This is a genomic window from Curtobacterium sp. HSID17257, from assembly GCF_003989515.1.
Taxonomy (GTDB): Bacteria; Actinomycetota; Actinomycetes; order Actinomycetales; family Microbacteriaceae; genus Curtobacterium.
The window spans coordinates 1-56,699 of the sequence record NZ_RBLU01000005.1; the positions used below are offsets into that span (position 1 = coordinate 1).

The window sequence follows — 56,699 nt, forward strand, 5'->3', positions numbered from 1 at the left end:
TGCTGTGGGACCGGCTGGTGCTCACCGCCGTCGAGGCAGCCGGAGCCGTCGACGCTCTCGCTGCCGTCGACACGGACGCTGTCGCAACGGCGGCAGTGTCCGACCACGCAGCGCACCACGCCACGGCCTGACGGCGCCCCGTGCGTCGGCCTGACGGCGCCCCGCGCGCCGGCCTGGCCCGCGGCGGGCCTCAGTCGTCCTCGCCGAGCAGCTCCTCGCGCACGCGCCTGATGTCCTCGAGCAGGGCGCCGATCAGCACCCAGTGGCGCGAGTTCGGCCGGACGACCTCGAGCGGCGCCGTCAACGCGGGCTCCGTCGCCGTCGTGTCGTCCCCACCGGTGCCGGTGAAGCCGTCTCGCTCCGCGTGGTGCAGCCGCGTCGCCTCGACCCGTGCGCTGAGGGCCCGGACGTCCGCCCCGACGCGGGCGACCTCGGTCGCGATGCTCCCCACCACCGGGTCCGACCGGAGGTCCGGCGCGGTGTTGTCGCGGATCGCCCGGGTCATCCCGGTGACGCGCGTGACGAGCACGCGCAGGTGCTCGGCGATCGCCGTGTCGCGCTGCAGGATCGTCCGGTGCCGGCCGCCGCGCGGGTTCATCGTCAGCGACTCGCCCGCAGCGGTGAGCGAGGCCTCGGCCCGCGCGTGCTGCTGCCGGAGCGCCCGCGCCTGCCGCAGGGCCTCGTCCCACCGGGCGGCGTCCCAGCCCTCGGTGAGACCGATCGCGATCCGCTCGAACGCGGCGGCGGTGTCGCGCGCGAGTCGGGCGACCGCGAGGTGCGCCGGCTCGAGCAGGACCGGCGGGACGATCACGGCGTTCACCGCCAGCGCGACGACCGCACCGATGACGGTCTCGAGGATCCGGTCGGCCGAGTAGTTCGGCGTGACGACCCCGGCGGTGAGCACGAGCATGCCGCTGATGCCGACCTGGGTGGCGGAGGTCGGGGTCAACCGGAGCGCCCAGCTCAGCAGGATCGCGAGCACGATGACGACGAGCACGACCCAGACCGAGTCGCCGAGCAGCAGGTGGAACGCGGTCGCGAGCACGACACCGAGCACCACGCCGGCGCTGCGCTCGAGTCCCTTCACGAAGGACTGGTTGATGCTCGGCTGCACGACGAGCAGCGCGGCGATCGCGGCGAAGGTCGGGAACGGTCCGTCGATGAGGACACGGCACAGCAGCACCGCGGCGACCACCGCGACCGCGGTCTTCACGACCTGCAGGAACGGCGTTCGGCTGGAACTGCGGAGACGCGCGACCGGGTTCACGTCGACCACGGTAGCCACCAGCCGCACGCCGAGCCGTGCACGATGGCGACGAATCCGCCGTCGCACGGTTGACTGGTCCCGTGTGGCCCAACCACGAGCGCGTCATCCCGCAGGCCTTCGCCGGCTCCGGGACCTCCGTCGTGGCCGCACGCGCGCACTCGGTCGAGCCGTCGGGCAACGGGTACCTCTACGGCTACGAGGTCGACACCGTGGACCGGGCCGGGCAGCGCGCCACCGTCCTGACCTACGTCGACACCGGTGGCGCCCACGACCAGAACAGCGCCATCGTCACCGACCCCGCCACCGGTGAGCCCGTCTCGGTCTGGGCCTACCCGAACGACCCGGGGTTGCCGGTGCTGCCGCAGGTGACGTACCGCGACGCCGTCGCCGAGCTCCTCGCGGGCCTCGGCATGCCGGTGACCGATCCGGTGCTGTCGGTCGCCGCCTACCGCCCGGGCAAGCGTGCGGTGGTGCGCGTCGACGCTCCGGAGCGCGTGCTGTTCCTGAAGATCGTCCGCCCGCACCGAGTCGCGCCGATCGTCGAGACCCACGAACAGTTCGTCGCGGCCGGGCTGCCGGTCCCGCGGGTGCTGTCGAGCCGGGGCGACGGGCTGCTCGTGCTCGAGCGCATCCGCGGCGTGCCCGCGGGGAGCCGGATCACCGAGATCGCCGACGACCCGCGGTTCGTCGCGTCCCTCGCCGCCCTGACCGGCCGCATCGCGACGGTCCCGATGACGCAGCAGGCGCGAGCCGACGCGATGGACCACGCGGACTGGCACCGCCGGACGCTCGTCGCCGCACTGCCGCAGGACGCCGCCGAGGTCGACGAGCTCTACGACGCCATCGGTCGCCGGTCCATCGGCTGGGGCGCCGCCACGAAGCAGGTCGTGCACGGCGACCTGCACCTCGAGCAGGTCTTCGTCGACGAGGACGAGCCGTGGCGCATCTCCGGTCTGCTCGACATCGACACCGCCGGCTGGGGCTTCCCGGTCCGCGACGTCGGGGCGGTCGTCGCCCACCTGGTCGTCACCGGGCTGTGGCACCGGTCCCGCGGGGACGCGGAGCGCGGGGCCGCGGCCGAGCGGCTCGCCGACGCCGTCGCCCGCGACTGGGTCGCCCGGAACCCCGGGGAGGCCGACCGCATCGGTCCGGCGATCGGCGCGCAGCTCCTGGCCCACGCGGGCGGGCAGGCCACGACCGGGTCGGAGAACGGGATCCGGACGGCCCAGCAGCTGTTGGCGGCGACCCGCGCCGCGCTCGCCGAGGCGACGCCGACCGTGCCGTCGGACGGCGTGCTCCGTCCGCGTTCCGCACCGCAGGTCTGACCCGGCCGTCTGCCGGACGCGGCCGGGCAGGCGGCGGGGAGTCGCGCCTCCCGACCGACGTCGGTCCCGGCCACGTCGGGTCGGACGGGAGGCACGACGCGCGCGGGTCCCGTCGAGTCGCCTCCGTCGGGGGTGCGGGAGTAAACTGTGCGCAGCACGCACCGTGTCGTCGCGTGCCGCGTCGTTTCCGGACGCGGCTGTCGGTCACAGAACCGACGCGGGGACCGGATCCGTGGGCGTCCGACGGGCACCACGTGCGTGCGACGGCGCCGGCTCCCGGCGCGGATCGTCGTGTCGAGCACCCGCGGGGTGCCGGCCGCACGAGCCGCAGGAGTCCACCGGACGTCCCACGACGGGACCGGCGCACGAGCGGGCCAGGGTGGCCCGTGGACCGGGGTCGCACCAGACGCCGGTCGAGGACTTCCCGCCACGACGGCGGCTCGCCCGTGCGGAACGGGCGCAAGAAGGAGGAGCGTTGGCTCGATCAGGCACCCGGCGAGCAGCCGGCGGGACGCGGACCGCGTCGCGCCGCACCCGGCCGCTGGACAACGACGGTGTCATCCCGGTGCTCGCCCGCGCGGTGCGCGAGGTCGAGGCCGCGGCGCAGCGCGGACCGCTCAAGGCGTCCAACCGGTCGAAGTTCCAGGCGGTGGCCCTGCTGATGCGCGAGGAGCGTGCGCGGGTCAAGGCCGACCCGGAGCTCACCGACGCGCAGCGTGCCGAGCAGCTCAAGCGTCTCGACGGCGTCGCCACGATCCTGGCGAAGACCGCGGCGCGCGACACCAGCGTGATCCAGCTGCTGACCGAGGAGGCCTCGGTCAGCGAGGCGACGCGGACGGTCAAGCGCGACATGATGATCGCCGGCGGCATGGAGCTGCAGCCCGAGGAACTCGTCATCGCGGCGGAGCCCTCGCCCGTGGTCGAGTCGCCCGTACGCGCGGTCGTGCCGCAGGCGGTCGTGCAGCGGCAGCTCGCCAACCCGTTCCTGCCGCCGGACTTCGCCCTCGCCGACCAGCCCGTCGCGCACCCGCGTCGCCTGGCGAACTGGGAGCTGTTCGGTCCGCTGTTCAAGTCGTTCGAGTACGGCGCGGGCGGGGGAGCGGCGTCGATGCAGCTGCCCGAGCCGACGTCGCTGCACTCGCGCTCCGGCACCACGCTGATGAAGCACCAGGCGGAGCTCGTCGCCGCCGCGTCGCACGGACACCGGACCTTCCTGCTCGCCGACGAGCCCGGCCTCGGCAAGACCGCGCAGTCGCTGCTCGCCGCCGACGCCGCGAACGCCTTCCCGCTGCTGGTCGTCGTGCCGAACGTCGTGAAGACGAACTGGGCGCGCGAGGCCGAGCGCTGGGTGCCGAACCGCACCGCCACCGTCATCCACGGCGACGGCGACGACCTGGACGGCTTCGCCGACATCGTCATCGTGAACTACGAGATCCTCGACCGGCACGCCGGGTGGCTCGGGTCCTTCGGGTTCAAGGGCATGGTCGTCGACGAGGCGCACTTCATCAAGAACAAGGAGTCGCAGCGCTCCCGGTTCGTGCTGCAGCTCGCCGAGCAGATCCGTTCGCGGGTGTCGTCGCCGCTGTTCATGGCGTTGACCGGTACCCCGCTGATCAACTCGGTCGAGGACTTCCGCACGATCTGGGAGTTCCTCGGCTGGATCGACGACAAGAAGCCCCGCGCGACGCTCATGAACGAGCTCGAGGACATCGGGCTCACCCCGGCCGACCCCGGCTTCTTCGTCGAGGCGCGCAAGGCCGTCATCGACCAGGGCATCGTCCGACGCCGCAAGGTCGACGTCGCCGCCGACATCCCCGCCCGACGCATCGCCGACATCCCGGTCGAGCTCGACGGTGACGAGGGCCGCTCGATCCGCGACGCCGAGCGGGAGCTCACCGCGAAGCTCGTCCGCCGCTACCACCAGGCGCTCGACGCCCGCACCGGGCAGGACCCGGTCGTCGGCATCGACCACAAGCTCGTGCGCCAGGTCGCGCGGTGGGAGCTCGAGGACCAGGACGCGTCGTCGACCGGCGAGAACGTGTTCTCGATGGTGCGGCGCATCGGTCGCGCCAAGGCGCAGCTCGCGGCGGACTACGCGGCGCAGCTCGCGTCGAACGTCGGCAAGGTCGTGTTCTTCGCCAAGCACCTCGACGTGATGGACCAGGCGGAGGAGGTCTTCGCCCGTCGGCACCTGAAGACCGCGACGGTCCGCGGCGACCAGACGCCCGCGCAGCGCACGGCCGAGATCGACGCGTTCGTGAACGACCCCGACGTGGCCGTGATCGTCTGCTCGCTCACCGCCGCCGGCGTCGGCCTGAACCTGCAGGTGGCGTCGAACGTCGTGCTCGCCGAGCTGTCGTGGACGTCGGCCGAGCAGACCCAGGCGATCGACCGGGTGCACCGCATCGGGCAGGAAGAGCCCGTCACCGCGTGGCGCATCATCGCGGCGCAGACGATCGACACCAAGATCGCCGAGCTCATCGACTCGAAGGCGTCCCTGGCCGCCCGCGCGCTCGACGGCTCCGACGAGGAGATCGCCGACTCGGGCGACATCCAGCTCGACGCGATGGTGGCGCTGCTGACGGAGGCGCTCGGGGGCTGAGTGCTCGGGGGCGCTCGTGCTCGTGCGGGGCGCCATGTCGCGCGCTGGCGCGAGGTGCTCCCGCACAACACGAAGCGGCTCGAACCACGGAATCCCGTGGTTCGAGCCGCTTCTGGTTGTGCTGCGTGCCGCGTGCCGCGTCAGATGCGCGACTGCACCTCGGCCAGGGACGGGTTCGTCGCCGTGCTGCCGTCCGGGAAGACCAGCGTCGGCACGGTCTGGTTGCCGCCGTTGACCTCGGCGACGAGCTCGGCCGTGCCCGGGGTGTGCTCGATGTCGACCTCGCGGAAGGGCACACCAGCCTTGGTCATCTGGTTCTTCAGCCGGGCGCAGTAGCCGCACCAGGTCGTCGTGAACATCGTGACGCCGCCGGCCTCGGGCACGAACGCGTCGCGGGTGACTGTCTCGCTCATGACGCCCAGGCTAACCCCGCCGGTTCGGGGAACCCCGGTGACCCCTGGTAGACAAGAGCGCGTGACGGACACCCACCTCGAGATCGAGCGTACGTACGACATGCCCGAGGGCGACGCCCTGCCGGACCTCGTCGGCGTCGGCAGCATCGCCCGGACGGAGCACCAGGAGCAGTTCGAGCTCGACGCCACCTACTGGGACACCGAGCGGTACGACCTCGTCGCGTCGCGCGTGACCGTCCGACGGCGCACGGGCGGCCCGGACGCCGGCTGGCACATCAAGCGCGCCGCGTCGGACACCGTCCGGCACGAGCAGCACTTCCCCCTGACCGAGGACGCCGACACTGTGCCCGACGAGGTCCTCGCCGCACTCTTCACCGAGCGCCGTGGTCGCGGCCTGCGTCCCGTCGTCCGCATCACCACCATCCGGGTGGTCACCCGGCTGCTCGACGAGGACGACGACCAGGTCGCCGAACTCGCCGACGACCGCGTGGTCGCCCGGCGCCTGGACGACCAGGCACCCGCGACCCCGAACACCTGGCGCGAGGTCGAGGTCGAGGTGGTCGAGGGCGTCGACGAGCAGGTGGCGCACGAGCTGTTCGCATCGCTCGACGGGCGCTTCGCCGACATCGGCGCGCACCCCGCGGCGGTCACCTCGAAGCTCGCGCGGGGCCTCGAGGGTGCCCCCGCTGCGCGGCTCCGGACGGCGGAGAAGCCCGAGAAGCACACCGCCGCACGGGCGCTCACCAAGCGCCTGCGCAAGCTGCGTGGGGCCCTGCTCACCCTGGAGGCACAGCTCCGGTCCGGCGCGGACGCCGACCTCCGCGAGACGGCCCGGACAGCCCTGGACATCGCCGCCGTGCTCGGCTCGTACCGCCCGGCCTTCCCCGCCACCTCGGCTGCCGACCGCGCCGCCGAGGCCGCTGACTCCCTGGCCGCCGTGACGGCACGAGCCGCGCTGGCCGACTACCTCGTGGAGCGCCTCCCGTACGCGTCCACACCGGCGCAGGACCTGCTCGTGGACGCGATGACCCGGGAGCGGGTGCTCGCCGCCACCCGTGAGCGCCGCGCCGTCGCGGTCGGCGAGGTCACGGCGTTCCTCCACTCGGAGCCGTACCTCGAACTCCTCGACGCCCTCGACGACGCGGTCGAGCGGCCGGCCCCGACCCAGTGGGCGCTGCGGTCGCCGAAGCACGTCGCGCAGGACGTCTCGGCGATCGAGAAGCCCCGTGTCCGCGAACTCGTCCGGAACGCCGTCGGGGACGACGACGAGAGCGTCGGGCTCGTCGACCGCGAGGCCGCCGAGCGTGCCGCGACGGAAGAGGCCTGGCGGGCCGCGACGCGCGCCCGGGCGGCGATGGACGTCCTCGGTGACGACGCCTTCCCGCACGCGCTGTGGAAGCGGATCGGGGACGCCGCGGACGTGCTCACCGAGCGGGTGCGCTCGCTCCACGCCCTCGACGTGCTCCGCGTGCACTCCGGCATCGCCGAGCGTGGCGGCGAGGGCACGTTCGGCTACGGCGTGCTCGCGGGGGACCGTGTGCGGCTCGCGGAGGACTCCTACGACCAGGCGGTGCACGCGCTCAACCGCGTCTGAGCCCGGCGCGCGGGTAGCGCGCAGCGGGCTGCCGGTAGCGCGCCGACGGCGCGCTACCGGCAGTCGGCCCCGCTCAGCCGGCGGCGATCGGCTCCGCGGAGGCCGCCGCAGCGTTCACGTCGGCCAGGCCGAGCACGTCGAGCAGCCAGGCGAGCTCGAACGCCCGCTCACGCCAGGAGTCGTACCGGCCGCTCACCCCGCCGTGCCCCGCGGCCATCTCGGTCTTCAGCAGCACCGGAGCACCGACTTCGCGGAGCTTCGCGGTCCACTTCGCCGGCTCCACGTAGAGCACACGCGTGTCGTTGATCGACGTCACGGCGAGGATCTGCGGGTACTGCACGTCCTCGCGCACGTTCTCGTACGGCGAGTACTCGCTCATGTACCGGTAGACCTCGGCATCGTGCAGCGGGTCGCCCCACTCGTCCCACTCGATCACGGTGAGCGGCAGGTCCGGGTCGAGGATGCTGGTCAGCGCGTCGACGAACGGCACGGCGGCCAGGATGCCCGCGAAGCGCTCGGGCGCCAGGTTCGCGACGGCACCCATCAGCAGACCACCGGCGCTGCCGCCCTCGGCCACGAGACGGTCGGCGCTCGTCCGGCCGCTCTCGATGAGGTGCTCCGCGACCGCGACGAAGTCGGTGAAGGTGTTCTTCTTCGTCAGTGTCTTGCCGTCCTCGTACCAGTGCCGACCCATCTCGCCGCCACCCCGCACGTGGGCGACCGCGAAGACGACCCCACGGTCGAGCATCGACAGGCGCATGACGCTGAAGCCCGGGTCGATCGAGTGCTCGTACGAGCCGTACCCGTACAGGTGCAGCGGCGCCGGGGTGTCGGCATCGACCGCGTCGCGGCGCCAGACGAGCGAGATCGGTACCTTCGTGCCGTCCGGGGCGGTCGCCCAGTCACGCTCCTGCACGTAGTCGGCCGGGTCGTAGCCGCCGAGGACGGGCTGTCGCTTGAGCACTGTGACCTCGCCGGTCGCCAGGTCGAGGTCGCTGACCTCGGACGGGGTCACGAAGGACGTGTAGCCGATGCGCAGGGTCGGTTGCTCCCACTCCGGGTTGCCGCCGAGCCCCGCCGAGAACAGCGCTTCGTCGAAGGGGACCTCGTGCGCGTCGCCGTACCCGTCGCCCTCGATCGGGATGACCGCGACGCGGGGGAGCGCCTCGGCCCGGTACTCGAGCGCCAGGTGACCGGCGAAGGCGTCCACGGACTCGATTCGGCGCTCGGAGTGGTGCGCGACGACGACACGACGGTCGTGCTCCGAGGTCGGGTCGTCCGCGGGGACGTCGACGAGCTCGAAGTTCTCGGCACCGTCGTTGTGCAGTACCAGGAAGCGGTCGCTCCCACCGACGATGGCGTGCTCGATCTCGTACTCGACGCCGTCACGCCGCGGCCAGACGACCCGGAACTCGCCGGTCGGGTCGGCCGCGTCGAGCACCAGCGCCTCGGACGTGATCTTCGACCCGAGCTCGATGACGATGTACTGCGACGAGCGGGTGACGCCGACGCCGACCCAGTAGCGGTCGTCGGGCTCCTCGAACACCACGACGTCGTCGCCGGTGGCGCTGCCGACCGCGTGCCGCCAGATGCGGTCCGGACGCCAGGACTCGTCGACCGTCGGGTAGAACACGTACTGCCCGGACGGGTCGAAGGTGGCGCCCGATCCGGTGTCCGGGATCTCGTCGCCGAGGTCGGTGCCCGTCGTGAGGTCGCGCACGTGCAGCGTGTAGCGCTCGTCGCCCTCGACGTCCACGCCGTAGAGCAGGCGGGTGCCGTCGTCGCTGATGTCGTAGCTGCCGAGCGAGAAGAAGTCGTGCCCCTCGGCCAGGGCGTTGCCGTCGAGGACGACCTGCTCACCGGGCAGGGCCGCAGCGCCCTCGTCGACCCTGGGCGGCGTCCAGTCGTCCGGGCCGCTGATCGGCGCGCGGCACTGCACGCCGTACTGGCTGCCCTCGGCCGTGCGCGTGAAGTACCACCAGTCGCCCATGCGCACCGGCACGGAGAGGTCGGTCTCCTGCACGCGGTTCTTCACCTCGGCGAAGATGCGGTCGCGGAGGCTCGCGAGGTGCGCCGTCCGTGCCTCGGTCCACGCGTTCTCGGCCTCGAGGTGGGCGAGGGTCTCCGGTGACTCCTTGTCCCGCAGCCACTCGTAGTCGTCGACGAAGTCGATGCCGTGGTGGGTCCGCGTGACGGGCCGCTTGGCGGCGGTCGGCGGGGTGGCCTGGGCGTGCTCGCTGCTCACCACGCCACCCTATGCGCCCGGGCCTCGACACCTGCTCGCACGCGCTCGGTGAACGCGTCGAGCTCGGCCACCACCGCCGGCGCGATCCACGCTCGGCGCCGACGACGGTCGGTCACCGGTCGCAGGACCCCGGCCCGGCAGAGGTCGGCGACCGTGGTCTCGAGCAGCGGCTCGACCGGCCCCCTGGCGACGCCCTGCGCGACCGAGCGGCGGAGGAGGTCCTCGGCGTGGTCCTCGGTCAGGACGGCGTCCTGCTCGAGTGCCCGCCCGAGCACCGCGTGCGGGCCGGAGGCGCAGGTCGTCGCCGCGCGGTCCTGCGCCACCTCGTCGAGCAGCAGACCCGTCACGAGCGCCTCGTCCGAACCGGTGCCCACGGCGATCGCCACCTCGCGGACCCACTCGTCGACGTGCCCGTCGCGGTACTGCGTCAGGTGACGGAAGTACCTGCCGCGCTCGGCGACCAGGACGGACGAGACCGGTGGGCTCGCCCGTCGCGTCGCTCCCCGACGGCGCAGCACCGCGGCGACGAGCGCGCGGCCCGTCCGACCGTTGCCGTCGGTGAACGGGTGGACCGACTCGAACTGCGCGTGTGCGATCGCCGCCTGGGCCACCGGGTGCAGGTCGTCCCGCTCGAGGAACGCGAAGAGATCGCCCATGAGCGCGGGGACGAGGTCGGGCGGCGGCGGGACGTGGTCGGCGTCACGCGGTATGCGTCCGCCGCCGATCCAGTTCTGCACGGTGCGGTAGCGGCCGGCGTGCGGACCGTCCACGGGGTCACCGCGCAGCAGCCCGCGGTGCGCGTCGAGGAGCGCGCCCTCGTCGAGGTGGCCGGCCCCGGCTGCCCGGACCAGGCGCTCGAGGGCGTCCCCGGCCTGCACCATCGCCGAGGCGCTCGTGTTCGCCCGCACACCCACCATGGCCCGTGCGACGTCCTCGGCCGTGGCGTCCTCGTGCTCGATGCGCGAGGTCGCGGCCGCCTCGGTACGGGTGAGCAGCCGGTGCAGGGGATCGGGACCACCGTCGTCGTCGAGGGCTCGGAGCGCATCGAGGCTCCGGTCGAGCAGCGCCGCGGTCGCGTCGTCGGGCTCCCAGCAGGCGTCGGCGATGCGCGGTGGGACGGAGGCCGTGACGGTCGAGGTCGTCCGGACGTCGCGGTCGCCGCGGAGGGCGCTGCGCCACGGGCGGACGACGGTGCCGTGCGCGGGCCAGGTCGGTCGGGGTCGGGACACGGCGCCTCCTGGGGACTCGTCGATCGTGGGTGACGAGACGGTAGGACAGCCCAGCGCGCCGACACCAGGAATCCGGATTTCGCGGGTGACGACGGTGGGCCGCCGTACCGTGGTGGCATGCGCAACTCCTTCGTCGTCACCGGGGCCCACGTCGTCCCCGTCACCGCCCCGCCCTTCGACGGGGGTGCCGTCGTCGTCGAGGACGGCCGCATCACCGCGGTCGGCCCCGACGTCGCGCCTCCGCCCGGCCTGCCCGTGGTCGACGCCGCCGGCGCCTGGCTCGTCCCCGGCTTCGTCGAGTCGCACGGCCACGTCGGCATCCACGAGGAGGCGAACGGCTGGGCCGGCAACGACACCAACGAGATGACCGACCCGAACCAGGCCGCGGTCCGGGCGATCGACGCGGTCGACATCGACGACGAGGGGTTCCGCGACGCGCTGTCCGGCGGCATCACGAGCATCGTCGTGAAGCCCGGGTCGGGCAACCCGATCGGCGGGCAGACCGTCGCGATCAAGACCTGGGGCGGACGGACGATCGACGAGCAGCTCGTCTCCGACGCCGTGAGCGTGAAGAGCGCGCTCGGCGAGAACCCGAAGCGGGTGTACGGCGACAAGGGGAAGACGCCGTCGACGCGGCTCGGCGTCGCCAAGGTCATCCGCGAGGCCTTCGTCGCCGCCCAGGACTACCGCACCGCGCGGGACGCAGCCGCGGCGAAGGGGGAGCCCTTCACCCGCGACCTGACGAAGGAGACGCTCGTCCGGGTGCTCGACGGCGAGCTCGCCTGGGACCAGCACGTGCACCGGCACGACGACCTCGCGACCGCACTCCGCCTGGCGGACGAGTTCGGCTACCGGCTGGTCGTGAACCACGGCACCGAGGCCCACAAGATCGCGGGCCTGCTCGCCGAGCGCGACGTCCCGGTCATCTACGGCCCGTTGTTCACGAGTCGCTCGAAGGTCGAGCTCCGCGACCGCGGCATCCCGAACGTCGTGGCGCTCGCCGCCGCCGGCGTCCGGGTGGCGATCACGACGGACGCGCCGGTCGTACCGATCGCGATGCTGGTCGACCAGGCCACCGCGGCCGTGAAGGAGGGCCTGCCCTGGCAGACCGCGCTCGAGGCCCTCACGACGAACCCCGCGGACTTCCTCGGATTCGGCGACCGAGTCGGCCGCATCGCGTCGGGCTTCGACGCCGACCTGGTCCTGTGGGACGGCGACCCGCTCGCCGCGACCAGCCGCGCGACGCGCGTCTGGATCGAGGGCGCGTCCGTCTACGAGTGGGCCGACGGGACGGGCGTCACCACGCCGCGCTGGTGACCCGGTGACGGACTGGAGGCCCGTGGCGGCCCCGCCACGGTCCTCCCGTCCGCAAGACGCAACCTCGGCGGTTGCTCGCAACGCCGTACCGCTGCGAGCAACCGCCGACGTTGCGTCCCGCGGAGGGGGCGCCGAGCGTCAGGCGTCGCGGGACAGCAGGAAGTCGTTGATGCGCTCGGTCATCGGCAGGTCCATCGACCGCGCGACGCCGTTCACCGACCGGATCGGTGCCGCCTGGCGCACACTCGACAGCAGCCAGAGGGCGTCGGCGCCCTCGAGGTCGGCCAGGGTGAGCAGCTCGTACGACGTCGCGATGCCCTCGCCCTCGGCGAAGCGGAAGACGTCGGCCTGCGTCGTCCCGGCCAGGATCCCGATGTCGGTCCGCGGCGTCACGAACCGCCCGTCGACCGACACCAGGAGGTTCGCGCGGGTGCCCTCGAGCACGTAGCCGTCGGTCGACACGAAGAGCGCGTCGTCGGCGCCGCGACGCTCGGCCTCGCGGAGCGCCGCCATGTTCACCGCGTAGGACAGCGTCTTCGCGCCCTGCAGCAGCCACGGCGAGGTCCGCTCGACGTCGTGCCGGTAGCCGCGGTCGAGCGTCACGACGGCGATGCCCTCGGTGCGTGCGGCGGACTGGTCGCCGGACGGCGCCGCGTAGACCCAGCCGGTCGGACGGCCCGAGCCCTCGACGCCGCGCGTCATCACGGTCTTCGCGAACGCCTCGCGCACCGGGTCGAGCCGGGCGCACGCCGCCTCGATCGCCTGTCGCCACGCGTCGAGGTGCGGCGCCGGGAGGTCGAGCATCGCGGCGGACCGGACGAACCGAGCCAGGTGCGGTTCGAGTGCCTGCGGCCGACCGTCCACCACGGTGATGGTCTCGAACACCCCGTCGCCGCGGATCGCACCGAGGTCCTGCACCTGCAGGTGCTCCTCGAGCGGCTTCGCCCACGTGTACGCGTCGGCCTCGGGGTCGTGCGGGGCGGCGTCGCGCGAGGGCTGGTTGAGGACGGCGAGGACGGTGTCGGTCATGGCACCATCCAACCGCAGCGCCGGGCCGGGGGCGTCAGTCGCGGCCGGGGAGCGCGCCCATGAGCTTCCACACGGCGGGCGTCAGCTCGGGGTGCTGCAGGGCGATGCGGCGGAGCCGGTGGTACTCCTCACCGAGTTCGGTGCCCTGCCCGGAGGCCGGGTGACCCGCCCAGTGCGCGCTGCGCTGCCCGATCGCCGCGTCGAGCTCGACCGCGTCCGCCCGGAGGATGAGCACGACCTGCTCGTCGACGGTCGGGAGCGTGGGCATGAACTCCCACGGGTCCTCGCCCGCGCGGCTGCGGTGCTCGACGATCATCGAGATCTCCTCGGCGGCCTCGGCGCGCAGCACTTCGAGGCTGCGCCCGGTCCTGCGGGGCTCAGCCATGGTGCCCCCGCAGCCCGCCTGCCATGCCAGCGATCGTACGCCAGCACGGAGCGTCCACCGGACACGTCCGCCAGACTGGGGACCGTGACCGAACGCGACGAGACGAAGTCCCAGCACGCCCCGGTCGTGGTCGTCTACCTGCTCCGTGACGGCGCCGACGGCCCAGAGGTGCTGCTCGGCGAGAAGCGCCGCGGGCTCGGTTCGGGACGGCTGGTCGGGCCGGGCGGCAAGCGGGAGCCGGGGGAGCCGCCGGTGGCGGCAGCGGTCCGCGAGGTGGCGGAGGAGGTCGGCCTGCGCCTCGAGACGGCCGACCTGGAGGCGCGTGGCACGTTGGACTACCGGTTCCCGTTCCGTCCGTCCTGGTCCCAGGTCTCGGACGTCTACGTGTGCCGCCGCTGGCAGGGAGAGCCCTCGGGCAGCGACGAGCTGGAGCCGCGGTGGGTCCCGGTCGACGCGGTGCCGTACGACGCGATGTGGGACGACGCGCGCTACTGGTTGCCGGGGGTGCTGGCCGGCGGGAGCGTCCGGGCGCGCTTCACCTTCGCGGAGGACAACGCGACCGTCTCGGGCTTCAGCGGCGCAGGCGTCTGACGGGCGGCGCGGCCCACTGACAGGCGGCGCGGCCCACTCGCGGGCTGCGCGGGGGTCTAGCGGGCGCCGGCGCGGCCCTGCTGCACGCGGGTGCTGCCGGTGCGCGCCTCCTCGGCGGCTGCCATGACGTCGGCGTCCCCGCTGCGGCCGCCGAGCGGGCGGACGAAGAAGTCGACGATCCCGGCCGCGATCGCCCCGAGGACGGCGAACATCGCCCAGCCGACGAACAGTCCGGCGGTGTTCCGGCCGTCGGCGGGCGCGAGGAACACGCTCGCCGCGTAGAGCACGGCCGCGATCACGAGGAACGCGACGACGGCGGTGACGAGGACGCGGTGCCAGGCGGTGCGCGGGTGCATGCCGATCAGGATACGCGCGGTCCGGGGAACGACCGAGCGGGGGACGGAGTCGCTCAGCGCTCGGCGTGCCGTCCGTGCTGGCGCTCCTCGGGCGCGGCGGTCCGCGTCGTGCGGGATCCTGCCGGGGCCGGGCGGCGACCGGACGCGTCCACGCGGGGGACGGGACGGGTCCGTGGGCCGCTGGACGAGCCTCCCGGCCGACCGGGGCCGGACCGGTCCGCCTGCCGCACCACGGGGATGCGTCCGGTCGGGGTGGTCTCCTGCTCGAGCCCGTCCCGGCCGCCGGTGAAGACGTCGCCGGAGGCGCGGTCGTCCTCCCAGTCGTCGTCGCGCAGGACGCTCAGCGTGCCGGTCTCGGTCGAGGTCAGGCCGTGGCGTTCGAGCTCGGCGTCCCGCTGCTTCCCGAGGAACTCGCGGTTCGCGGTCTGCGCGTCCTGGAACATCGTCGTGCGGTCGTTCACGATCGCGGAGATCCGGCGGCGTTCCCACCACTGCTTGCCGATGAACATCAGCACGAGCCCGGCGGCGGCGTAGCAGGCCATGGTGACCAGCCCGCGGCCGAACCCGGGGCCGACGCCGTAGATCTCGTGCTTGATCATGTCGACCATGCTCGAACCGACCACGACGTGGTTGAGCCACGCGAACGGTTCCGGCATGAACCACTTCGGGTACGCGCCGCCGGAGGACGGCATCGAGAGGAAGACGAAGCAGATCATCGCGGGTGCGGCGATGAAGCGGCCGACGAAGTAGCTCAGGCCGTTCACGGCGAGGCCGATCGCGACGATCCAGCCCCAGGCGATCAGGACGAGTTCGATCCAGTGCCCGTGGATCGCCCCGACGACGGGTCCGGCGAGCGTGTTCGTGATGAGCGAGATCACGAGGCCGCCGACGACGATCACGGTCATCCGAGTGCGGTGCCGCAGCGGGCCGCCCATGATGCCGATGAACATCGCGACCATGTAGCCGCCGATGCACCAGGCGAGCATGACGTACATCGCGACCGTGCCGTACTCGTCGTACGCGGGCAGCGGCGCGAGCTCGGTGACGGTCGGGGCGGCGACGCCGATGCCGGTGAGCACGGAGGTCAGCGTCGCCGGGACGAGCGAGGCGACCTGGAACTGGTGGGCGCTGGCCTTGAAGACCTCGTTGGCGGACGGGTCGTAGGCGACGGCCATCGTGCCGGCGAGGACGTCCTGCTTCGCCCGGGCGAGCGAGTCGTAGACGTGGAAGACGTACTCGCCGGGCAGGGCCTTGTCGACGGCGGCGACGAGCGTCGGGTCGCTGCCGACCAGCGCCACGGGGACGTCGTGCGGGTGCGGGGCGTGGAAGGCGAAGACGTAGCAGAGGCAGAAGCCGACGATGAAGAACAGCGGCATCCACAGCTGCAGCCCGATGAGCTGCAGCGAGGGGTGGAGCGTGCCGTACCAGCGGCGGTAGCGACTGATCTTCTGCGGCTCGGGCACCGGCGCCTGACGCACGCGTGCCGCGCGGTGACCGCTGCCGCGACTACCGGCGACCGGTGCGCCGCGGCGGGGCTTCGAGCCGCCGCGGGTCGAGGGGCGGGTCTGCCGGGGCTTCGGCGCGGACGACCGCGGCACTCCGTCGCGATCGGGGAGGTCGCTGTTCCTGGGGACGTCGTTCCGCGGCTCGCTCACTCGGCGCTCTGCTCCTTCTGCTGGTCGGAGCATCACGGTACGCCGAGGGCGCTCACCGCGCGCCGAGAGCTGTCGGTTCCGGACCGGCTGCGGCCGTAGCTGCGCCGGACCGGCGGCGCTGGACCGGCAACGCCCGGGTCAGGACCGGCTGCGGGACGCCTGGGCCGAGTCCATCGCGAGCTCCTCGGCGTCGAGCGTCACGAGCACGCGGCGCATGACCTCCTCGTCGAGGTTGCCCTTCTCACGCTCCTCGAGCACGATCTCGCGCCGCCGGTCGAGCAGTTCGCGCCGGATGTCCTGGATCTGGGCGCCGCGGAGACGGAGGGGGGCGTTGCGGTCCTCGACCTCCTCTTCCTCGGCGTCGCGGCGGAACGTCTCGGCCTGCCGTTCGAGACGGGCCTTCAGCCGGTTCACGACGCTGTCCGACGCCTCGGCGCCGTACTGCTCCGCCCACGCCGGTCGCCGCCGTTCGAGCAGGGCGATCGCGGCCTCGGTCGTGCGCTGGTTGAGGCGCATCTCGCTCCGGACGTCCGCCTCGCCCTCGGCCGGGTCCTGCACCTGCAGCGCCCGGATCACGAAGGGCAGGGTCAGCCCCTGCAGCAGGAGCGTGCCGACGGTGACCACGAAGGCGATCACGAAGATGGTGTCCTGCGCCTTGACGTCGACCGAGTTGCCGACGACGGAGACCGCCGCGGCGAGGGTCACCACACCGCGCATGCCGGTCCACGAGATGACGGTGAGCTCCCGCCAGTTCAGCTTCGGTTCGGCGGAACCGCGCAGCCAGCGCAGGGACGGGTGACCGCGGGACAGCCGGACGCGCAACGGTCGCAGCCACCGGCCGTTGAAGCGGTTGCGCACGTACGACTCGAACACGAAGAGCGGTCGCACGAGGATCACGACGACCAGGACGACGGCCGCCGCGGTGAGGGTCTGCGTCAGGCTGCGGTCGCTCTCGACGAGGTCCTGCACGACGGTCTTCAGCTGTAGGCCGATGAGCGCGAAGACGAACCCCTCGAGGATCACGTCCGCACTCGTCCACAGCGGGCGCTCCTGCAGTCGGGTCGCGTAGCCCTCCTTCGGCGAGTTGTAGCCGATGTACAGGCCCGCGGTGACCACGGCGATGACCCCGGAGCCGGAGAGGTGCTCGGCGAGGACGTACGCGACGAAGGGCAGCAGGATGCTCATGATCGTCTCGACGACCGGGTCGTTGATGCGCATCCGGATCCAGTGGACGGCGACCCCGAGCACGATCCCCACCGCCAGGCCGACACCGATCGCGAGGCCGAAGATGCCGAGGTCCTGCCAGATCGTCAGCGACGTGCCCGCGGCGATGAGGGTGAAGACCCGCACGAGGGTGAGCGACGCGGCGTCGTTGATGAGGCTCTCGCCGGACAGGACCGTCATCACCCGACGCGGGAGCCCGAGCTTCCGTCCGATCGCCGCGGCGGACACGGCGTCCGGCGGAGCGACCACGGCGCCGAGCAGGATCGCCGCCGGCCAGTCCATGTCCGGGATGAGGACGTACGCCGCGACCGCCACCGCGAGGGCGGTGACGATGACGAGGAAGATGCCGAGTCGTCGGATCTGCTTGATGGACTGCCGGAAGCTCTGCCACGACACGTCGAGGGCGGCCGAGTAGAGCAGCGGCGGCAGGACGACGGTGAGGATCACCTCGGAGTCGATCTCGATCTCCGGCAGGCCCGGCAGGAACGAGACCGCGAGCGCCACGGCCGTCACCAGCAGGGGAGCGGGGAGGCCCTTCGCCCGCGCGAAGCCGGTCACCGCGAGTGAACCGATCAACAGGATGAGGAGTTCCGCGGTGTCCATGGGACTCATTCTCCCATCGACATGGTTCGCACCCTGAACGATCCCGCAGGCACGGTGAACGCGAGGTGAACGACAGGGTTTGCCACGAGGCCGATCGGCTGGGACACTTGCCCGCGGTGGACATCACACTCATAGTCGTCCTGGTCATCGCGTTGGCCCTCTTCTTCGACTTCACAAACGGTTTTCACGACACCGCCAACGCGATGGCGACACCGATCGCCACCGGTGCCATGAAGCCCAAGGTGGCCGTCACGGTCGCCGCGGTGCTCAACCTCGTCGGTGCGTTCCTCAGCACCGCCGTGGCGACGTCGATCTCGCACGGGCTGATCAACGAGGGCCCCGGTGGCGTCGCGATCAGCCCGGAGATGATCTTCGCGGGCCTCATCGGCGCGGTCGTGTGGAACATGATCACGTGGCTGCGCGGTCTGCCGTCGTCGTCCTCGCACGCACTGTTCGGTGGACTCATCGGCGCCGCGATCGTCGGTGCGGGCTTCGACTCCGTGAACTACGCCGCGCTGCTGACCGTCGTGATCATCCCGGCGTTCCTGTCGCCCGTGATCGCGGCGCTGGTGTCGCTCCTGGCCACCCGCATCGCCTACCGCGTGACCCGCCGTCCGGTCTTCCCGAACGAGCGTGGTGGCTTCCGCATCGGCCAGGTGTTCACGAGCTCCATGGTGTCGCTCGCGCACGGCACCAACGACGCGCAGAAGACCATGGGCGTGATCACGCTGACGCTCATCGCCTCGGGGGCGCAGTCGGCGGACCAGGGCGTGCAGTTCTGGGTCGTCGTCGCCTGTGCACTCGCGATCGCCCTCGGCACGTACACGGGCGGCTGGCGGATCATCCGCACCCTCGGCTCCGGCATCACGGAGATCCGCGCCACGCAGGGCTTCGCAGCGGAGGCGTCCACCGCGGCCACGATCCTGGCGTCGAGCCACCTCGGCTTCGCGCTGTCGACCACGCAGGTGTCGTCGGGTTCGATCATCGGTGCGGGCCTCGGCCGACGCGGCTCGAAGATCCAGTGGTCGACCGCGGGCAAGATCGTCATCGCCTGGTTCATCACGCTGCCGGCCGCCGCGGCCGTCGGCGCGGTCGCGTCGGGCATCGCCCGGCTCGGCGTCGGGGGACTCGTCATCGACGCGGTCGTCGGGGCGGCCGTCATCCTCGGGCTCTACCTGTGGTCGCTTCGCAAGCCGCACGACCAGGCTGCGGCGATCGAGGTCGACGTGGCCGCCAACGCGGTCTTCACGCGCAAGGAGCTCCGCGACATGCAGCGCAAGAAGCGTGCCGCGCGGGTCGCCGAGCGCCGCGCCGAACTCAGCCGCGAGCGCACCCTGCGCCGCATGGCCGGACGGAACGGAGGACGCCGCTGATGGGCATCGCCACTGACTCGCGCTGCTGCGCGTTCCTGGACGGAGGCACCTGCTGATGGGCATCGACTGGTGGGCCTTCCTGACCGTCGCGATCGTCGCGGTCGTCGCCGCGTGCTTCGTGGTCCTCGTCTACTCGATCGGCCTCCGTCTCTGGAGCGCCGCCGACACCCGCGCCGGCAAGTACACCGTGAAGGACGACGGCACGGTCGGCCCCGCCACGGCCGGCTTCCCCCAGCCCGGCACCGTGCAGCCCGGCGTCCGCGCGTTCCGCGCGCTGGCCGTCGCGTGCTTCGCCGTCTCCGGCCTGGCCGTGCTCTACGGCATCTACCTGATCGTCCCGCAGTTCCACTGACGGTCGTCACCACCTGACGGACGGGAGGCCCGTGGCGACGCCGCCACGGGCCTCCCGTCCGTCACCCCGCACGTTCCGACCCATCGCACCCGACCTGGGATGCTGATCCGCGCGAGGCATGTCGGAAGGAACGGCCTCCGACGCGCGGAACGGCCTTCGACGCGCGGAAGGGTCTCCTTCGCGCGGGACAGCACCTGACGCGCGGACGAGCACCAAGCGCGCGGAACGGCCGGGTCACCACGTGCGCCCGCCTGCCGGACCCGACCGACCGGACGGGCTAGCCTCGGACGGGTGACCGGCAACGAAGCACCACGAACGCGCACCGAGACCGACTCCCTGGGATCCCGCGAGGTCCCGATCGACGCCTACTGGGGCATCAACACCCTGCGGGCGCTCGAGAACTTCCCGATCACGTCGGTGCCGATCGCGGTGTACCCGGACCTCATCGAGGCGCTCGCGACCGTGAAGCAGGCCGCAGCCCGGGCGAACAAGGCGATCGGGGTGCTCGACGCCGAGCGCGCCGACGCGATCGACCAGGCGGCGCAGGAGGTCCGCGACGGGCACCTGCGGGACCAGTTCGTCGTCGACGTCGTGCAGGGCGGCGCGGGGACCTCGACGAACATGAACACGAACGAGGTGCTCGCCAACCGCGCCCTCGAGATCCTCGGGCGTGAGAAGGGCGATTACGGGTACCTGCACCCGATCGACCACGTGAACCGCAGCCAGTCGACGAACGACACCTACCCGACGAGCATCAAGCTGGCGATGATCCTCGGGGTGCGGCGGCTCACGGGCGAGCTCGAGCGGCTGTCGGACGCCTTCGCCGAGCGGGGCCGGGCCTTCCAGGACGTGCTGAAGATCGGGCGCACGCAGCTGCAGGACGCCGTGCCGATGACCCTCGGGCAGGAGTTCACCGGGTTCGCGCACACCATCCAGGAGGACGTGCTGCTCCTCCGCACGGTCTCCCCGCTGCTCGCCGAGACGAACCTCGGCGCCACGGCGATCGGCACGGGCATCACCGCCGACCCGCAGTACCGCGACGAGGTCCGTCGACAGCTCCAGGTCGCGAGCGGGCTCGACATCGTCACCGCACCCGACCTGATCGAGGCGACGAGCGATGCCGGCGCCTTCATGACGCTGTCCGGCACGGTCAAGCGCAGCGCCGCCAAGCTCTCGAAGATCTGCAACGACCTGCGGCTGCTCGCGTCGGGACCGCAGGCCGGGCTCGGCGAGATCACGCTGCCCGCGCGGCAGGCCGGGTCGTCGATCATGCCCGGCAAGGTCAACCCGGTGATCCCCGAGGTGGTGAACCAGATCGCGTTCGCCGTCGCCGGTGCCGACACGACGGTGACGATGGCGGCCGAGGGTGGTCAGCTGCAGCTCAACGCCTTCGAGCCGATCATCACGCACTCGATCCTGCAGTCGCTGCAGTGGATGGCGAGCGGGTGCGTCACGCTCCGGGTGAACTGCGTCACCGGGATCGAGGCGAACGAGGCGAAGCTCGCCGCGCAGGTCGACACCAACGTCGGCGTCGTCACCGCGCTGACGCCGTACATCGGCTACGCGGCCGCGGCGTCGATCGCCCACACGGCGCTGACCACCTCGACGCCGATCGCGACGCTCGTCACGGCGGCCGGGCTCATGGACGAGGACCAGGTGCAGCGGGTCCTGTCGCCGGCGCGGTTGTCCGGCATCGAGCTCGCGACGGGGGCGATCCCGGTCGTCACCGAGGAGATGTTGGACGCCGAGGCAGCGCGGGTCGCGCGCGAGCGCTGACCGGGTCGGGCGCTGCCGGCCCCGCGAAACGCAACGTCAGCGGCACTGCGCAGCGGGACAGCGCTGCGAGCAGTCGCCGACGTTGCGTCTTGCGGAAGCGCACGGAAGCCGGCGGCGCTGCCGCCTACGGCAACGGGGGCTCGCCGACCCGCACCTGGCGGGACATCGCGCGCAGGTGCTCCTCGGTCGGCGAGGGCTCCTCGTGCTCGTCCTCCGCACGCTGCTGCGCGGCGACCCGGACCTGGTGCGCCGCCGCGATGTCCTGGTCACGCCAGCGCGCGAGCGTGAAGTTCCGCGTGACGTCGCGCAGCGGGAGCCGGATCGACTCGTCCGCCTCGATGCCGGCGAGGAGCTGGCGCATCCGGATGACCTCGGAGTCGAGCTCTCCGCCGACCACGAGCACGAAGTTCGAGATGTACAGGTACACGAGCAGCAGGATCGCGCCGCCGAGCCAGCCGTACGCCCGGTTCCCGCCGCTGCCGACCGTCTCGACGTAGACCGAGAAGCCCACCGTCGCCAGGGCCCACGTCACGATCGCGAACGCCGCTCCGGCGGACACCCACCGCAGCTGCGGGGTCTTCACGTTCGGCGTCGCGTAGTACAGCACGGCCACCATCACCACGAGGACGACCGCGAGCACGGGCCACTTCGCCACGTTCCACAGGTCGTCGATCCACGGCGCCCACCCGAGCTGTCGGACGATCGCCGCCGAGATCGTGGGCGTTCCGAGCAGGATGACGATCGCGATCGCTCCGCCCACCATGACGAGCAGCGTGACGAGGAGCATCATGCTGCGGAACTTCCAGATCCGCCGGCCCTCCTCGACCTCGTACGCGGTGTTCATCGCGCGACCGAACGCCGTCGCGTACCCGGAGAGCGACCACAGCGTCAGGACGAGCCCGATCGAGAAACCCACCCACGGGTTGTCGAGCGTCAGGAGCTGCCGCAGCGGTCCCTCGAGGTGCTGCGCGGTCTCCGGGCGGACGATGTACCCGAGCACCTGGACGATGTCGGTCAGGCTGTCGCCCTGCCGGTCGACGACGGACAGGGCCGACACGACCGCGAGCGCCGCGGGGAACACCGTCAGCAGGGCGAAGAACGTCAGCGAGGCAGCGGCGTCGACGACCCGGTGGCGGATCACGGAGTGGTAGGTGCGCCGGACGACCGCGCGGACGCCGGTCCGCTGCAGGTCGCGCGAGGCGCTGTCGGGCATGCGATGTACCGTACCCGACCCCACGACGGCCGGGAGGCGCGGGGCGGCACCGCCACGCGCCTCCCGGCCGTCGCGCGCTCACGTCCCGTTCCGTCGTGTCCCGTCACGAGACTCGGGCCCGGCGACGTCCCGCGCGCCCACGACCCCGAGGACTTTCGCTCAGGCCGAGTCTCGGACCCGACGGTGCGAGCGCCGCCGGTCAGTTCGCGTGCGGGTCGAGCGCGTCGTAGCGGCGGAAGGACGGCACCAGCCGGAGCAGCAGCGCGACGAGGCCGATGATGAGCACGCCGCCGATGACCGGCGGGTACGCGATGCCGGCCGCGACGACGAGCCCGGCGTACAGGTCGCCGAGGCGTGGACCGCCGGTCACGACGACGATGAAGATGCCCTGCAGCCGACCGCGCATCCCGTCGGGCGAGGCCGCCTGCAGGATCGTGTTGCGGAACACCGAGCTGACGTTGTCCGCACCGCCCGCCGCAGCGAGGAACAGCGCTGCGAGCCCGAGCGCGGGCAGGATCTCGACGCCGAACGCCTCGCCGGAGCGACCCCCGAGCAGGTGCGCGACCGCGATGACGACACCGAAGGCCGCGATCGCCCCGCCGTAGGCCGTGATCGCCCAACCGACCGCCTCGCCCTGGCGGCGCACGTGCCCGAGCGGACCGGAGAACACGCTCGACAGCAGGGCACCGACGGCGTAGGCGGCGGTCAGGGTGCCGACCGTGATCGACCCGCCGCCGATGACGAGCGCGCCGATCGCCGGGAAGAGCACCCGCGGCTGCCCGAAGGTCATCGCGACGATGTCGAGCACGAACGTCATGGTGATGTTGCGGGAGCGCTTCAGGAAGCGCGCGCCCTCGACCAGCGAGCGCAGCCCGGGGCGGAGCGCGTCGTGCTCGGCCGCCATCCGCGGCAGGGTGAAGACGCCGAGGAACGCGAACGTGAAGAGCACGACGTCGATCGTGTAGGTCGGCGCGAACCCGACGCTCGCGATGAGGACACCGGCGATCGCCGGACCCACGGTGACCTGGAACCCGGACGCGATGCCGCCGAGGGCGCTCGCCGCGGGGAGCAGGTCGGTGCCGACGAGCCGGGGGACGATCGCCGAGCGGGAGGCGTTGCTCACGGTCGCGGCCACCGCGTTCACGGTCGCGAGGACGTAGAGGAGCGCCACGCTCTGCAGCCCGAGCCAGGCGTGCGTGGCGATGAGCGCGACCGCGGCCCAGGCGACGATCGCCGACACCAGGGCCACGAGCCGCCGGTCGAAGGCGTCGGCGAGCATCCCGCCGTAGAGCCCGGCGACGATCATCGGGACGAGGGCGATGACGCCGACGAGCGCGACCGCGAAGGTCGAGCGGGTGATCTCGTACACCTCGAGGCCGACCGCGACGGTGGTCATCTGCGTGCCGATGCCGGCGATCGCGGTGCCGGCCCAGAGCCGCGCGAACGCGGGGGAGCGGCGGAGCGGGGTGAGGTCGGCGAGCAGGCGGCGGCGGGGTGCGGTGTCAGATCGTGTCACGGTGGAACCATTCTGGTGCTCCTGCCGCGCGAGCGGGCGGAATCCGTCGCAACGGTCCGTCGACCCCGACAGAAGGCGCCCGTTCGCGGGGAGCGAGACATCCGCGCCGCCGGGGAGGCACCCGCACCCCACCTGGTTGACTGACCGGCATGACTGACCTCAACAGCAAGCCCGAGTTCGACGCCCCCGAGGGCCCGGCCCCCACCGAGCTCGTGATCACCGACATCGTCGAGGGTGACGGCGACGTCGCGCAGCCCGGCTCGACCGTCAAGGTGCACTACGCCGGTGTCGAGTACGAGTCCGGCGAGGAGTTCGACAGCTCGTGGAACCGCGGCGAGCCGATCGACTTCCCGCTCGCGGCGCTCGTCCGCGGCTGGCAGGAGGGCATCCCCGGCATGAAGGTCGGCGGTCGCCGCAAGCTCACCGTCCCGCCGGAGCTCGCCTACGGCCCCGCCGGCGGCGGTCACTTCCTGTCGGGCAAGACCCTCATCTTCATCATCGACCTGCTCGGGGTCCGCTGATGCAGGTCGGCGCGCCCACCATCGAGCTGAACGACGGCCACCGCTTCCCGGAGCTCGGCCTCGGCACGTACGGGCTGAACGGCGACGAGGGCACCGCAGCGGTCGGCGCCGCGATCACGAGCGGCTACCGGCTGCTCGACACCGCGCTGAACTACGGCAACGAGGACGCCGTCGGTCGTGCCGTCCGCGAGTCCGAGGTCGACCGCGAGGACCTCGTCGTCACCTCGAAGCTGCCCGGCCGGCACCACGGCTACGACGAGGCGCACCGCTCGATCGACGAGACGCTCGGGAACCTCGGGCTGGACCGCGTCGACCTGTACCTCATCCACTGGCCGAACCCCTCGGTCGGCAAGTTCGTCGACACGTGGAAGGCGTTCGTCGACCTCCGGGACAGCGGCAAGGTCCGCTCGATCGGCGTCTCGAACTTCACGCCGGAGCACCTTGAGGCGATCATCGACGCGACCGGCGTCGCGCCGGCCGTGAACCAGGTCGAGCTGCACCCGTACTTCCCGCAGGCCGAGCTCCGGAAGGTGCACGCCGAGTACGGCATCGTCACCGAGAGCTGGAGCCCGCTCGCGAAGCAGTCCGAACTGCTCACCGAGCAGCCCGTGCTCGACGCGGCGTCCGCCCACGGCGTGACGCCCGGTCAGGTCGTGCTGCGCTGGCACGTCCAGCTCGGCGCGGTGCCGGTGCCGAAGTCCGGCGACGCGAACCGGCAGCGCGAGAACCTCGACGTCTTCGGCTTCGAGCTGACCGACGACGAGGTCCGCGCGATCTCGGGGCTCGAGCGCGGTCGCCTCTGGGACGGCGACCCGGACACGCACGAGGAGATGTAGCGGCTGCCGCCCTGACGGACGGGAGGCACGTGGCGGGTCCGCCACGTGCCTCCCGTCCGTCACGCGTCGCGTCGCCCCCGGTGGTCTCCCGGCGGGACTACACTGGACACCCCTGTTTCCCGAAGGGTGGCGTGTGTCCGAACCGACCGAGACCGACCGCGAACGTACCTACGTCGACGGTCTCTTCACCCGTCTCGACGAGCTGACGGCCGAGGCCGAGCAGCGCCTCGCCGAGACCCGCCGCCAGGCGGTGGGCGGCAACCACCAGAGCCGCAGCGAGCGTGACGCCTACGCACGCCTCTACGAGGACACGATCGCCACGCTCGACCGCGTCGGCGACCGCCTGGTCTTCGGTCGGCTCGAGGTGTCCGAGCCGGAGTCGCCCGACGACACGTTCCGGTACATCGGCCGCGTCGGCCTCCGCGACGTCGAGCACCGACCGCTCCTGCTCGACTGGCGCGTCCCCGGTGCGAGCGCCTTCTACCAGGCGACCGCAGCGCACCCGATGGGCATGCGCGCCCGCCGCCACCTGACGCTCGAGGGCCGCACGGTCGTGAACGTCGAGGACGAGGTCTTCGACGCGACCCTGTACGACGACGAGCGCACGCACCTGCAGGGCGAGGGCGCGCTGCTCGCGGCGGTCACCGCCGAGCGCACCGGTCGGATGACCGACATCGTCGCGACGATCCAGGGCGAGCAGGACCGCATCATCCGCTCCGCGCTCGAGGGTGTCCTCATCGTGCAGGGCGGCCCCGGCACGGGCAAGACCGCCGTGGCGCTGCACCGCGCCGCGTACCTGCTCTACACGCACCGCGACCGGCTCCGGGGCTCCGGCGTGCTCATGGTCGGGCCGTCCCCGGCGTTCCTGACGTACATCGAGCAGGTGCTGCCGTCGCTCGGCGAGACCGGCGTGGTGATGGCCTCGCTCGGGTCGCTGTACCCGGGCGTGCACGCGACGACGCACGACCACGGGGACGTCGCCGCGGTGAAGGGCTCGGCGCAGATGGCGTCGCTGCTCCGCCGTGCCGTCCGCTCCCGCCAGGTCGTCCCGGCCGAGTCGGTCGTGCTCGACGTCGAGGGGGAGCGGCTCACGGTGCCGCCGCAGCTCGTCGCCGACGCCCTCAAGCGGGCGCAGGACCGCGGGAAGCCGCACAACGTCGCCCGGGTCACCTTCAACAAGATCGCCCTCGACGCGATGACCCGCCTGCTCGCCGACCAGCTGCGCGCCCGCGGAACGACGGTGGACGAGGCCGACGAGAAGGTCCTGCGCGAGGACATCCGCAGCTCGTACGACGCCCGGGTCCTGCTCAACACCGCCTGGCTGCCGCTCCCGCCGGAGAAGTTCCTCGAGGACCTCTACGCGCGCCCGAACTGGCTCGCCTCGCTGACGCCCGACTGGACCCCCGCCCGCCGTGCACTGCTCCAGCGACCGCGCGGCGCCGGCTTCACGATCGAGGACGTCCCGCTCCTCGACGAGGCCGCCGAGCTCCTCGGCCCGTTCGACCCCACCGGCGGTGCCGCCAAACGCGCCGCCAAGGCCAGCCACAACCGCGACGTCGAGAACGCCCGTCTGGCGATCGAGAACATGGGCGTGGAGGGCATCGTCTCCGCCGAGCAGGTCGCCGGGGCCTTCGCGGAGGGCGGCGACCCGCGCACCACGGCCGAGCGTGCAGCCGAGGACCGCGAGTGGACCTACGGGCACATCGTCGTCGACGAGGCCCAGGAGCTCTCGCCGATGCAGTGGCGGGTGCTCGCGCGCCGCAACCCGCTGCGGTCGTTCACGATCGTCGGCGACATGGCGCAGGGGTCCTCGCCGGCTGCCGCGCGCACCTGGGACGACGTCGTCGGTGCCCTCGCTCGCCGCCGTCGTGGTCGCGCGCCCGTGGTGCCGCTCGACCACCGGATCGAGGAGCTCACGGTGAACTACCGCACCCCGCGGTCCATCGTGCAGGCCGCGGGTTCGTTCGCCGACGCCGCCGGGCTGGCGGTCACCAGGACCGAGGCCGTGCGTGACGGCGACCCGGTGGACCGCGTGTCGGTGCGCCGCGCGGCGCTGCTGGACACGGTCGCCGAGCGCGTCGAGGCCGAGCGCGGCCGGATCGGGTCGGGCACCATCGGCGTCATCGTCCCCGAGGCCGACGTCGCCGCCGTGCGCGAGCGCCTGGCGCGGACCGACGCGGACGTCCGGGGGCTCGGTTCGCCGCGACCGGGGTCGGTGACGGTCCTGACGGGGGCGGACGCGAAGGGCCTCGAGTTCGACGGCGTGCTGTTGGTCGACCCCGACCGGGTCGGTGCGGACGCGGCACGCGCCGCGGCCGCGGTGTACGTCGCCATGACGCGGCCGACGCGACGGCTGGTCGTGGTCGACGTCGCCGACTGACGCCAGGTCCGCCGGTCGCGGCGACCGACGCCAGGTCCGTCGGGGGCGGCGGCCGGCACCGACCACCCGTACCGGTCGTCGGACGGGAGGCGCGTGGCGGCCCCGCCACGCGCCTCCCGTCCGGATCGGGGACGCGTCGTGACGCGCGGCGCTCAGCTGAGGGGTTCGCCCTCGTCGCGCACGCGCGTCACGAGGGCGGCCCACGGGCCGTCGAGCTGGCTGCCGGGGATCGTGACGGTGGTGCGGGCGACGCTCACCGTCCAGGTGAAGTCGTCGGGCACCGCCTGCCGTCGCCGGACCGGGGCCTCGCGCGGGAGGGCGCCGACCAGGTCGTCCCAGGCGTCCGGGTCGTCGCACGAGTCGGTGTCGATCCGCCAGCCCCGAGAGAGGCCGGCGAACCCACCACTGCGGCGGACGACGATCTGCATGCTCCGGTTCTACGCCGTCACGGACCGGTGAGCACGCCGACGCTCCGCCAGGCGTCCTCGACCGCGGCGTGCTCCGTCGAGCCCTGCCCGAACCGTGCCGCGGCGGCGTCGACGGTGACCCGGGCGAAGCCGGCGAAGTCGATGTCCTCGGTCGTCTCCGGCGAGGTCAGGGCGTCCCACCAGACGGCTCCGGCGCCCTGCCACGCGTACCCGCCGACGGCCGTCGCGGCGAGGAAGAACGCGTGGTTCGGGATGCCCGAGTTCAGGTGCACGCCGCCGGAGTCCTCGGTGGTCTCGACGAAGTCGGCCATGGTCGCCGGCTGCGGGTCCTTCCCGAGCACCGGGTCGTCGTACGCGGTCCCCGGCGCCCGCATCGACCGGAGTGCCACGCCGTGCACGGCGTCGGTGAAGAGCCCCTCGCCGATGAGCCACGTGGCCTGGTCGGCGGTCTGCCCGGCGGCGTACTGCGCGACGAGCGAGCCGAAGACGTCGCTGACCGACTCGTTCAGGGCGCCGGACTGCCCCTGGTACGTCAGGTCGGCCGTGTACTGCGTGACGCCGTGCGCGAGCTCGTGGCCGATGACGTCGAGCGCGACCGTGAAGCGCCGGAACACCTCGTCGTCCCCGTCGCCGAACACCATCCGCTGACCGTCCCAGTAGGCGTTGTCGTAGTCCTGCCCGTAGTGCACCGTGGCGTCGAGGGGGAGTCCGGCGCCGTCGATCGACACCCGGCCGAACACGTCGAGCCAGAACGCGTGCGTCGCGCCGAGGCCGGCGTACGCCTCGTCGACCGCGGCGTCACCCGAGTCCGGGTCGCCCTCGCGCCGGACGACCGTGCCGGGCAGGGTCGTCGTGCCGTGGGCGTCGGCGACGGTGCGCTGCGGCGATCGGTCGACCGTGCCGCTGATGCCCTGCGACCGGACGCGGTGCTCGTGCTTCGGTGCGGCGACGACGTCCATCTCGGCGAGGGCGGTGCGTGCCGCCGAGGCCGCGCGGGGGTGCTCCGACGCGGCGGCGACGGCGCGCAGCAGGTACGGCGGGACGACGGAGTGGCGACGGGTGGCGGTCATGGCGCCATGGAACCACCGACGACCGACGACAGCGCGGTGCCGACACCGTTCCGCGACGACGGGCCGGGCGGTCGGCTCAGTCCTGCCGGCGGTGCGCCACGAGCGCCAGGGCGTACGACTCCCACCACTGCCCGGCCGCTGGCCCGCCGTTGCAGGTGCCGTCGCTGAGCCCGGGGGTCTTCACCCACAGCAGGGCGTCGAGGCGAGAGGACCCCGCAGTGACGTGCGGCGCCTGTCCGAGTCCCGCACCCTTGGGGTTGCACCAGGTCCCGCGCCACCCCTGCCCGTTCCGCGAGACGTCGATCACGAAGTGCGGGTCGCCGCCGATCGCGTCCGCCAACCGGTCGGCGTACGCACGTTCCGAGTCGACCCGGTAGAAGTTCGAGACGTTCGTCGCGAAGCCCTGCGTCCGGTCCACCCCGGCCTGCCGCAGCCACCGCGCCATCGTGGCGACGGGCACCCGGTCCTCGTTGCCGCCGTCGAGGTACACCGTGAGCCCGTGCCCGGAGAGCTCGTGCACCGCGCGGTCGAGCAGCCGCAGCCGGTCCTGGCCGAGGCGCTCGCAGACGTGGATCTGCGCGATCGAGTCCGGTTCGACGAGCACGACCGCGTGCGACCCCGCCATCGCCCGGACGGCCGACCGCACCCACGGCAGGTAGGCGTCCTCGGCGGTGCCGCCCGCGGAGTAGCTGCCGCAGTCGCGGTTCGGGATCGCGTAGAGGACGAAGACGGGTGTGCGGTGCTGCTGCTCGGCGCTCCGCACGACCCGTCGGACGACGCTGCGGGTGGCCGACTCGGAGGGGTCCGTCAGCCAGGTCGCCACCGGCTGGTCCGCGATCTGGTCGATCTGGTCTGCGGTGGTGCGCTCGCCGTCCGCCCGGGCGTCTGCTGCGCGGCGGGCCGCCTGGTTGTCCTGCTCCGGTTGGCGCGCCAGGCCGCCCGGGAACGCCGCCGCGGCCGACTCGCGAGCGGCGCGCGGCGTCTCCGTGCCCGCACCACCACGTCCACCGCCGTCCGGTCCGGTCACCGTGCTGAGCACGAGCGCAGCGACGGCCACCGCGACGACGGCTCCCACGGCGAGCACCGTCCACTGTCGTCGTCCGCTGCCCCTGGTGCGGCCGTCCGTCCCCTGCTCCGGCATGCGTCCATGCTGGCAGGAGGGCACGGCGTCGTGCCAGCGTGGCCCGGCGTCCGCCCAGGTGGAGCGCGGCCCGCTGCCAGGAGCCGGCAGTGATACTGACCGGATGTTCCGGAAGCTCCTGCTGCTCGCCCTCACCGCCGGCTACGCCTGGGTGATCTGGCGGATGACGCTGACGCCGCGGGTCTTCACGCACGCGCAGGACGAGCTCGTGCTGCACGTCATCGCCTGGCTGCAGCAGCTGCCGCACGGCGCGTGGTTCAGCTACGACCGGGTCGAGTTCCTCGCGAACATCGGCATGTTCGTCCCCGTCGGGATGATCGCGGCGCTGTGGCTCCCGCGCCGCTGGTGGCTGCTGGGTGCCGTGGTCGCGGTCGCGTTGTCGGTCGGCATCGAGCTCGCGCAGGCCGCGTACCTGCCCTACCGCGTCGCGGACCCACGGGACGTCCTGTCGAACGGCCTCGGCGGGCTGCTCGGCGCCACGCTCGTCGGACTCGTCCGCAGCCTGCTCCCGGCGCCGCGACGGCAGCGCCTGCGCGCCCGCACCGTCTGATCTCTGGTAGTCTCGTCCGGTTGCCGTCGAACGGCCGCGGACAAAGAGCGCTCACACATCCGGTGTGGGCACCGCGCAACGACCGAAAGGGGATCATCCATGGCACTTGACGCGAAGGTCAAGCAGGAGATCATCGAAGAGTACGCGACCCACCCGGGCGACACCGGATCCCCCGAGGTCCAGGTCGCCGTTCTGACGCGTCGCATCAACGACCTGAACGAGCACCTCAAGGAGCACAAGCACGACCACCACTCGCGTCGTGGTCTGCTGCTCATGGTCGGTCAGCGTCGCCGTCTCCTCGGTTACCTCTCCGACGTCGACATCAGCCGCTACCGTGCGCTCATCGAGCGCCTCGGCCTGCGTCGCTAGTCGACTCGCAGACACTGCGTGACCGAACGCCCCGGTCCTCCTCGTGAGGACCGGGGCGTTCCTCGTTCCCCGGCTGCCGAGGGCCGGGAATGGTTGCGTCGCCGACGCGGTTCGGTACGCTGTTCATGCAAACGCATCGAAAGTGGGGAATCGCCATGACCACCATCGCCGTCGTCTCCGCCGGGCTCTCCGAGCCCAGCTCCACCCGCCTGCTCGCAGACCGGCTCGCCGCGTCAGCGGTCGCCGCCGTCTCGGCGGACCAGCCGGGAGGCACGGTGGACCTCCGCCACGTCGAGCTGCGTCCGATCGCCCACGAGATCGTCGACGCGATGCTCACCGGGTTCGCCGCGCCGGGCCTGGCCGCCGCCCAGCGCACGGTGCTCGAGGCCGACGCGCTCGTCTTCGTCACCCCGGTCTTCACCGCGGGCATCAGCGGTCTGGCGAAGTCGTTCCTCGACGTGCTCGACAAGGACGGCGTGACCGACCTGCCGGTGCTGCTCGCCGCGACCGGGGGGACCGCACGGCACTCGCTCGCGATCGACCACGCCCTGCGCCCGGTGTTCGCGTACCTGCGCGCCGCGGTGGTGCCGACCGGCGTCTTCGCCGCGACCGACGACTGGGGGAGCGAGGCGGACTCCGCCGCACTGGACGCACGCATCCGCCGGGCCGGGGCCGACCTGGCCTGGGCGATCCGGGCCTCCCGGCGGACGCCGCAGCAGGACGCGCTCGCCGCGCCGACCGACTTCGCGTCCCTGCTCGGTGGCCTCGGCCACTGAGCAGGCGACCCCCGGACGCCGGTCGATCAGTACCAGTGCGGGTTGACGCTCATCTCGTGGTTCCACGCCGCGCAGGGGGAGCCGTAGGCGTCGTGGATGTACGCCAGTCCCCAGTTGATCTGCGTCGCCGCGTTCGTCCGCCAGTCCGCCCCGGCGACGCCCATCTTCCTCGCCGGCAGTGACTGCGGGATCCCGTACGCGCCGCTCGAGGCGTTGAGGGCGTTGGCGCGCCAGCCGGACTCCTGGTTCCAGAGGGACACCAGGCACGAGAACTGGTCGCCGCCCCAGCCGTAGGCGCCGATGGCGCTGCGGGCGTAGGCCTGCGCTCCGGCCGGGTCGACGGTGACCCCGCCCGTGCTCGGGTAGGACGTGTCCGAGCCGCCGCTGGTCGGGGCCGGTGAGGACGGTGACGGCACGGCAGCGGCTGCTGCTGCCTCGGCGGCGGCTCGTTCGCGCGCCCGCTGCTGGGCGGCCTGCTGCGCGGCGACCTGCACGCCGAGCTCGTACTGCTGCTCGGTCGCGGCGGTGGTGTCCTTCAGCGCGGCCAGTTGTGCGTAGAGCTCGTCGCTGTGCTGCTGCGTGTCCGCGACGGCCCGTGCGGCTGCGTCGGATGCGGAGCGGGCCGTGGCGGAGCGCTGCTCGGCCGCGGCGGCGAGGCTGCTCCGCTCGGACTCCGCGCGCTCGGCCTGGTCGTGCAGCGACTCGGCGGTGTGGCCGGCGACCGAAGCGTCCTCCAGCACGCCCTCCCACGTGCTCGAGAGCTGGTCGACCGCGCCGAGCTGGTAGAGCAGCTGGTCCGGGTCGTGCGTGGTGGCGATGCGGGTCGTCATGGCGTTCTGGCTGCCGTCGCGGTAGAGCGTCGCGGCCAACTGCCCGGCTCGGTCCTGCGCCTGGGCGGCGGTGCGCTCGGCGTCGTCGGCCTGGGTCCGCAGGGTCGAGGCGGTCTGCGTCGCCGAAGCGAGGTCCGCCTCGGCGCGGTCGGCGGCCGCGGAGGCGTCGAGGGCTGTCTGCGACTTCGCGGCGGCGTCGGCCTGCACCGACTGCAGCGCCGCCTGCACCTTCGTCGCCTCGGCGGCGGCGGCCTCCTCGTTCCCCTTCGCCTGCTGCACGTCCTGCCAGGTGGGGTACTGCGTCGTCGCGGCGTCCGCGGGCAGGGCGGTGGCGACCGGTGCGACGAGCGCGCCCACGACCACGGCGGTCGCGACGAGCACGGACCGGGAGGGGCTGGTGCGCATGGCGGCAGGCTACCGGGGACACGCCCGTTCGCCAGGAGCAACGCCCGCCCGGCGCCTGAGGACTGGTAAAGTCCTCATCGTCCGGGGACCGTTCTCCGGACGTCACGCTCCGGACGTCACACTCGCGGAGCTGGCACACAACACTGCGCAGACCGGGCACGGAGCTGGTCATCGGTGGTGGCTCGCGGGCCGTTCGGAGTCCCGAGTGCTTCTACTGCTGGCCAGACATGCGCCCCGACCCCTCGGCGCGCACGCACCACGAGTGCCGTCGCCCAGGTCTGCCGAACACGTCAAGGAGGCACCCTTTTGGAGGGTCCCGAGATCAAGTTCGCCGAAGCCGTCATCGACAACGGCAAGTTCGGCAAGCGCGTCGTCCGGTTCGAGACCGGCCGCCTCGCACAGCAGGCCCAGGGCGCGGTCGCCGCGTACCTCGACGAGGAGACCATGCTCCTCTCGGCCACCAGCGCCGGCAAGCACCCGCGCGAGGGCTTCGACTTCTTCCCGCTGACGGTCGACGTCGAGGAGCGCTCGTACGCCGCCGGCAAGATCCCCGGCTCGTTCTTCCGTCGCGAGGGCCGTCCGAGCACCGAGGCGATCCTCGTCTGCCGGCTCATCGACCGGCCGCTGCGTCCGTCGTTCGTCGACGGCCTGCGCAACGAGGTCCAGATCGTCATCACCGTCCTGAGCATCGCGCCGGACGAGTTCTACGACGCGCTCGCGATCAACGCGGCGTCCGCGTCGACCCAGATCTCCGGTCTGCCGTTCTCCGGCCCGATCGCCGGTGTGCGCCTCGCACTGATCGGTGACCAGTGGGTCGCGTTCCCGAAGGCCTCGCAGCTGGCCGACGCCGTCTTCGACCTCACCGTCGCGGGCCGTGTCGTCACCGACGAGCAGGGCAACGAGGACGTCGCCATCATGATGGTCGAGGCCGAGGCGACCGAGCACGCCTGGGGTCTCATCCAGGGCGGGGCGACCAAGCCCGACGAGGCGATCGTCGCGCAGGGCCTCGAGGCGGCCAAGCCGTTCCTCAAGGTCCTGGTCGAGGCGCAGGCGAAGATGGCCGCGCAGTCGGCCAAGGAGATCCAGGACTACCCGGTCTTCCCGCCGTACGCGCCCGAGGTCTACTCCGCGGTCGAGGCACTCGCCCTCGACGAGCTGAAGGACGTCTACCAGATCGCCGGCAAGGTCGAGCGTCAGGACAAGGACGACGCCCTGAAGGCCCGCGTCAAGGAGGCCGTCGCCGCCAAGGTCGAGGCCGGGGAGCTCCCCGACAGCGCCGTCGGCCAGGTCGGTGCCGCCTACAAGTCGGTCACGAAGAAGGTCGTCCGCGGCCGCATCCTGACCGAGCAGGTACGCATGGACGGTCGCGGCCTCGCCGACATCCGTCCGCTCGACGCCGAGGTCGCCGTGATCCCGCGCGTCCACGGTTCCGCGGTGTTCCAGCGCGGCGAGACGCAGATCCTCGGCGTCACCACGTTGAACATGCTCAAGATGGAGCAGCAGATCGACTCGCTGTCGCCCGTCACGAAGAAGCGCTACCTGCACCACTACAACTTCCCGCCCTACTCGACCGGTGAGACCGGCCGTGTCGGTTCGCCGAAGCGTCGCGAGATCGGGCACGGCTTCCTCGCCGAGCGCGCCCTCGTGCCGGTGCTGCCGTCGCGCGAGGAGTTCCCGTACGCCATCCGCCAGGTGTCCGAGGCGCTGAGCTCCAACGGCTCGACGTCGATGGGCTCGGTCTGCGCGTCGACGCTGTCGCTCCTCAACGCCGGTGTGCCGCTGCGCGCCCCGGTCGCGGGCATCGCGATGGGCCTCGTCTCCGACACCGTCGACGGCCAGACCCGCTACGCGGCGCTGACCGACATCCTCGGTGCCGAGGACGCCCTCGGTGACATGGACTTCAAGGTCGCCGGCACGTCGGAGTTCGTCACCGCGATCCAGCTCGACACGAAGCTCGACGGCATCCCGTCGTCGGTCCTCGACGCCGCGCTGAAGCAGGCCAAGGAGGCCCGCTCGGCCATCCTCGGTGTCCTCAACGAGGCCATCGACGGACCGGACGAGATGGCCGACACCGCCCCGCGCGTGATCTCGGTCAACATCCCGGTCGACAAGATCGGCGAGCTGATCGGCCCGAAGGGCAAGACGATCAACGGCATCCAGGACGAGACCGGCGCCGACATCTCGATCGAGGACGACGGCACCGTCTACATCGGCGCCGTCGACGGCCCGTCGGCCGAGGCCGCACGCGCTCAGGTCAACGCGATCGCGAACCCGACGAACCCGGAGATCGGGGACCAGTTCCTCGGCACGGTCGTCAAGATCGCGACGTTCGGTGCCTTCGTGTCGCTGCTCCCGGGCCGCGACGGTCTGCTCCACGTCTCCGAGGTCCGCAAGCTCGCCGGTGGCAAGCGTGTCGAGAACGTCGAGGACGTCCTCGGCGTCGGCCAGAAGGTCCTGGTCGAGGTCACCAAGGTGGACGACCGCGGCAAGCTCTCGCTCGCGCCGGTCGTCGCGGACGAGGTCGACACCGAGGGCCGCGAGGGTCACGAGAAGCACACCGAGGACAACGCCGAGGGTTGATCCCTCGCGCCTCGCGCTGCTGACACGGCAACGGCCGCCGCTCCTGCTGGAGCGGCGGCCGTTGCCGTGTGTGCGGCGCTCTGCGGGCGCGAGACTCGGGCTGTGCGACGGTTCTCGGGCCCCGGAGCACGAGAACCGTCGCTGACGCCGAGACTCGGCGCCCGGCCCTCCGGCGGCGGGCGCTCCCGCGGCGAGCGTCAGGACGCGGGCGTCTCCTGCGTGCCGGTCAGCTGCGCGCGGCCGAGCAGGTGCTCCCGGAGCAGGAAGCCGACGACGGCCGGGGTGGCATCGGCGGGCGCCTCGAGCACCGGCACGTCGAGTGCGCTGACGGTGAAGACGTAGCGGTGGGGTCCGTGGCCGGCGGGCGGTGCAGCGCCGAGGAAGGTGTCGGTGCCGTACTCGTTGCGGCGGCGCAGTGCCTCGGCGGGCAGCAGCGCGTCGTCGGTCCCGGCGCCCTGCGGCAGCGAGGTGGTCGACGCCGGGACGTCCGTCAGGCTCCAGTGCCAGAAGCCCGAGCCGGTCGGCGCGTCGGGGTCGTACACGGTGAGGACGTAGCTCTGCGTGCCCTCGGGTGCGCCGGACCACTCGAGCGCGGGGGAGCGGTCCTCGCCGCCGACGTCGGAGCCGCGCGCCCAGTCGGGCAGCGCGCCACCGTCGGTGAAGTCGGGGCTCGTCAGGGTGAACGTGGGGACCTCGGGGAGGTTCCAGTTGGGGTCGTTGGCCATGCGTTCCAGCCAACACCCGCGGGCTGTCCCGAGGGTGGGACGTACGAGGGTGGGACGGACGGGAGGCGCGTGGCGGCGCCGCCCTCCGCCTCCCGGCAGCGCCGAGGCGCCAGCGAGGTCAGCGCGTGATGACGCGCTCGACGACCCGTCCGAGCGCTGCCGTCGCGGCGATCGCGTCGCCGGCGTACGCACCGGCCATCACGCCGTCGCGCGCGAGCATGAGCTCGTCGGCACCGTCACCCGGCATCGGGTGTCCGGCGCGCTGCAGCAGCGCGAAGAGCTGTTCCGTGTACCAGTCACGGTGTGCAGCGACGACCTGGCGGACCGGGTCGCGGGGGTCGTGGTACTCCGCAGCCGCGTTCAGGAAGGCGCAGCCACGGAAGTCGGGGCGTCCGACGTCGTCGGAGACCGCTGCGACCCAGGCGCGGACGGCCTCGACCGGGGTGGCTGCCTCGTCGACCAGCCGCGTGAACGCCTGCTGCACCCGCTCGTCCTGCGCGCGGATGTAGGCCAGGATCAGGTTGTCCTTCGACCCGTAGTGCTTGTAGAACGTCGCCTTCGTGACGCTCGCCTCGGAGATGAGGCGGTCGACGCCCACGCCCCGGATGCCCTCCTCGTAGAAGAGCTTCGACGCGGTCTCGAGGATGCGGACCTTCGCGCCGCCGGAGCGGGGAGTCGGGGGGACGCTCGACCCGTCCGGCGACGCGAGGTTCGTGCTCGGGCCCGGGAGACGCTGGACGGTCGGTTGGGGGGAATCGACCGTCACAGCGCTGCTCCTCGGACTCATCGGCTCCGCGGGGGAGTGGGGGGACTCCGCCGCGCAGGACTGATGTCCCGAGCCACCGGGTCGGAATCTAGGGGGGCTTCCGACCCGATGTGACGACTGTACCACAGGGAGGACAGACAGACGAGTCTTTCTATCCTCCTCGTCCGTACCCCACTTCGAGGTACGCGCCGTGAGGCTGTGGAAACTGGATGGCGAGCCCGCACGGGTCAGTAGGCTCTCCTGCGATGAACCAGCCAGTGCCGTTGCCGCTCGAGGCCCAGGACACGTCCTTCCTGACGTCCGGTGGTGCCTTCGTCCGTCGATCCGTGCTGCCGTCCGGTGTCCGGGTCCTGACCGAGTCGGTCCCGGGAGCGAGTTCGACCAGCCTCGGCTTCTGGGTCGGTGTCGGTTCCCGCGACGAGCGCGAAGGCCAGTTCGGGTCGACGCACTTCCTCGAACACCTGTTGTTCAAGGGCACCGGACGACGCAGCGCACTCGACATCGCCATCGCGTTCGACTCCGTGGGCGGTGAGCACAACGCCGCGACCGCCAAGGAGTACACCTGCTACTACGCCCGCGTCCGGGACACCGACGTCCCGATGGCGGTCGAGGTGATCGGCGACATGGTCACCGGTTCGGTGCTCGACGCGGACGCCTTCGCGGTCGAACGCGGTGTCATCCTCGAAGAGCTGGCGATGGCCGCCGACGACCCGGCCGACGTCGCGGGCGAGGCCTTCTTCGCCGCGGCGTTCGACGGGCACCCTCTCGGGCGTCCGATCGGCGGGACACCCGAGAGCATCCGTGCCGTCGGGCGCGACGAGGTGCTCGACCACTACCGCGAGCACTACGCGCCGAACGGCATCGTCGTCACCGCGGCCGGTGCCGTCGACCACGACCGCTTCCGCGAACTCGTCGAGCGCGTGTTCCGCGACGCTCCGAAGGCCTCGCCGCTCGCCCGACGGACGCCGCAGACGGTGGCCGACCCCGCCGTGGCGCGCCTCGCGGTCGCGCACCGCCCGACCGAACAGGTCAGCATGCTCCGCGGCTCCCAGGGCCTCGACCTGCGCGACGACCGCCGCCCGGTCCTCAGCGTGCTCAACGCCGTGCTGGGCGGTGGCATGAGCTCCCGCCTGTTCCAGGAGGTCCGGGAGCGCCGCGGCCTCGCCTACGCCGTGTCGTCCTTCGCCCCGGCGTACCTCGACAACGGCGCGTTCGGCGTCTACGCAGGCTGTGCTCCGGACAACGTCGCCGGTGTCGTCGAGATCATCGACGCCGAGTTCGCCCGCATGGTCGACGACGGCATCACCGAGGACGAGCTCCGCCGCGCCAAGGGGCAGATCGAGGGTGCCCTGACGCTCTCGCTCGAGGACTCCGACGCGCGCATGACGCGGCTCGGGCGATCCGAGCTCGGCACCGGTGAGTTCACCGACCTCGGTACCGCGCTGCAGCGGGTCGACCGGGTCACCACCGGCGACGTGCTCGACCTGGCGCGCGACCTGCTCACCCGGCCGACCATCACCTCGGTGGTCGGTGCCGTGCAGCGGGACGAGCTCGCAGCGGCCCTCGGCGTCGAGGGGTGACGGACGTGTCGCACTACCTGTACCTCGTCCGGCACGGTGAGCACCAGGACGCCGAGCACGGGCTCCGTGACGGCAAGCTCTCCGAACGCGGGAAGCGTCAGGCGGTGCTCGTGGCCGACCGGCTCGGCGGGGTGCCCTTCGACGGTGTGTACCACTCGCCGCTCGACGCCCCGAGCGAGACGGCGGCGTACCTCGCGCAGCGGCTGCCCTCGATCCAGCCCGAGCCCTCGACGCTGCTCTTCGACTGCATCCCGTCCGGGCCGACACCGGACATGCCGCACGCCTACCAGGGCTGGTACGGCGGTGTGACCGAGGAGGAGATCGTCGCCGGGCAGGCCCAGATGGGCGACGCCGTGGCCGAGTTCTTCACGCCGGCGCGGGAGGACCGCCACGACCTGCTCATCACCCACAACGCGGTGATCGGCTGGTTCGTCCGCGAGGCCTTCCAGGCCCCGGAGTGGCGCTGGATGGGCACGAACGTGGCGCACACCGCGCTGACGATCATCCGGATCCGCTCGGCGAAGCCGGCCGAGGTGGTCACCCTGAACGACCTGGCGCACCTGCCGGTGGAGCTCCGCACGGGGCTGCCGGTCGAACAGCCCGTCTAGCGTCCCGCCACGGACCGGGGCACGGGTCCGGCCTGGAGGCGCGACACCGGTCAGCGCACCGGCAGGCGGTACCAGGCGGTCGCGTTCGGGTTGTCGTTGAACGCCGCGACGCGCCGGTAGCCGCGGCTCCGGTACATCGCACCCGCGGCGACGAGCGAGTCGTTCGTGTCGAGGACGACGCTCGTGGCGCCGAGGTCGCGCGCGGCGTGTTCCAGGGCGTCCATCACCGCGGTGCCGACGCCCCGTCCACGCCCGGCGGGGGCGACGTAGACGTGCTTGACCTCGAACCACGCGTCGTCGCGCTCGCCCCCGTCACCCGGATGAGCAGGGATCCGTCGCAGGCCACCGCAGCCGACCGGGCGCGACCCGTCGTCGTCCACCTCGTACGCCACCACGAACACGCCGTCCGGCGCCGTGAACTCGACGGCCGGGGTGCGCTTCCGCGAGTACGAGCCCTGTGCGCTCGGGAACGTCGCCTCGCGCTCGTCGAGGTAGGCGTCGAGCAGGGCGTCGACCTCGGGCGCGTCGGCGGGGACGGACCTGACCTGGAGCGGCATGCGTCGATCCTAGGATGGAGCCCATGGTCACTCCCGTCGCCGTCGTCGGCGCCACCGGTCGTCTCGGGGGCCTGGTGGCCTCCGTCGTGGAGTCGCTCGACGGCTTCGAGCTCGTCGCGTCGCTGTCCTCGCGGGACGCCGTGCACGAGGCCCCGCCGTCGGTGTTCGGCGGCGCGACCGTCGTCGTCGACGTCACCGTCCCCGCGCTGAGCCCCGCGATCGTCGAGCACGCCCTGGCGAGCGGCGCGAACGTCCTCGTCGGGACCTCGGGCTGGTCGCTCGACCGCCTGGCGAAGCTCCGCGCCGGACTCGAGGCACGACCCGACCAGGGTGCCCTCGTCGTCCCGAACTTCTCGATCGGCTCGGTGCTCGCGACGCACCTCGCCACGATCGCCGCGCCGTGGTTCCCGTCCGTCGAGATCGTCGAGACCCACCACGCGGGCAAGGTCGACAGCCCGTCGGGGACCGCCGTCCGGACCGCCGAGCTCATCGCGGACGCCCGCCGTGAGGTCGGACCCGTCGACGCCCCGCACGTCGACCAGCGTGCCCGTGGGCAGCAGGTGGCGAGCGTCCCGATCCACTCGCTCCGTCTGCCGGGCGTCACGGCCGTGCAGGACGTGCTGCTCAGCGGCCCGGGCGAGACCGTCACGATCCGCCACGACACGACCGACCACGTGGCGTACGTCGCCGGCATCCGCGCTGCGTTGTCCGCCGTGGTCGGTGCCCGCGGGCTGACCGTCGGGCTCGGCAGCGTCCTCGGCATCGGTCAGCCGTGACCCCGATCTGGCGGTCCCTCCGCTCACCGTTCTGGGGGGCGGCGCTGATGACCCTGCTGCTCGCGCTGTACATCGGACTCGTCGCGCAGCGTGCGGTCGCGTTCGTGCAGACCGGCCAGCCGATCGGCATCGGCATCGGCGTCGCGCTGTTCGTCGTCGCCGCGATCGGTGCGCTGCTGCTCGTGCTCGAGGTCCGCTTCGGCGTGCGCATCACCCGGCTCGGAGCCCGGCTCGAGCAGGAGGGCGCGACCCCGGACGAGGTCGTCCCCGTCCGCCCGTCGGGCCGGCCGACCCGGGACGCCGCCGACGAGCTGTTCCCGCGCTACCGGGACGCGGTCGAGGCCGACCCGGAGGACTGGCGCGGCTGGTACCGCCTGGGCATCGTCTACGACGCTGCCGGCGACCGCAAGCGGACGCGGGCGGCGATGCGGGCCGCGCTGGCGAAGGCGACGGCGACCCGCTGACGGACGGGAGGCCCGTGGCGGTGTCGCCACGGGCCTCCTGTCCGTCGGGTCGTCGGGTCGTTCTGTCGTCGGGTCGTTCCGGTCGTCGGGTCGTTCCCGTCGTCGGGTCAGAAGGCGGCGTCGACCGCGTCCTCGGCACGCTCGTACCGGAACCGGTAGCCGGACCTGGTGAGCTTCCGAGGCACCATCCGCTGGCTGGAGAGCAGCATCTCGTCCGCCGCCTCGCGGAGCAGCGTGCGCAGGGCGAAGGCCGGCACGCTGAACAGGTAGGGGCGGTGCAGGTCGTCGGCGACACGACGGGTGATGCGGTTCGACACCGCGGCCTCCGGTCCGGCCAGGTTGACGGGGCCGCGCACGTCGGCGGCGTCGGGGCTGGTCGCGAGGTGCACGATCGCGCCGACCTCGTCCTCGAGCGCGATCCACGGCCAGAACTGTCCGCCGGTGCCGAGCTTGCCGCCGAGCCCCGCCTTCGTGAGGGGGACGAGGGGTGCGAGCGCGCCACCGCCCTGCCCGACCACGATGCCGGTGCGGAGCAGGACGACGCGGACGCCCTCGGGGGCGGCGGTCGCGGCGGCCTCCCACTTCGTGCAGACGTCGGCGAGGAAGCCCCGGCCGGCTTCGGCGTCGTCGTCGAGGACGTCGACGGGACGGTCGCCGTAGACGCCCGAAGCCGAACCGGACAGGAAGAGCGCCGGCGGGTTCGCGGCGTGGCGCATCGCCTCGACGAGGGTCTCGGTGGCCTGGACCCGCGAGTCGAGGATCTGCTGCTTGTAGGACGCGGTCCACGGCAGCTTGCCGATGTTCGCTCCGGCGAGGTTGATCACGACGTCGGCGCCGTCGAGCACCGCCGGGTCGAGCGGCCGGGTGCCGGGGGACCAGCGGAACGCGCTCGCGGTGCGGGGTTCGCTGCGGGTCAGCGTGGTGACGTGGTGTCCGGCCTCGCGCAGGGCACGGACGAGGGGGGTCCCGATGAAACCGGACGCACCGGCGACGAGGATCGAGAGCGGCTGGGTCGACATGGGGGCCACGGTACTCAGCCGGCTCCGGGCTTCGCCGCGTGGTCCCGCCGCTTGGTGGACGTAGGCTCTCCGTGTGAGCGAGACCGTGCAGCCCGATCCCACCGTCCCCACCCCGGCCGTGCCGACTCCCTACGAGGACCTGCTGCGTCGGGTGCTCGAGGAGGGCACGCCGAAGGGCGACCGCACCGGCACCGGCACGCGCAGCATCTTCGGGGCGCAGCTCCGCTACGACCTGTCGCAGGGCTTCCCGCTGGTCACGACCAAGCGGGTGCACTTCAAGTCCGTGGCGTACGAGCTGCTCTGGTTCCTGCGCGGCGACGGCAACGCCCGCTGGCTGCAGGAGCACGGCGTCCGCATCTGGAACGAGTGGGCGCACGAGGACGGCGACCTCGGCCCGGTGTACGGCGTGCAGTGGCGCTCGTGGCCGACCCCGTCCGGCGAGCACGTCGACCAGATCGCCCAGGTCATCGAGCAGATCCGCACGAACCCGGACTCCCGGCGACTCATCGTGTCGGCGTGGAACGTCGCCGACGTGCCGGAGATGGCGCTCGCCCCGTGCCACGCGTTCTTCCAGTTCTCCGTCAACGACGGCAAGCTCTCGTGCCAGCTGTACCAGCGGAGCGCGGACATGTTCCTCGGTGTGCCGTTCAACATCGCCTCGTACGCGCTGCTCACCCACATGATCGCCGCACAGACCGGGCTCGAGGTCGGCGACTTCGTGTGGACCGGCGGCGACTGCCACGTGTACGACAACCACGTCGAGCAGGTCCGCGAGCAGCTCTCCCGCACGGCGTACCCGTACCCGACGCTCGAGATCGCCCCGCGCGACTCGATCGACGACTACGTGTACGAGGACTTCACCGTCGTCGGGTACGAACACCACCCCGCCATCAAGGCCGCGGTCGCCGTCTGATGGGCTGGACCGAGCCCGTCCGTGGCGTCGGCATGGTCTGGGCCCGCACGGCGTCCGGCGTCATCGGTGCCGACGGGGGCATCCCGTGGCACGTGCCCGAGGACCTCGCGCACTTCCGGCAGGTCACCGGTGACGGGGTCGTCGTGATGGGCCGGCGCACCTGGGACTCGTTGCCGCCGCGGTTCCGGCCGCTGCCCGGACGGCGGAACGTCGTGCTGACGCGGGACGCCTCGTGGTCGGCCGAGGGTGCCGAGGTCGTGCACGACCTGGCGACCGCACTCGACACCGACGAGCCCGTGTGGGTGATCGGCGGGGGAGCGGTGTACGCCGACGCGCTGCCGTTCGCCGACCGGGTCTCCGAGACGATCGTCGACGTCGAGGTCCCGGGCGACACCCGCGCGCCGGCGCTCGACGACGCGTGGGAGCTCGCCGACGAGGGACCGTGGCAGGAGTCCCGCGTCGACGGCACCCGCTACCGCTTCCTGGAGTGGCGCCGCCGCGCGTAGCGCTGCGCGGTCGCGGCCCGGCCCTGCCGGAGCGTCGAACCACGGAACCGACGTCGAACCAGCCGCTGACGCTGGTTCGACGTCGGGAACGTGGTTCGACGCGGTGGACCGCCGCCGGTGCCGGGCGGGACCGGCCGCGACGGGAGCGAGCCGCGCCTCCCGACCGTCCGAACGCCGCGCACCGTCCGACCGGACGGCGGCCCCGGCGCACATCCCCGGTACGCTGGTGCGCGTGTCCCCGCGTGAGAATCCCTTCGGTCAGGTCCTCGTCGCCCTCGTGACGCCGTTCACGGCCGACGGCGAGGTCGACTGGCCCGGCGTCGAGCAGCACATCGACGACTGCATCACCGCCGGCGCCGACGGCATCGTCGTCACCGGGACGACCGGCGAGACGAGCACGCTGACCGACCCCGAGAAGCTCCGGCTGGTCGAGGTCGGCAAGTCCGTCGCCGCGGGCCGCGCGAAGATCATCACAGGCGGCGGCTCGAACGAGACCGCGCACGCGATCCACCTCTACAAGCAGAGCGAGAAGGCCGGCGCCGACGGCGTGATGATCGTCACGCCGTACTACAACAAGCCGACGCAGTCGGGCGTGCTCACGCACTTCCGGATGATCGCCGACGCGACCGACCTGCCGGTGATCCTGTACGACATCCCGGGTCGCACCGGCATCCCGATCACGTACGAGACCATCGTGCGGGCGTCGCACCACCCGAACATCCTCGCCGTGAAGGACGCCAAGGGCGACTTCGCCGAGGTCTCCCGGGTGCTGAACAACACCGACCTCATGTACTTCTCGGGCGACGACACGAACGTGCTCCCGCACCTGTCGATCGGCGCGACCGGTCTGATCGGTGTGACGGCGAACATCACGAGCACGCCGTACCGCACGATCGTCGACGCCGTGAACCGCGGCGACCTCGCGACCGCGACCGCCGAGCACAAGCGCGTCGAACCACTCGTCCGCGCGATCATGACGCACGTCCCCGGCACCGTCGCCGCGAAGTACGTCCTGCACGGGCTCGGCCGCATCGGGAGCCCGCGCGTCCGACTGCCGCTCGTCGGCCCCGAGGACACCGAGGCCTACGCCATCGAGACCTCCCTCGAGGCGGTCCGGAACATCCCCGGCGCCGACTTCTCGAACTTCCGCCCCGACCGCAACGCGGCGGCCGGCGGCGCACTGCCGAAGGTGCCAGGCACCACACGTTAGGAAGACCGCGGCGCCGCAGCGCGTCGCACGACAGTCAGGACCGAATGCCCACCCAGCTCTCCACACCGCAGCCGCTCGAACCCGGCACCCTCCGCGTCATCCCCGTCGGGGGCCTCGGCGAGATCGGTCGCAACATGACCGTCTACGAGTTCGACGGCAAGCTGCTGATCGTCGACGCCGGCGTGCTCTTCCCCGAGGAGCACCAGCCGGGCGTCGACCTCATCCTCCCCGACTTCGGGCCGATCCGGGACCGCCTCGACGACGTCCTCGGTGTCGTGCTCACCCACGGGCACGAGGACCACATCGGCGCCGTCCCGTACCTGCTCAAGCTCAAGGGCGACATCCCCCTGATCGGCTCCACGCTGACCCTCGCGCTCGTCGAGGCGAAGCTCAAGGAGCACCGGATCAAGCCCTACACGCTCGTCGTGCAGGAGGACCAGACCGAGCAGCTCGGCCCGTTCCACCTCGAGTTCGTGGCCGTGAACCACTCGATCCCGGACGCCCTCGCCGTGGCGATCACCACCCCGGCCGGCCGCGTGCTGCACACGGGTGACTTCAAGATGGACCAGCTCCCGCTGGACGACCGCATCACCGACCTCCGCGCCTTCGCCCGTCTCGGCGAGCAGGGCGTCGACCTGTTCCTGCCGGACTCGACCAACGCCGACGTCCCCGGGTTCACCGCACCCGAGCGCGACATCGGACCGGTGCTCGAGAACGTCATCTCGCGCGCCCGCAAGAAGGTCGTCGTCGCGAGCTTCTCGTCGCACGTGCACCGCGTGCAGCAGGTCCTCGACGCCGCCGCCGCGACCAACCGCAAGGTCGCGTTCATGGGCCGGTCGATGATCCGCAACATGAACATCGCCGCCGAGCTCGGGTACCTCCGGGTGCCGGACGACGTGCTCATCGACACGAAGAAGGCGAAGAACGTCCCCGACGACCAGATCGTCTACATGTCGACGGGGTCGCAGGGCGAGCCGATGGCCGTGCTCGCGCGCATGGCGAACCTCGAGCACCAGATCGAGATCGGCGAGGGCGACACCGTCATCCTCGCGTCGAGCCTGATCCCGGGCAACGAGAACGCCGTCTACCGGGTGATCGACGGCCTGACGAAGCTCGGCGCCAAGGTCGTGCACAAGGGCAACGCGAAGGTGCACGTCTCCGGACACGCGTCCGCCGGCGAGCTCCTGTACTGCTACAACATCCTGCGTCCGCGGAACGTCCTGCCCGTGCACGGTGAGCACCGTCACCTGTACGCGAACGCCGACCTGGCGATCCAGACGGGCGTCCCGCCGCGCAACGTGATCCTCGGGCAGGACGGCATCGTCGTCGACCTCAAGGACGGCGTGGCCAGCGTCGCCGGCCAGCTCGACATCGGCTACGTCTACGTCGACGGGTCGACCGTCGGCGAGATCACCGACGCCGACCTCAAGGACCGCCGCGTCCTGGCGGAGGAGGGCTTCATCTCGATCTTCTGTGCCGTCGACTTCACGACCGGCCAGTGCGTGGTCGGCCCGGAGATCCAGTCCCGCGGCTTCGCCGAGGACGACTCGGTCTTCGACGACGTCCGCCCGCAGATCGCGAAGGCGCTCGCCGACGCGGCCGGCAACGGCACGCGCGACGCACACGCGTTCCAGCAGGTCGTCCGCCGCACCGTCGGCCGCTGGGTGAACACGAAGCACCGCCGCCGTCCGATGATCGTCCCGGTGGTCATCGAGGCGTAGGCACCCGCTCTGCACCCGGCCAGGAGGCTCGGCGCGCGTTCCCCGGGAACGTTCGCCGAGCCTCCTGGCCGTTGCTGTCGCGTCGCGGCCTCGGGGACGGCGTCCGGCTCGGCCGGGCGGCCACCCTGCGTCATCCCTCAGGCTGATGCTCCCTCGGTATGTCAGCCAATACCGTCCGAGGGTGACCGTCCTGCGTCGCTGGGTGTGGCCCGGCCTGAAGTTCCTCGTGTTCGCCGCCATCGCGGTGTCGCTCGTGCGCCTCGCCTTCTTCGCGGCGCAGCCGGACGACGCCGAGACGTTGCCGACCGCGCAGCTCGAGGACCCGACCGTCACCGTGCAGACGGGCGACGTCGTCAACGACGTCGAGGCGACCGGGACGATCGAGTCCGTCGCGTCGACGCCGGTGCGTTCGACCGCGGAGGGCACCGTCAACAAGGTGTTCGTGACGAACGGCACGCAGGTCCAGCAAGGAGCACCGATCATCGACCTGCGGGTGGAGACGCCCGCGACGGGGACGACCGAGGACGGTGAGCCGCTCCCCGCGACCGTGACCTTCGCGACCGTCGTCGCGTCGTCGTCCGGCACCGTCTCCGGACTCGACCTCGTGGCGAAGCAGCCCGTCGCGATCGGTGACACCGTTGCGCGCGTCGCCCCCGAGGCGTACCGCGTCACCGCCACCCTCAAGGCAGCGCAGCTCTACCGGTTGACGTCGCGTCCGTCGGACGCGACCGTGACGATCACCGACGGACCGGCGCCGTTCACCTGCACGAACCTGTCGCTCAGCTCCGCGGCGGCCGCGGGCAGCACCGCGACACCGGGCGCCGAGGGCACGGAGGACGCCCAGGCGACGGGCGGTGGCGCGACGCAGCTGCGGTGCGACGTCCCGGGCGACGTCACCGTGTTCCCCGGGCTCGAGGTCACGGTCGCCGTGTCCACCGGGTCGGCCGAGGGCGTGCTCACCCTGCCGACCACCGCCGTGCAGGGGACCGCCCAGCGCGGCGTCGTCACCGTGGTCGACGACGAGGGGAAGCGCTCCGAGCGCCAGGTCACCCTCGGGCTCAATGACGGCGAGACCGTCGAGGTCAGGGACGGACTGACGGAGGGCGACACGGTCCTGCAGTTCGTCCCCGGCAAGGAGGCGAAGCCCGACGAGGAGTCCACCGAGGACGGGACGGTGACGGGCGGATGAGCCTCGTGCACGTCCGCGACCTGCGGAAGTCCGTCGTCCTGCCGGACGGCTCGACGCTCGAGATCCTCCGCGGTGTCGACCTGGACGTCGCGGCGGACAGCCGCGTGGCGATCGTCGGCCGCTCGGGGTCGGGCAAGTCGACGCTCCTCAACGTCCTCGGCCTGCTCGACACCCCGACCGACGGGCTGCACGAGTTCGACGGGCAGGACGTCGGACGCGCCGGGTCCGTCCGACGCGATCACGTGCGCGGTGCGGACGTCGGGTTCGTCTTCCAGCAGTTCAACCTGCTCCAGGGCCGCACCGCGGTCGAGAACGTCGAGGTCCCGTTGCTCTACGCGACCGGTCGGGCGTTCTGGTCGCGCCGACGCCTGGCCCTCGAGATGCTCGACCGGGTCGGCCTGGCGGACCGCGCCGACACGCAGCCGCACCGGCTCTCCGGCGGCGAGCAGCAGCGGGTCGCCATCGCCCGGGCGCTCGTCCGGGCTCCCCGGCTCATCCTGGCCGACGAGCCGACCGGAGCGCTCGACGTCGACACCGGACGGGTGGTCATGGAGCTGCTCGAGACCGTCGCGGCCGAGACGGGCGCGGCACTCGTCACCATCACGCACGACGCAGCGGTCGCGGCGCGGGCGGACGTCGTGCACCGCATCGACCACGGACTCGTGGTTGACGACGTGGACGTCGCGACCGGGGCGGTGGCGGCGTGAACCGGCTGCTCACCACGGTCGTCGGGACCGTCGTCGAGTCCTGGCAGGAGCTCCGCGTGCACCGGGGCAGGGTCGTGCTCAGCCTGATCGGGGTCACCATCGCGGTGGCGTCGCTCGCGGTCGTCGTCGGCTTCGGAGCACTCGCGGAACGGGTCACGGCAGCCTTCAACGAGCAGTACGGCGGGCGACCGGCGACGTACCAGGTCACCGGGACGTCCTCCGCTGCCTCCTCCGCTGGCTCCTCCGCTGGGGACGGCACCGGGGCAGCAGCGGCCGCGGACGCCGACGCCCTCGACCGGGAGCTCCGCGCCGGGGCCGAGCGCTACCACGTCCGCTTCGCGACCGAGGCCTCCTGGACCCAGCGTCCGGTGCAGTTCCCGGACGGGGTCACCCTGGCGCAGGGCGTCACGGTCGACCCCGCGTACGCCGAGATGCACCGCGTGCGCGTCGACGACGGCTCCTGGTTCACCGAGGACGACCGGGACCGCCTCGCGCCGGCGCTCGTCGTCAACCAGGCGTTCCTGGACCGACTGGGCAGCCCGGACGTCGTCACGCACCCGGTCGTGCGCCTGCCGGGGACGCCCGACGTCACCGCCGTCGTGATCGGCCGGTACGTGTCGTCGGAGTACGACACCGAGCCGATGTTCTACCAGCTCGCGGACTCCGTCGCGACGGCGAACGCGGTGGCCTCGCCCGACGACGGCTCGCAGCGGCTCTTCGAGGTCTGGGTGCCCGAGCACGACGGCAAGGCGGTGGCGGCGCGCATCGCCTCGGACGCGGAGCGGGCGCTCGGTCCCGGGTGGACGGTCGACGCGACCCGGTCCGACGCGGCCGGTTCGGTCGACGGTGATCCCCTCGGCGCGTTGCGCTGGGTGATCGCGGGGGTCGCGGTCCTGGTCCTGGTGCTCGGTGGGCTCGGGCTCCTCAACGTGTCGCTCGTGAGCGTCCGGCAGCGGATCCGTGAGATCGGCATCCGTCGCGGCGTCGGTGCCACCGCCGGGCGGATCTTCGTGGCCGTGCTGCTCGAGAACGTGCTCGGCACGCTCGTCGCCGGTGGTGTCGGGGTGATGGTCGGCGCGGCGGTGCTCGGCAACGGGACGGTCCGTGGCCTGATCACGAACGGGGTCGACGTCGGGGGAGCACCCTTCCCGGTGGAGGCTGCGCTGATCGGGGTCGGCTCGGCGTTGCTGGTCGGGGCGCTCGCCGGGTTCCTGCCCGCGATCGTGGCGGTGCGGGTCAAGGTCATCGACGCGATCCGGTACTGACCGCGCGGGGCGTCCGGTCGGCGCGTCCGGTCGGGGCGCGCGCATCTGCCCGGCGCCCGCCACGGGGCGGGTGTGCGCGGGTGGGGCGTCGGGTCGCGGCGGGGCATCCACGGAATGTCCCGAGCGGGGATTAGGCTCCGTCGCATGGCCGGAGGCACCAAGTCGACCACGCGCTCGCGCGCGTCCACGTCGTCCCGCGGGAGCGGGTCGCGCGGAACGTCGCGCACGCAGGCGACGACGAAGAAGCTGCCGCAGGCCGCACCCACCCCGGTGTTCCGCGAGCAGAACCCCGTCGTGACCGCCTGGCTCGCGATGGCGCACGGCGTCGGCGCGCTCTTCCGCCTGCTCGGCAAGGAGACCCTCGCCAAGGACGAACGACGAGACGGCTTCCCGTTCCTGCTGTTCGTGCTCGCGCTCGCGGGCGGGGTCGTCGAGTGGCTCAACCCCACGAACCCGCTGTCCGTCACGCTCGACGCCTACACGTTCGGCGGGCTCTTCGGGCGGCTGGCGGTCGCGCTGCCCGTCATCATGATCGTCTTCGCGGGGTGGCTGTTCCGGCACCCCGCATCGGTGCACGACAACACCCGGATCGGCATCGGTCTCGGCCTGATGCTGGTGTCCATCGCGTCGCTCTGCCACGTGTTCGGCGGGCAGCCGAGCGCGTCCGACGGCATGGTCGCCCTCGCCGCCGCGGGTGGTGTGCTCGGCTGGGTCGTGATCAGCTGGTTGGTCGCGGTCGCCACCGTGTGGGTGGCGGTGCCGGTCGCGGTCGTGCTGCTCGTGCTGTCGCTCTTCATCATCACGAAGACGCCGCCGAACAAGACCGGTCGTCGCCTGCACGAGCTGTACGCGTACCTGTTCGGTGCGCCGGCCCCCGCGGCAGAGGACGACACCGTCACCGAGTCCGACGCGGCCCCGGCCGCGCCACGAGCGCGCACGTCGAAGCGGCGCACGAAGGACCAGATCGACTTCCCGCTCTTCGAGGACCTCGGGTTCGAGGACGAACAGCGCGCCGACGGCGGGGACGACCCCGCGAGCACCGTCCCCTGGTGGCGACGGAACAAGTCCGGGCGCGAGGAGGACCCGGCGTACGACAGCCCCGTGCTGCCCGCGTCGGCGACGCAGGCGGCCCCCGGTGCCGGAGCGGCTGCGAGTGCGGCTGCCCCTGCCGGGAGCCCGAACGCCGGCGCCGCTGCCGGCCTCGTTGACCACACGCCCGCGGTACCCGCCTCGGTGAACCTCAACGACTCGGTCGAGCACGACGCCGTGCACGGCGAGCAGCAGGTCGAGCAGGACCTCGCCGTCGCCGAGCAGGCCCTCCGCGACTTCGGCACCCCGGTGCCCGAGCAGCCCGCGGCGGTCGCCCGACCTGATGCCGGAGTCTCCCCGGTGGTCTCGCCGACCGCGCCCGAGCCCGAGGCGGCCGACGACGGCCTGCCCGCCGCCACCGCCGCCGCCGACGAGGACCCGGCGGCCCCGTACCGCCTGCCCGCGGCGACCACGCTCAGCGCCGGCACCCCCTCGGTCGCCAGGAGCCAGGCGAACGACGACATCGTCGCGGCGATCACCGGCGTGCTCACCGAGTTCAAGGTGGACGCCAAGGTCACGGGCTTCTCCCGCGGGCCGACGGTCACGCGCTACGAGATCGAGCTCGGCCCCGGCGTGAAGGTCGAGCGCGTCACCGCGCTGTCGAAGAACCTGTCGTACGCGGTCGCCTCGAACGAGGTCCGCATCCTGTCCCCGATCCCCGGCAAGAGCGCCATCGGCGTCGAGATCCCGAACACGGACCGCGAGATCGTCTCCCTCGGTGACGTCCTGCGCTCCGGCGCCGCCACCAAGTCGAAGCACCCGATGACCATCGGCGTCGGCAAGGACGTCGAGGGCGGGTTCGTCGTCGCCAACCTGGCGAAGATGCCGCACCTGCTCGTCGCGGGGTCCACGGGCTCCGGCAAGTCGGTGTTCATCAACTCGATGATCACGTCCCTGCTGATGCGCGCGAAGCCGTCCGAGGTCCGCATGGTCCTCGTCGACCCGAAGCGCGTCGAACTGTCGATCTACGCCGGGGTCCCGCACCTCATCACGCCCATCATCACGAACCCCAAGAAGGCCGCCGAGGCGCTGCAGTGGGTCGTGAAGGAGATGGACATGCGGTACGACGACCTGGCGTCCTTCGGGTTCCGGCACGTCGACGACTTCAACAAGGCCGTCCAGAACGACGAGATCGTGCTGCCCGCCGGCAGCGAGCGGAAGCTCAAGCCGTACCCGTACCTGCTGGTCGTCGTGGACGAGCTCGCGGACCTCATGCTCGTCGCCCCCCGCGACGTCGAGGAGTCGATCGTCCGCATCACCCAGCTCGCCCGTGCCGCCGGCATCCACCTCGTGCTCGCCACGCAGCGCCCGTCGGTCGACGTCATCACCGGTCTCATCAAGGCGAACGTCCCGTCGCGCGTCGCCTTCGCGGTGACGAGCGTCACCGACTCGCGGGTCATCCTCGACCAGCCGGGCGCGGACAAGCTCATCGGGCAGGGCGACGGGCTCTTCCTGCCGATGGGCTCGTCGAAGGCCGTCCGCGTGCAGGGCGCCTGGGTGCAGGAGAGCGAGGTCGCCGAGGTCGTCGCGCACGTCACGCGGCAGGCCCGGCCCGAGTACCGGCAGGACGTCCAGGCGGTGGTCGAGCGCAAGGAGATCGACGCCGACATCGGCGACGACCTCGAGCTGCTCCTCGCCGCCGTCGAGCAGGTCGTCTCGACCCAGTTCGGCTCGACGTCGATGCTGCAGCGCAAGCTCCGCGTCGGCTTCGCGAAGGCGGGTCGCCTGATGGACCTCATGGAGTCGCGCGACATCGTCGGTCCGTCCGAGGGATCCAAGGCCCGCGACGTGCTCGTCACGCCCGACCAGCTCCCCGGGGTGCTCGCGAAGCTCCGCGGCGAGGAGCCGCCGGCTGCCGAGGCACCGTCGGCGCGGCCGGGAGGCGCCACACCCGTCGACGGGGCCGGCGCCGGACCTTCCGTGGTCGGTTCCGGGGCTCCTGCCGGGCCTGGTGCCTCCGGCTCCGGCGGCCACGACGACGACCGCTACGGCTCGGACCCGGTGGCGGACATGACCCGCGGGTACCCTGAGGTCGAGGACGACGGCCCGGACGAGGACGCGTGGGGACTGACGGGCAGGGAGTGAGCGACATGACGAGCTCGGAGACCACACACGGCGCCCGGTTCCCGTGGCGCGGACGGCTGATCCGCAAGGGCGAGGGCCCGGCGTCGACCGCCAACGTGGCGAACGTCATCACCGTGGTGCGGATCCTCATGGCGCCGCTGTTCTTCGTGATGCTGCTCGCCGACGGCGGGCAGGACACATCGCTGCGCGTCTGGGCGGCCGTCGTGTTCGTCGTCGCGATCGTGACGGACAGCGCGGACGGCATCATCGCCCGGCGCCAGAACCTGGTGACGGACTTCGGCAAGCTCGTCGACCCGATCGCCGACAAGGTCCTGATCGGCGGCGCTCTCGTCGCGCTGTCGATCCTGGGCGAGCTGCCGTGGATCGTCACCGTGCTGATCATGGTGCGGGAGATCGGCATCACCGTGTTCCGCTTCGCCGTGCTGTCCGACCGGGTGATCCCGGCCAGCCGTGGCGGCAAGATCAAGACCGTGCTGCAGGCCGTCGCGATCACCCTCGCGCTCTTCCCGTGGTGGAACATCGTCGGTGACCTCGCGCACTGGGTGAACGGCATCCTGATGACCGCCGCGCTCCTGGCGACCCTGCTCAGCGGTGCGGACTACCTGTGGCAGGCATGGAAGCACAACCGCAGCGCGGCGTGAGCACCGCCGACGGCCCCGCGCAGTCGGACTCGGCAGCGGATCTCGCTCGCCGCGTCGTGGCGGCCCTCACCTCCCGCGGGGAGACCGTCGCGGTCGCCGAGTCCCTGACGGGCGGGCTCGTGGTGTCGGCGCTCATCGGCGTCCCCGGCGCGAGCGCGGTCGTCCGCGGCGGGGTCGTCGCGTACGCCACGCCCGTCAAGGCGTCGGTGCTCGGCGTCGACGTGGACCTGCTGGCCACCAACGGCGCGGTCGACCCGGAGGTGGCCCGACAGATGGCCTCGGGGGTCCGGACCGCGCTGGCGGTCGACGGCGTCCCCGCGACGTGGGGGATCAGCACGACCGGGGTCGCCGGACCGGACCCGCAGGACGGCAAGCCGGTCGGCACCGTCTTCGTCGGCATCGCATCCGCGGAACGCAGTGTCGCGGCAGAGTTGCACCTCGACGGAGACCGGGCAGCAATCCGGTCCGCGACCGTCTCCGAACTCCTGGCACGGATGACGACCGAGGTCGACAGCGGGGAATAGGTCCTGTTGCCACTGGGTTACATCCCACGCAATCTCCAGCAGAGCGGCAGCCGACGTGGTTAGCATGCTGCGAACGGCAACGCTACTGTTGCTGAACCCGACCCCGGTCACCCGGACCAGGCGGGCGCGGAGACGACAGGAAGGAGGAGTCCACATGGTTCTCGTTCGTCAGGAGATCGGCGACGTGCTTCGGGACTTCCGCTTGCAGAAGGGCCGGACCCTCCGTCAGGTCGCATCCAAGGCCAGTGTCGCGCTCGGGTACCTCAGCGAGGTCGAGCGCGGTCAGAAGGAAGCGAGTTCCGAGATCCTCGCCTCGGTCGCGGACGCACTGGACACCCCGATCTCGACCATCATGCGCGAGGTGGGCGACCGTCTCGCAGTCGTCGAGGGACTCACCCCGGTCCCCGACACGCTGCCCGACGACCTCGTCGCCGAGTTCGACAACGACCTCGCGGTGCGCTGACGCACCACCCATCGAACGCCCTCGCCGGACTCCCGGCGGGGGCGTTCGTCGTTACGCTGGTCCGATGCGCGTGAGTGAGTTCTGGCGAGCCGTCGACCAGGTGTTCGGCGAGGCCTACGGGGCCGTCGTGTCCCGCGACGTCGTGCTCGAGGAGCTCGGAGGGCGCTCGGCGGCCGATGCGCTCGACGCCGGTGTCGACGCCAGGCGGGTGTGGGAGGCCCTCTGCGACTCGCAGGACGTCCCGCTCGACAAGCGGCACGGCAAGGGCTTGGCGGAACCGCGCGACTGAGCTGTCCATCCGAAACTGTGTTCGGCGTGTTGCTCGAACGCGTGTTCGATCGGTGCTAGGTTCCTGCACAACGGCGCTGACCCGGACCCTCGTCCACAGATCGCGCGGCTGCAGGCAGTGATGTCGGTGGCCCGCCCTAGGTTCGAGGGCATCGGGAACAGCCCGAAGCCTTGTCGCCGAACACCAGCCCTGCACCACCGGCTGGGGTGGACGCGACAGCCTACAGGCGGCCGACACCGAGCACGAAGGAGCACCCCATGCCATCACCCGCAGACCGCGAGAAGGCCCTCGAGACCGCACTCGCCCAGATCGACCGGCAGTTCGGCAAGGGGACGGTCATGCGTCTCGGCTCGGACGAGCGCGCACCGGTCGCCACCATCCCGACCGGGTCCGTCGCACTCGACGTCGCGCTCGGCATCGGTGGCCTCCCGCGCGGCCGCATCATCGAGATCTACGGCCCGGAGTCGTCGGGTAAGACGACCCTGACGCTGCACGCCATCGCCAACGCCCAGCGCGCCGGTGGCATCGCGGCCTTCATCGACGCGGAGCACGCGCTCGACCCCGAGTACGCGAAGAAGCTCGGTGTCGACATCGACGCCCTGCTCGTCTCGCAGCCCGACACCGGTGAGCAGGCGCTCGAGATCGCCGACATGCTCGTCCGCTCGGGTTCGATCGACCTGATCGTCGTCGACTCGGTCGCCGCCCTGGTGCCCCGCGCCGAGATCGAGGGCGAGATGGGTGACTCGCACGTGGGTCTCCAGGCCCGCCTCATGTCCCAGGCCCTGCGCAAGCTCGCCGGTGGTCTGAACCAGACGCAGACCACGATGATCTTCATCAACCAGCTGCGCGAGAAGATCGGCGTGTTCTTCGGAAGCCCGGAGACGACCGCCGGTGGTAAGGCGCTCAAGTTCTACGCGTCGGTCCGCCTCGACATCCGCCGCATCGAGACGCTGAAGAGCGGGACCGACGCCGTCGGCAACCGCACCCGCGTCAAGGTCGTCAAGAACAAGATGGCTCCGCCCTTCAAGCAGGCCGAGTTCGACATCCTGTACGGCACGGGCATCTCGCGCGAGGGCTCGCTGCTCGACTTCGGTGTCGACCACGGCATCGTGAAGAAGTCGGGTGCCTGGTACACCTACGACGGCGACCAGCTCGGGCAGGGCAAGGAGAACTCGCGGTCCTTCCTGATCCAGAACGCGGACATCGCCGCCGAGATCGAGGGCAAGATCCTCGCGAAGCTCGGCGTGGGTGGCGCCAAGGCCGATGCTCCGGTGGAGTCGATCGCGCCGAAGCTGGCGGAGCGCAAGGGCGCGTGACCGGCGCAGACGACCACGACGAGGGCCTCGCTCCGGTCACCGACCTGTTCGGAGCGCGGTCCCGTCGTGGTCGCCGCACGTCCCCGGTCGACCTGGAGCCGGTCGATCCGGAGCCGGTCGGATCGCACCCGACCACGGAGCACGCAGGCGCGAGGGACGTCCATCGGTCGTCCGACGACGACTGGGCACCCGACTCGATGCTGCTCGGCGACGACGAGCGGCGGTTCGCACCCGTGCTCAGCCGCGTGCGGTCGGGCGACGCCGACACCGACGCTGGCGCTGACGCCGACGGCGACGGCGATGACGGGAACGTGGCCGAGGCAGCGACGGACGCT

The 56,699-nt window shown here is 72.2% G+C and carries 52 protein-coding genes (1 of these 52 running past the window's edge); 33 read left to right on the plus strand and 19 right to left on the minus strand.

Features of this window, described 5'->3' with window-relative positions; genetic code table 11:
• Positions 1 to 190: 190 nt before the first annotated feature.
• Positions 191 to 1,267: an aromatic acid exporter family protein gene (locus D8M35_RS01750; protein ID WP_126890263.1), complete on the minus strand. Its 1,077-nt coding sequence runs from the start codon at positions 1,265 to 1,267 to the stop codon at positions 191 to 193.
• Positions 1,268 to 1,347: 80 nt separating this feature from the next.
• On the opposite strand from D8M35_RS01750, the gene D8M35_RS01755 reads away from it, so the two are divergent.
• Together D8M35_RS01755 and D8M35_RS01760 are read left to right on the plus strand one after the other, a co-directional pair.
• Complete coding sequence (locus tag D8M35_RS01755; protein ID WP_126890264.1) at positions 1,348 to 2,592, plus strand: phosphotransferase enzyme family protein; 1,245 nt, start codon at positions 1,348 to 1,350, stop codon at positions 2,590 to 2,592.
• Positions 2,593 to 3,067: 475 nt separating this feature from the next.
• Positions 3,068 to 5,194, plus strand: coding sequence for a DEAD/DEAH box helicase (locus D8M35_RS01760; RefSeq protein WP_174234671.1), 2,127 nt, complete (start codon positions 3,068 to 3,070; stop codon positions 5,192 to 5,194).
• A gap of 140 nt (positions 5,195 to 5,334) precedes the next feature.
• Here D8M35_RS01760 and D8M35_RS01765 read toward each other — a convergent pair whose 3' ends face one another.
• Positions 5,335 to 5,607 carry a mycoredoxin gene (locus D8M35_RS01765; RefSeq protein ID WP_126890265.1) on the minus strand — a complete coding sequence of 91 codons (273 nt, stop codon included), beginning with the start codon at positions 5,605 to 5,607 and terminating at the stop codon, positions 5,335 to 5,337.
• A gap of 61 nt (positions 5,608 to 5,668) precedes the next feature.
• Between D8M35_RS01765 and D8M35_RS01770 the strand changes: the two genes are divergently transcribed.
• On the plus strand, positions 5,669 to 7,201 hold the full coding sequence (locus tag D8M35_RS01770; RefSeq protein WP_161972559.1) for a CYTH domain-containing protein: 1,533 nt from the start codon (positions 5,669 to 5,671) through the stop codon (positions 7,199 to 7,201).
• A gap of 73 nt (positions 7,202 to 7,274) precedes the next feature.
• Here D8M35_RS01770 and D8M35_RS01775 read toward each other — a convergent pair whose 3' ends face one another.
• Together D8M35_RS01775 and D8M35_RS01780 are read right to left on the minus strand one after the other, a co-directional pair.
• Entirely contained in the window at positions 7,275 to 9,446 is a 2,172-nt protein-coding gene (locus D8M35_RS01775; protein ID WP_126890267.1) for a S9 family peptidase, read from the minus strand.
• Positions 9,443 to 10,675 carry a Fic family protein gene (locus D8M35_RS01780; RefSeq protein ID WP_126890268.1) on the minus strand — a complete coding sequence of 411 codons (1,233 nt, stop codon included), beginning with the start codon at positions 10,673 to 10,675 and terminating at the stop codon, positions 9,443 to 9,445. Before D8M35_RS01780 ends, D8M35_RS01775 begins: the two co-directional genes overlap by 4 nt.
• Before the next feature lie 117 nt (positions 10,676 to 10,792).
• Here D8M35_RS01780 and D8M35_RS01785 point away from each other — a divergent pair, with 117 nt between their 5' ends.
• Entirely contained in the window at positions 10,793 to 11,992 is a 1,200-nt protein-coding gene (locus D8M35_RS01785) for an amidohydrolase (protein WP_126890269.1), read from the plus strand.
• A 138-nt stretch (positions 11,993 to 12,130) separates the two neighbouring features.
• Here the strand turns inward: D8M35_RS01785 and D8M35_RS01790 are convergent, their stop codons facing one another.
• Both D8M35_RS01790 and D8M35_RS01795 read right to left on the minus strand, forming a co-directional pair.
• Positions 12,131 to 13,021 carry an aminodeoxychorismate lyase gene (locus D8M35_RS01790; RefSeq protein ID WP_126890270.1) on the minus strand — a complete coding sequence of 297 codons (891 nt, stop codon included), beginning with the start codon at positions 13,019 to 13,021 and terminating at the stop codon, positions 12,131 to 12,133.
• A gap of 34 nt (positions 13,022 to 13,055) precedes the next feature.
• Positions 13,056 to 13,406, minus strand: coding sequence for a tryptophan synthase subunit alpha (locus tag D8M35_RS01795; RefSeq protein WP_126890271.1), 351 nt, complete (start codon positions 13,404 to 13,406; stop codon positions 13,056 to 13,058).
• Positions 13,407 to 13,490: 84 nt separating this feature from the next.
• Between D8M35_RS01795 and D8M35_RS01800 the strand changes: the two genes are divergently transcribed.
• A complete protein-coding gene (locus D8M35_RS01800) occupies positions 13,491 to 13,997 on the plus strand; it encodes an 8-oxo-dGTP diphosphatase (RefSeq protein ID WP_161972560.1) in 507 nt (168 codons plus the stop codon).
• Between the two features lie 56 nt (positions 13,998 to 14,053).
• Here the strand turns inward: D8M35_RS01800 and D8M35_RS01805 are convergent, their stop codons facing one another.
• The 3 genes from D8M35_RS01805 to D8M35_RS01815 form a co-directional block, all read right to left on the minus strand.
• Entirely contained in the window at positions 14,054 to 14,353 is a 300-nt protein-coding gene (locus D8M35_RS01805) for a hypothetical protein (RefSeq protein WP_126890273.1), read from the minus strand.
• Between the two features lie 53 nt (positions 14,354 to 14,406).
• Positions 14,407 to 15,831: an ABC transporter permease gene (locus tag D8M35_RS01810; protein WP_126890274.1), complete on the minus strand. Its 1,425-nt coding sequence runs from the start codon at positions 15,829 to 15,831 to the stop codon at positions 14,407 to 14,409.
• Between the two features lie 315 nt (positions 15,832 to 16,146).
• Positions 16,147 to 17,835 carry a sodium:proton antiporter gene (locus D8M35_RS01815; protein ID WP_126890275.1) on the minus strand — a complete coding sequence of 563 codons (1,689 nt, stop codon included), beginning with the start codon at positions 17,833 to 17,835 and terminating at the stop codon, positions 16,147 to 16,149.
• Positions 17,836 to 17,951: 116 nt separating this feature from the next.
• Between D8M35_RS01815 and D8M35_RS01820 the strand changes: the two genes are divergently transcribed.
• From D8M35_RS01820 to D8M35_RS01830, 3 genes are all read left to right on the plus strand, one after another.
• Positions 17,952 to 19,208, plus strand: coding sequence for an inorganic phosphate transporter (locus tag D8M35_RS01820; protein ID WP_238638055.1), 1,257 nt, complete (start codon positions 17,952 to 17,954; stop codon positions 19,206 to 19,208).
• Between the two features lie 55 nt (positions 19,209 to 19,263).
• Positions 19,264 to 19,560: a hypothetical protein gene (locus tag D8M35_RS01825; RefSeq protein ID WP_126890276.1), complete on the plus strand. Its 297-nt coding sequence runs from the start codon at positions 19,264 to 19,266 to the stop codon at positions 19,558 to 19,560.
• A gap of 291 nt (positions 19,561 to 19,851) precedes the next feature.
• A complete protein-coding gene (locus D8M35_RS01830) occupies positions 19,852 to 21,336 on the plus strand; it encodes an aspartate ammonia-lyase (protein WP_126890277.1) in 1,485 nt (494 codons plus the stop codon).
• A 124-nt stretch (positions 21,337 to 21,460) separates the two neighbouring features.
• Here D8M35_RS01830 and D8M35_RS01835 read toward each other — a convergent pair whose 3' ends face one another.
• Both D8M35_RS01835 and D8M35_RS01840 read right to left on the minus strand, forming a co-directional pair.
• Positions 21,461 to 22,549: a YihY/virulence factor BrkB family protein gene (locus tag D8M35_RS01835; protein ID WP_126890278.1), complete on the minus strand. Its 1,089-nt coding sequence runs from the start codon at positions 22,547 to 22,549 to the stop codon at positions 21,461 to 21,463.
• A gap of 199 nt (positions 22,550 to 22,748) precedes the next feature.
• Positions 22,749 to 24,065 carry an MFS transporter gene (locus D8M35_RS01840; protein WP_126890279.1) on the minus strand — a complete coding sequence of 439 codons (1,317 nt, stop codon included), beginning with the start codon at positions 24,063 to 24,065 and terminating at the stop codon, positions 22,749 to 22,751.
• Between the two features lie 149 nt (positions 24,066 to 24,214).
• Between D8M35_RS01840 and D8M35_RS01845 the strand changes: the two genes are divergently transcribed.
• From D8M35_RS01845 to D8M35_RS01855, 3 genes are all read left to right on the plus strand, one after another.
• Positions 24,215 to 24,586: an FKBP-type peptidyl-prolyl cis-trans isomerase gene (locus tag D8M35_RS01845; protein ID WP_058728797.1), complete on the plus strand. Its 372-nt coding sequence runs from the start codon at positions 24,215 to 24,217 to the stop codon at positions 24,584 to 24,586.
• Positions 24,586 to 25,422 (plus strand): aldo/keto reductase, encoded by an 837-nt coding sequence (locus tag D8M35_RS01850; protein ID WP_126890280.1) that lies wholly within the window; start codon positions 24,586 to 24,588, stop codon positions 25,420 to 25,422. The genes D8M35_RS01845 and D8M35_RS01850 overlap by 1 nt, the downstream gene beginning before the upstream one ends.
• Before the next feature lie 133 nt (positions 25,423 to 25,555).
• Positions 25,556 to 27,802, plus strand: coding sequence for an ATP-binding domain-containing protein (locus D8M35_RS01855; protein ID WP_126890281.1), 2,247 nt, complete (start codon positions 25,556 to 25,558; stop codon positions 27,800 to 27,802).
• Positions 27,803 to 27,954: 152 nt separating this feature from the next.
• On the opposite strand, the gene D8M35_RS01860 is transcribed toward D8M35_RS01855, so the two are convergent.
• The 3 genes from D8M35_RS01860 to D8M35_RS01870 all read right to left on the minus strand — a co-directional run bounded on the left by D8M35_RS01860 (position 27,955) and on the right by D8M35_RS01870 (position 30,441).
• Entirely contained in the window at positions 27,955 to 28,230 is a 276-nt protein-coding gene (locus D8M35_RS01860) for a protealysin inhibitor emfourin (protein WP_126890282.1), read from the minus strand.
• A 17-nt stretch (positions 28,231 to 28,247) separates the two neighbouring features.
• Positions 28,248 to 29,300: a M4 family metallopeptidase gene (locus tag D8M35_RS01865; protein WP_126890283.1), complete on the minus strand. Its 1,053-nt coding sequence runs from the start codon at positions 29,298 to 29,300 to the stop codon at positions 28,248 to 28,250.
• A 76-nt stretch (positions 29,301 to 29,376) separates the two neighbouring features.
• Complete coding sequence (locus tag D8M35_RS01870) at positions 29,377 to 30,441, minus strand: glycoside hydrolase family 6 protein (protein ID WP_126890284.1); 1,065 nt, start codon at positions 30,439 to 30,441, stop codon at positions 29,377 to 29,379.
• Positions 30,442 to 30,544: 103 nt separating this feature from the next.
• On the opposite strand from D8M35_RS01870, the gene D8M35_RS01875 reads away from it, so the two are divergent.
• From D8M35_RS01875 to D8M35_RS01885, 3 genes are all read left to right on the plus strand, one after another.
• Positions 30,545 to 30,991, plus strand: a complete 447-nt coding sequence (locus D8M35_RS01875; protein WP_161972561.1) for a VanZ family protein — start codon at positions 30,545 to 30,547, stop codon at positions 30,989 to 30,991.
• 99 nt (positions 30,992 to 31,090) lie between these two features.
• Positions 31,091 to 31,360 carry a 30S ribosomal protein S15 gene (gene rpsO, locus D8M35_RS01880; protein WP_058742593.1) on the plus strand — a complete coding sequence of 90 codons (270 nt, stop codon included), beginning with the start codon at positions 31,091 to 31,093 and terminating at the stop codon, positions 31,358 to 31,360.
• 155 nt (positions 31,361 to 31,515) lie between these two features.
• Entirely contained in the window at positions 31,516 to 32,136 is a 621-nt protein-coding gene (locus tag D8M35_RS01885) for a CE1759 family FMN reductase (protein ID WP_126890286.1), read from the plus strand.
• Between the two features lie 26 nt (positions 32,137 to 32,162).
• Here the strand turns inward: D8M35_RS01885 and D8M35_RS01890 are convergent, their stop codons facing one another.
• Entirely contained in the window at positions 32,163 to 33,371 is a 1,209-nt protein-coding gene (locus D8M35_RS01890) for a lytic transglycosylase domain-containing protein (protein ID WP_126890287.1), read from the minus strand.
• A 306-nt stretch (positions 33,372 to 33,677) separates the two neighbouring features.
• Here D8M35_RS01890 and D8M35_RS01895 point away from each other — a divergent pair, with 306 nt between their 5' ends.
• Positions 33,678 to 35,951 (plus strand): polyribonucleotide nucleotidyltransferase, encoded by a 2,274-nt coding sequence (locus tag D8M35_RS01895; RefSeq protein WP_126890288.1) that lies wholly within the window; start codon positions 33,678 to 33,680, stop codon positions 35,949 to 35,951.
• A gap of 197 nt (positions 35,952 to 36,148) precedes the next feature.
• Here D8M35_RS01895 and D8M35_RS01900 read toward each other — a convergent pair whose 3' ends face one another.
• Positions 36,149 to 36,676: a YbhB/YbcL family Raf kinase inhibitor-like protein gene (locus D8M35_RS01900; protein WP_126890289.1), complete on the minus strand. Its 528-nt coding sequence runs from the start codon at positions 36,674 to 36,676 to the stop codon at positions 36,149 to 36,151.
• Between the two features lie 118 nt (positions 36,677 to 36,794).
• On the minus strand, positions 36,795 to 37,442 hold the full coding sequence (locus D8M35_RS01905) for a TetR/AcrR family transcriptional regulator (RefSeq protein ID WP_174234672.1): 648 nt from the start codon (positions 37,440 to 37,442) through the stop codon (positions 36,795 to 36,797).
• A gap of 245 nt (positions 37,443 to 37,687) precedes the next feature.
• On the opposite strand from D8M35_RS01905, the gene D8M35_RS01910 reads away from it, so the two are divergent.
• Both D8M35_RS01910 and D8M35_RS01915 read left to right on the plus strand, forming a co-directional pair.
• Positions 37,688 to 39,022 carry a pitrilysin family protein gene (locus D8M35_RS01910; protein ID WP_126890291.1) on the plus strand — a complete coding sequence of 445 codons (1,335 nt, stop codon included), beginning with the start codon at positions 37,688 to 37,690 and terminating at the stop codon, positions 39,020 to 39,022.
• A gap of 5 nt (positions 39,023 to 39,027) precedes the next feature.
• Positions 39,028 to 39,630 carry a histidine phosphatase family protein gene (locus D8M35_RS01915; protein ID WP_126890292.1) on the plus strand — a complete coding sequence of 201 codons (603 nt, stop codon included), beginning with the start codon at positions 39,028 to 39,030 and terminating at the stop codon, positions 39,628 to 39,630.
• 50 nt (positions 39,631 to 39,680) lie between these two features.
• Here the strand turns inward: D8M35_RS01915 and D8M35_RS01920 are convergent, their stop codons facing one another.
• Entirely contained in the window at positions 39,681 to 40,187 is a 507-nt protein-coding gene (locus D8M35_RS01920; protein ID WP_126890293.1) for a GNAT family N-acetyltransferase, read from the minus strand.
• Between the two features lie 23 nt (positions 40,188 to 40,210).
• Here D8M35_RS01920 and dapB point away from each other — a divergent pair, with 23 nt between their 5' ends.
• Together dapB and D8M35_RS01930 are read left to right on the plus strand one after the other, a co-directional pair.
• Positions 40,211 to 40,963: a 4-hydroxy-tetrahydrodipicolinate reductase gene (gene dapB / locus D8M35_RS01925; protein WP_126890294.1), complete on the plus strand. Its 753-nt coding sequence runs from the start codon at positions 40,211 to 40,213 to the stop codon at positions 40,961 to 40,963.
• A gap of 47 nt (positions 40,964 to 41,010) precedes the next feature.
• A complete protein-coding gene (locus tag D8M35_RS01930; protein WP_126890325.1) occupies positions 41,011 to 41,427 on the plus strand; it encodes a tetratricopeptide repeat protein in 417 nt (138 codons plus the stop codon).
• Between the two features lie 107 nt (positions 41,428 to 41,534).
• Here D8M35_RS01930 and D8M35_RS01935 read toward each other — a convergent pair whose 3' ends face one another.
• Positions 41,535 to 42,446 carry a TIGR01777 family oxidoreductase gene (locus tag D8M35_RS01935; protein ID WP_126890295.1) on the minus strand — a complete coding sequence of 304 codons (912 nt, stop codon included), beginning with the start codon at positions 42,444 to 42,446 and terminating at the stop codon, positions 41,535 to 41,537.
• A gap of 73 nt (positions 42,447 to 42,519) precedes the next feature.
• On the opposite strand from D8M35_RS01935, the gene D8M35_RS01940 reads away from it, so the two are divergent.
• From D8M35_RS01940 to D8M35_RS02005, 14 genes are all read left to right on the plus strand, one after another.
• Complete coding sequence (locus D8M35_RS01940; RefSeq protein ID WP_274542758.1) at positions 42,520 to 43,359, plus strand: thymidylate synthase; 840 nt, start codon at positions 42,520 to 42,522, stop codon at positions 43,357 to 43,359.
• On the plus strand, positions 43,359 to 43,865 hold the full coding sequence (locus tag D8M35_RS01945) for a dihydrofolate reductase (RefSeq protein WP_126890296.1): 507 nt from the start codon (positions 43,359 to 43,361) through the stop codon (positions 43,863 to 43,865). Before D8M35_RS01940 ends, D8M35_RS01945 begins: the two co-directional genes overlap by 1 nt.
• A gap of 232 nt (positions 43,866 to 44,097) precedes the next feature.
• Positions 44,098 to 45,075 (plus strand): 4-hydroxy-tetrahydrodipicolinate synthase, encoded by a 978-nt coding sequence (dapA, locus tag D8M35_RS01950; protein ID WP_126890297.1) that lies wholly within the window; start codon positions 44,098 to 44,100, stop codon positions 45,073 to 45,075.
• Between the two features lie 44 nt (positions 45,076 to 45,119).
• A complete protein-coding gene (locus tag D8M35_RS01955; protein ID WP_126890298.1) occupies positions 45,120 to 46,796 on the plus strand; it encodes a ribonuclease J in 1,677 nt (558 codons plus the stop codon).
• Positions 46,797 to 46,977: 181 nt separating this feature from the next.
• A complete protein-coding gene (locus D8M35_RS01960) occupies positions 46,978 to 47,985 on the plus strand; it encodes an efflux RND transporter periplasmic adaptor subunit (RefSeq protein WP_161972562.1) in 1,008 nt (335 codons plus the stop codon).
• A complete protein-coding gene (locus D8M35_RS01965) occupies positions 47,982 to 48,692 on the plus strand; it encodes an ABC transporter ATP-binding protein (RefSeq protein ID WP_126890300.1) in 711 nt (236 codons plus the stop codon). The genes D8M35_RS01960 and D8M35_RS01965 overlap by 4 nt, the downstream gene beginning before the upstream one ends.
• The gene (locus tag D8M35_RS01970) at positions 48,689 to 49,957 is read left to right on the plus strand and encodes an ABC transporter permease (protein WP_126890301.1); all 1,269 of its coding nucleotides are present in this window, start codon (positions 48,689 to 48,691) and stop codon (positions 49,955 to 49,957) included. The genes D8M35_RS01965 and D8M35_RS01970 overlap by 4 nt, the downstream gene beginning before the upstream one ends.
• Before the next feature lie 144 nt (positions 49,958 to 50,101).
• Positions 50,102 to 53,131 carry a DNA translocase FtsK gene (locus D8M35_RS01975; RefSeq protein WP_126890302.1) on the plus strand — a complete coding sequence of 1,010 codons (3,030 nt, stop codon included), beginning with the start codon at positions 50,102 to 50,104 and terminating at the stop codon, positions 53,129 to 53,131.
• A gap of 5 nt (positions 53,132 to 53,136) precedes the next feature.
• Positions 53,137 to 53,772, plus strand: a complete 636-nt coding sequence (gene pgsA / locus D8M35_RS01980; RefSeq protein WP_174234673.1) for a CDP-diacylglycerol--glycerol-3-phosphate 3-phosphatidyltransferase — start codon at positions 53,137 to 53,139, stop codon at positions 53,770 to 53,772.
• Positions 53,769 to 54,296: a CinA family protein gene (locus tag D8M35_RS01985; protein WP_238638056.1), complete on the plus strand. Its 528-nt coding sequence runs from the start codon at positions 53,769 to 53,771 to the stop codon at positions 54,294 to 54,296. Before pgsA ends, D8M35_RS01985 begins: the two co-directional genes overlap by 4 nt.
• A gap of 154 nt (positions 54,297 to 54,450) precedes the next feature.
• Positions 54,451 to 54,759, plus strand: a complete 309-nt coding sequence (locus tag D8M35_RS01990; protein WP_058742950.1) for a helix-turn-helix domain-containing protein — start codon at positions 54,451 to 54,453, stop codon at positions 54,757 to 54,759.
• A gap of 64 nt (positions 54,760 to 54,823) precedes the next feature.
• Positions 54,824 to 55,048, plus strand: coding sequence for a DUF3046 domain-containing protein (locus D8M35_RS01995; protein WP_126890305.1), 225 nt, complete (start codon positions 54,824 to 54,826; stop codon positions 55,046 to 55,048).
• A gap of 257 nt (positions 55,049 to 55,305) precedes the next feature.
• Positions 55,306 to 56,364 carry a recombinase RecA gene (recA, locus tag D8M35_RS02000; protein WP_066653287.1) on the plus strand — a complete coding sequence of 353 codons (1,059 nt, stop codon included), beginning with the start codon at positions 55,306 to 55,308 and terminating at the stop codon, positions 56,362 to 56,364.
• Positions 56,361 to 56,699: the beginning of a regulatory protein RecX gene (locus tag D8M35_RS02005; protein WP_126890306.1), read on the plus strand. 732 nt of this gene lie beyond the right edge of the window; the window shows 339 of its 1,071 coding nt (coding positions 1-339); the start codon lies at positions 56,361 to 56,363; the stop codon falls past the right edge of the window. Before recA ends, D8M35_RS02005 begins: the two co-directional genes overlap by 4 nt.

Bases quoted from the DNA above. Each gene is read 5' to 3' on its own strand.
- D8M35_RS01765 (WP_126890265.1), bottom strand. From the start codon at position 5,607: ATGAGCGAGACAGTCACCCGCGACGCGTTCGTGCCCGAGGCCGGCGGC.
- D8M35_RS01785 (WP_126890269.1), top strand. From the start codon at position 10,793: ATGCGCAACTCCTTCGTCGTCACCGGGGCCCACGTCGTCCCCGTCACC.
- D8M35_RS01790 (WP_126890270.1), bottom strand. From the start codon at position 13,021: ATGACCGACACCGTCCTCGCCGTCCTCAACCAGCCCTCGCGCGACGCC.
- D8M35_RS01795 (WP_126890271.1), bottom strand. From the start codon at position 13,406: ATGGCTGAGCCCCGCAGGACCGGGCGCAGCCTCGAAGTGCTGCGCGCC.
- D8M35_RS01805 (WP_126890273.1), bottom strand. From the start codon at position 14,353: ATGCACCCGCGCACCGCCTGGCACCGCGTCCTCGTCACCGCCGTCGTC.
- D8M35_RS01815 (WP_126890275.1), bottom strand. From the start codon at position 17,835: ATGGACACCGCGGAACTCCTCATCCTGTTGATCGGTTCACTCGCGGTG.
- D8M35_RS01825 (WP_126890276.1), top strand. From the start codon at position 19,264: ATGGGCATCGACTGGTGGGCCTTCCTGACCGTCGCGATCGTCGCGGTC.
- D8M35_RS01835 (WP_126890278.1), bottom strand. From the start codon at position 22,549: ATGCCCGACAGCGCCTCGCGCGACCTGCAGCGGACCGGCGTCCGCGCG.
- D8M35_RS01845 (WP_058728797.1), top strand. From the start codon at position 24,215: ATGACTGACCTCAACAGCAAGCCCGAGTTCGACGCCCCCGAGGGCCCG.
- D8M35_RS01850 (WP_126890280.1), top strand. From the start codon at position 24,586: ATGCAGGTCGGCGCGCCCACCATCGAGCTGAACGACGGCCACCGCTTC.
- D8M35_RS01860 (WP_126890282.1), bottom strand. From the start codon at position 28,230: ATGCAGATCGTCGTCCGCCGCAGTGGTGGGTTCGCCGGCCTCTCTCGG.
- D8M35_RS01865 (WP_126890283.1), bottom strand. From the start codon at position 29,300: ATGACCGCCACCCGTCGCCACTCCGTCGTCCCGCCGTACCTGCTGCGC.
- D8M35_RS01870 (WP_126890284.1), bottom strand. From the start codon at position 30,441: ATGCCGGAGCAGGGGACGGACGGCCGCACCAGGGGCAGCGGACGACGA.
- D8M35_RS01875 (WP_161972561.1), top strand. From the start codon at position 30,545: ATGTTCCGGAAGCTCCTGCTGCTCGCCCTCACCGCCGGCTACGCCTGG.
- rpsO (WP_058742593.1), top strand. From the start codon at position 31,091: ATGGCACTTGACGCGAAGGTCAAGCAGGAGATCATCGAAGAGTACGCG.
- D8M35_RS01885 (WP_126890286.1), top strand. From the start codon at position 31,516: ATGACCACCATCGCCGTCGTCTCCGCCGGGCTCTCCGAGCCCAGCTCC.
- D8M35_RS01890 (WP_126890287.1), bottom strand. From the start codon at position 33,371: ATGCGCACCAGCCCCTCCCGGTCCGTGCTCGTCGCGACCGCCGTGGTC.
- D8M35_RS01900 (WP_126890289.1), bottom strand. From the start codon at position 36,676: ATGGCCAACGACCCCAACTGGAACCTCCCCGAGGTCCCCACGTTCACC.
- D8M35_RS01910 (WP_126890291.1), top strand. From the start codon at position 37,688: ATGAACCAGCCAGTGCCGTTGCCGCTCGAGGCCCAGGACACGTCCTTC.
- D8M35_RS01920 (WP_126890293.1), bottom strand. From the start codon at position 40,187: ATGCCGCTCCAGGTCAGGTCCGTCCCCGCCGACGCGCCCGAGGTCGAC.
- dapB (WP_126890294.1), top strand. From the start codon at position 40,211: ATGGTCACTCCCGTCGCCGTCGTCGGCGCCACCGGTCGTCTCGGGGGC.
- D8M35_RS01930 (WP_126890325.1), top strand. From the start codon at position 41,011: ATGACCCTGCTGCTCGCGCTGTACATCGGACTCGTCGCGCAGCGTGCG.
- D8M35_RS01935 (WP_126890295.1), bottom strand. From the start codon at position 42,446: ATGTCGACCCAGCCGCTCTCGATCCTCGTCGCCGGTGCGTCCGGTTTC.
- D8M35_RS01945 (WP_126890296.1), top strand. From the start codon at position 43,359: ATGGGCTGGACCGAGCCCGTCCGTGGCGTCGGCATGGTCTGGGCCCGC.
- D8M35_RS01955 (WP_126890298.1), top strand. From the start codon at position 45,120: ATGCCCACCCAGCTCTCCACACCGCAGCCGCTCGAACCCGGCACCCTC.
- D8M35_RS01965 (WP_126890300.1), top strand. From the start codon at position 47,982: ATGAGCCTCGTGCACGTCCGCGACCTGCGGAAGTCCGTCGTCCTGCCG.
- D8M35_RS01975 (WP_126890302.1), top strand. From the start codon at position 50,102: ATGGCCGGAGGCACCAAGTCGACCACGCGCTCGCGCGCGTCCACGTCG.
- pgsA (WP_174234673.1), top strand. From the start codon at position 53,137: ATGACGAGCTCGGAGACCACACACGGCGCCCGGTTCCCGTGGCGCGGA.
- D8M35_RS01990 (WP_058742950.1), top strand. From the start codon at position 54,451: ATGGTTCTCGTTCGTCAGGAGATCGGCGACGTGCTTCGGGACTTCCGC.
- D8M35_RS01995 (WP_126890305.1), top strand. From the start codon at position 54,824: ATGCGCGTGAGTGAGTTCTGGCGAGCCGTCGACCAGGTGTTCGGCGAG.
- recA (WP_066653287.1), top strand. From the start codon at position 55,306: ATGCCATCACCCGCAGACCGCGAGAAGGCCCTCGAGACCGCACTCGCC.